This is a genomic window from Gilliamella sp. App2-1 (assembly GCF_001690255.1).
In the GTDB taxonomy this organism is placed as follows: Bacteria; Pseudomonadota; Gammaproteobacteria; order Enterobacterales; family Orbaceae; genus Gilliamella; species Gilliamella apicola_G.
The window spans coordinates 1-44520 of the sequence record NZ_LZGR01000047.1 but is presented as its reverse complement, the minus strand read 5'-3'; the positions used below and the strand labels follow the sequence as shown (position 1 = coordinate 44520).

At 35.5% G+C, this 44520-nt stretch carries 44 protein-coding genes and 1 other annotated feature; of the genes, 12 read left to right on the top strand and 32 right to left on the bottom strand.

Annotation, left to right across the window (positions count from 1 at the left end):
• Positions 1–359 precede the first annotated feature (359 nt).
• Positions 360–1343 (top strand): AEC family transporter, encoded by a 984-nt coding sequence (locus A9G22_RS06335; RefSeq protein ID WP_065587294.1) that lies wholly within the window; start codon positions 360–362, stop codon positions 1341–1343.
• A 568-nt stretch (positions 1344–1911) separates the two neighbouring features.
• Here A9G22_RS06335 and A9G22_RS11395 read toward each other — a convergent pair.
• A complete protein-coding gene (locus tag A9G22_RS11395; RefSeq protein WP_176700241.1) occupies positions 1912–2058 on the bottom strand; it encodes a hypothetical protein in 147 nt (48 codons plus the stop codon).
• Between the two features lie 445 nt (positions 2059–2503).
• Positions 2504–2628 (top strand) — a sequence feature (His leader region).
• 38 nt (positions 2629–2666) lie between these two features.
• Here A9G22_RS11395 and hisG point away from each other — a divergent pair.
• The 8 genes from hisG to hisIE are packed head-to-tail and all read left to right on the top strand — an operon-like array spanning position 2667 to position 9737.
• Entirely contained in the window at positions 2667–3566 is a 900-nt protein-coding gene (gene hisG, locus A9G22_RS06330) for an ATP phosphoribosyltransferase (protein ID WP_075508536.1), read from the top strand.
• Positions 3567–3570: 4 nt separating this feature from the next.
• The gene (gene hisD, locus A9G22_RS06325; protein ID WP_075508535.1) at positions 3571–4866 is read left to right on the top strand and encodes a histidinol dehydrogenase; all 1296 of its coding nucleotides are present in this window, start codon (positions 3571–3573) and stop codon (positions 4864–4866) included.
• 15 nt (positions 4867–4881) lie between these two features.
• Entirely contained in the window at positions 4882–5940 is a 1059-nt protein-coding gene (hisC, locus tag A9G22_RS06320) for a histidinol-phosphate transaminase (protein ID WP_075508534.1), read from the top strand.
• Between the two features lie 8 nt (positions 5941–5948).
• Entirely contained in the window at positions 5949–7016 is a 1068-nt protein-coding gene (gene hisB / locus A9G22_RS06315; protein ID WP_075508533.1) for a bifunctional histidinol-phosphatase/imidazoleglycerol-phosphate dehydratase HisB, read from the top strand.
• Positions 7017–7604: an imidazole glycerol phosphate synthase subunit HisH gene (gene hisH / locus A9G22_RS06310; RefSeq protein WP_065587289.1), complete on the top strand. Its 588-nt coding sequence runs from the start codon at positions 7017–7019 to the stop codon at positions 7602–7604.
• Positions 7605–7621: 17 nt separating this feature from the next.
• Positions 7622–8359, top strand: a complete 738-nt coding sequence (gene hisA / locus A9G22_RS06305) for a 1-(5-phosphoribosyl)-5-[(5-phosphoribosylamino)methylideneamino]imidazole-4-carboxamide isomerase (RefSeq protein ID WP_065587295.1) — start codon at positions 7622–7624, stop codon at positions 8357–8359.
• The gene (gene hisF / locus A9G22_RS06300) at positions 8341–9117 is read left to right on the top strand and encodes an imidazole glycerol phosphate synthase subunit HisF (protein WP_065587288.1); all 777 of its coding nucleotides are present in this window, start codon (positions 8341–8343) and stop codon (positions 9115–9117) included. Before hisA ends, hisF begins: the two co-directional genes overlap by 19 nt.
• A complete protein-coding gene (hisIE, locus tag A9G22_RS06295) occupies positions 9111–9737 on the top strand; it encodes a bifunctional phosphoribosyl-AMP cyclohydrolase/phosphoribosyl-ATP diphosphatase HisIE (protein ID WP_065587287.1) in 627 nt (208 codons plus the stop codon). Before hisF ends, hisIE begins: the two co-directional genes overlap by 7 nt.
• A gap of 74 nt (positions 9738–9811) precedes the next feature.
• Here hisIE and cysB read toward each other — a convergent pair whose 3' ends face one another.
• From cysB to matP, 3 genes are all read right to left on the bottom strand, one after another.
• Positions 9812–10783 carry an HTH-type transcriptional regulator CysB gene (gene cysB, locus A9G22_RS06290; RefSeq protein WP_075508532.1) on the bottom strand — a complete coding sequence of 324 codons (972 nt, stop codon included), beginning with the start codon at positions 10781–10783 and terminating at the stop codon, positions 9812–9814.
• 170 nt (positions 10784–10953) lie between these two features.
• Positions 10954–13563 (bottom strand): type I DNA topoisomerase, encoded by a 2610-nt coding sequence (gene topA, locus A9G22_RS06285; protein ID WP_075508531.1) that lies wholly within the window; start codon positions 13561–13563, stop codon positions 10954–10956.
• Between the two features lie 29 nt (positions 13564–13592).
• Positions 13593–14057: a macrodomain Ter protein MatP gene (gene matP / locus A9G22_RS06280; RefSeq protein WP_065587284.1), complete on the bottom strand. Its 465-nt coding sequence runs from the start codon at positions 14055–14057 to the stop codon at positions 13593–13595.
• A 146-nt stretch (positions 14058–14203) separates the two neighbouring features.
• Here matP and A9G22_RS06275 point away from each other — a divergent pair, with 146 nt between their 5' ends.
• On the top strand, positions 14204–15886 hold the full coding sequence (locus A9G22_RS06275; protein ID WP_065587283.1) for an amidohydrolase: 1683 nt from the start codon (positions 14204–14206) through the stop codon (positions 15884–15886).
• Positions 15887–15961: 75 nt separating this feature from the next.
• Here A9G22_RS06275 and A9G22_RS06270 read toward each other — a convergent pair whose 3' ends face one another.
• Positions 15962–17350 carry a PTS fructose transporter subunit IIC gene (locus tag A9G22_RS06270; protein ID WP_075508530.1) on the bottom strand — a complete coding sequence of 463 codons (1389 nt, stop codon included), beginning with the start codon at positions 17348–17350 and terminating at the stop codon, positions 15962–15964.
• Positions 17343–17777: a PTS sugar transporter subunit IIA gene (locus A9G22_RS06265; protein ID WP_065587281.1), complete on the bottom strand. Its 435-nt coding sequence runs from the start codon at positions 17775–17777 to the stop codon at positions 17343–17345. The genes A9G22_RS06270 and A9G22_RS06265 overlap by 8 nt, the downstream gene beginning before the upstream one ends.
• 368 nt (positions 17778–18145) lie before the next feature.
• Between A9G22_RS06265 and A9G22_RS06260 the strand changes: the two genes are divergently transcribed.
• On the top strand, positions 18146–19507 hold the full coding sequence (locus tag A9G22_RS06260) for an APC family permease (RefSeq protein WP_065587280.1): 1362 nt from the start codon (positions 18146–18148) through the stop codon (positions 19505–19507).
• 120 nt (positions 19508–19627) lie between these two features.
• Here A9G22_RS06260 and A9G22_RS06255 read toward each other — a convergent pair whose 3' ends face one another.
• The 13 genes from A9G22_RS06255 to A9G22_RS06200 form a co-directional block, all read right to left on the bottom strand.
• Positions 19628–19891 carry an HPr family phosphocarrier protein gene (locus A9G22_RS06255; RefSeq protein WP_034913021.1) on the bottom strand — a complete coding sequence of 88 codons (264 nt, stop codon included), beginning with the start codon at positions 19889–19891 and terminating at the stop codon, positions 19628–19630.
• A 139-nt stretch (positions 19892–20030) separates the two neighbouring features.
• Positions 20031–20969, bottom strand: coding sequence for a phosphatidate cytidylyltransferase (locus A9G22_RS06250; protein WP_065587279.1), 939 nt, complete (start codon positions 20967–20969; stop codon positions 20031–20033).
• A gap of 187 nt (positions 20970–21156) precedes the next feature.
• On the bottom strand, positions 21157–21522 hold the full coding sequence (locus A9G22_RS06245) for a hypothetical protein (protein WP_065587278.1): 366 nt from the start codon (positions 21520–21522) through the stop codon (positions 21157–21159).
• Positions 21523–21541: 19 nt separating this feature from the next.
• The gene (locus A9G22_RS06240) at positions 21542–22846 is read right to left on the bottom strand and encodes a dual specificity protein phosphatase family protein (RefSeq protein WP_075508529.1); all 1305 of its coding nucleotides are present in this window, start codon (positions 22844–22846) and stop codon (positions 21542–21544) included.
• Between the two features lie 6 nt (positions 22847–22852).
• Positions 22853–24604 carry a bifunctional alpha/beta hydrolase/class I SAM-dependent methyltransferase gene (locus A9G22_RS06235; protein ID WP_075508528.1) on the bottom strand — a complete coding sequence of 584 codons (1752 nt, stop codon included), beginning with the start codon at positions 24602–24604 and terminating at the stop codon, positions 22853–22855.
• A 12-nt stretch (positions 24605–24616) separates the two neighbouring features.
• Positions 24617–25225 carry a CDP-alcohol phosphatidyltransferase family protein gene (locus tag A9G22_RS06230; protein ID WP_065587275.1) on the bottom strand — a complete coding sequence of 203 codons (609 nt, stop codon included), beginning with the start codon at positions 25223–25225 and terminating at the stop codon, positions 24617–24619.
• An 87-nt stretch (positions 25226–25312) separates the two neighbouring features.
• Complete coding sequence (locus tag A9G22_RS06225) at positions 25313–26593, bottom strand: BadF/BadG/BcrA/BcrD ATPase family protein (RefSeq protein WP_065587274.1); 1281 nt, start codon at positions 26591–26593, stop codon at positions 25313–25315.
• 188 nt (positions 26594–26781) lie between these two features.
• Positions 26782–27501, bottom strand: a complete 720-nt coding sequence (locus A9G22_RS06220; protein WP_065587273.1) for an epoxyqueuosine reductase QueH — start codon at positions 27499–27501, stop codon at positions 26782–26784.
• Between the two features lie 292 nt (positions 27502–27793).
• Positions 27794–28984: an ABC transporter permease gene (locus A9G22_RS06215; RefSeq protein WP_065587272.1), complete on the bottom strand. Its 1191-nt coding sequence runs from the start codon at positions 28982–28984 to the stop codon at positions 27794–27796.
• Positions 28981–30141, bottom strand: a complete 1161-nt coding sequence (locus tag A9G22_RS06210; protein WP_065587271.1) for an ABC transporter permease — start codon at positions 30139–30141, stop codon at positions 28981–28983. The genes A9G22_RS06215 and A9G22_RS06210 overlap by 4 nt, the downstream gene beginning before the upstream one ends.
• A gap of 42 nt (positions 30142–30183) precedes the next feature.
• Entirely contained in the window at positions 30184–31161 is a 978-nt protein-coding gene (locus tag A9G22_RS06205; protein ID WP_065587270.1) for an HlyD family secretion protein, read from the bottom strand.
• Positions 31162–31662: 501 nt separating this feature from the next.
• Positions 31663–31797 carry a hypothetical protein gene (locus A9G22_RS11650; protein WP_255306902.1) on the bottom strand — a complete coding sequence of 45 codons (135 nt, stop codon included), beginning with the start codon at positions 31795–31797 and terminating at the stop codon, positions 31663–31665.
• An 84-nt stretch (positions 31798–31881) separates the two neighbouring features.
• On the bottom strand, positions 31882–32199 hold the full coding sequence (locus tag A9G22_RS06200; RefSeq protein WP_065587269.1) for a hypothetical protein: 318 nt from the start codon (positions 32197–32199) through the stop codon (positions 31882–31884).
• 120 nt (positions 32200–32319) lie between these two features.
• Between A9G22_RS06200 and A9G22_RS06195 the strand changes: the two genes are divergently transcribed.
• On the top strand, positions 32320–33189 hold the full coding sequence (locus A9G22_RS06195) for an IS3 family transposase (protein ID WP_065587268.1): 870 nt from the start codon (positions 32320–32322) through the stop codon (positions 33187–33189).
• Between the two features lie 2 nt (positions 33190–33191).
• On the opposite strand, the gene A9G22_RS06190 is transcribed toward A9G22_RS06195, so the two are convergent.
• The 13 genes from A9G22_RS06190 to A9G22_RS11105 all read right to left on the bottom strand — a co-directional run.
• Positions 33192–33377, bottom strand: coding sequence for a hypothetical protein (locus A9G22_RS06190; protein WP_065587267.1), 186 nt, complete (start codon positions 33375–33377; stop codon positions 33192–33194).
• Positions 33378–33519: 142 nt separating this feature from the next.
• Positions 33520–33954, bottom strand: a complete 435-nt coding sequence (locus A9G22_RS06185; RefSeq protein WP_065587266.1) for a hypothetical protein — start codon at positions 33952–33954, stop codon at positions 33520–33522.
• Complete coding sequence (locus A9G22_RS11830) at positions 33929–34315, bottom strand: M15 family metallopeptidase (RefSeq protein ID WP_442899742.1); 387 nt, start codon at positions 34313–34315, stop codon at positions 33929–33931. The genes A9G22_RS06185 and A9G22_RS11830 overlap by 26 nt, the downstream gene beginning before the upstream one ends.
• A 5-nt stretch (positions 34316–34320) precedes the next feature.
• On the bottom strand, positions 34321–34620 hold the full coding sequence (locus A9G22_RS06180) for a hypothetical protein (protein WP_141669994.1): 300 nt from the start codon (positions 34618–34620) through the stop codon (positions 34321–34323).
• A 210-nt stretch (positions 34621–34830) separates the two neighbouring features.
• Entirely contained in the window at positions 34831–35487 is a 657-nt protein-coding gene (locus A9G22_RS06175) for a hypothetical protein (protein ID WP_065587264.1), read from the bottom strand.
• 26 nt (positions 35488–35513) lie between these two features.
• Positions 35514–35921, bottom strand: a complete 408-nt coding sequence (locus tag A9G22_RS06170) for a hypothetical protein (RefSeq protein WP_065587263.1) — start codon at positions 35919–35921, stop codon at positions 35514–35516.
• Between the two features lie 293 nt (positions 35922–36214).
• A complete protein-coding gene (locus A9G22_RS06165) occupies positions 36215–36661 on the bottom strand; it encodes a hypothetical protein (RefSeq protein ID WP_065587262.1) in 447 nt (148 codons plus the stop codon).
• Positions 36662–36764: 103 nt separating this feature from the next.
• Complete coding sequence (locus A9G22_RS06160) at positions 36765–37724, bottom strand: hypothetical protein (RefSeq protein WP_065587261.1); 960 nt, start codon at positions 37722–37724, stop codon at positions 36765–36767.
• 3 nt (positions 37725–37727) lie between these two features.
• Positions 37728–39344: a hypothetical protein gene (locus A9G22_RS06155; RefSeq protein WP_141669993.1), complete on the bottom strand. Its 1617-nt coding sequence runs from the start codon at positions 39342–39344 to the stop codon at positions 37728–37730.
• A 318-nt stretch (positions 39345–39662) separates the two neighbouring features.
• A complete protein-coding gene (locus A9G22_RS06150; RefSeq protein ID WP_141669992.1) occupies positions 39663–40724 on the bottom strand; it encodes a hypothetical protein in 1062 nt (353 codons plus the stop codon).
• Positions 40725–40729: 5 nt separating this feature from the next.
• Complete coding sequence (locus A9G22_RS06145; RefSeq protein WP_065587258.1) at positions 40730–42058, bottom strand: M23 family metallopeptidase; 1329 nt, start codon at positions 42056–42058, stop codon at positions 40730–40732.
• A gap of 79 nt (positions 42059–42137) precedes the next feature.
• Entirely contained in the window at positions 42138–42941 is an 804-nt protein-coding gene (locus tag A9G22_RS06140) for a hypothetical protein (protein ID WP_075508526.1), read from the bottom strand.
• A gap of 14 nt (positions 42942–42955) precedes the next feature.
• On the bottom strand, positions 42956–44520 hold a 1565-nt coding region (locus tag A9G22_RS11105; protein WP_141669991.1), incomplete at its 5' end, for a M23 family metallopeptidase.

Genomic DNA, 44520 nt, shown 5'->3' with positions numbered 1-44520 from the left:
TACTAAATTCTAAGAAAATTTTTAATATTTTCTTGTTTTTTTAAGACAGTTAGTAGACCTTGATTTACACAAGGTTGAGAAGAATAAGTATAATGCTTCCTAAGTTACTATATTTTACATTTAAATATAACGAAGGTTTTTATATTGATAATGTCTTTAATTAAACATACTAAGTGCGAAATAGCATTTAATAATATCAAGTTTCAACAACGAAGAATATCGTTTTACATGTAATAAATATATTCGATTTTGTTACTCTCTTATTTTAGCTAGGTCTATAAATATAATATCTAATCTGAAGTTACCGACTAATTACCGAATTTGTATTTTTAGTAATATTATTTTAGGAGTTTTAAAAAATGAATCTGATCTGGTCTGCAGTTGGGCAAGTTGTAAGTTCTTGCCTTCCGGTTTTTTTATTAATTTTTCTTGGTTGGTTATGCGTACAACAAGGGATCTTTTCAAAAGATTCTAAAAAATTATTATCAGGGCTTGTATCAAACTTTGTCTTTCCGGCTTTGCTTTTTGTGCATACCTCGCATGCCAAACCATCGCAAATATTTAATGGTATTTGGATGATTGCGTTTTTCTGTACTATGTCATTTTTATGGATAATTTGTTTTTTAACAAATAAGTACATTTTGCATAAAGAATTAAAGTCAACAGCGATGAATGCAATGTTGTGCTGCTTTCCAAATATGGGGGGTATGGGGGTTCCTTTCTTAACGCTAATGTTGGGGGCTGCTTCCACTATTTCAGTCGCGATTGCTAATTTTGTTGTTGCCTTATCATTGATTCCAATGACAATATTCTTATTAGAACTCTGTGATACTAAAATGTCTGGCGGTAAAGTCACCGGCGATATGATCTTTAATGCGGTAAAAAACTCGCTCATGAAACCGATGTTTTTGGCCGTTATTTTAGGACTCATTGTTAGTGTAACCGATGGAACCCAATGGTTACCTCATTTTGTGTTTAACACCTTTGATATTATGTCAAATGCTTGTAACTTTATATCGCTTATTGCAGTTGGTGTGGGTATTCATGGTGTTCAATTAAAATTATCTAAACCATTAATGATCAATATTGTATTGAAAAGTTTTATTACACCAATTGTTGCACTTATTTCCGTATACCTATTTGGTATCACTGGTATGGAAGCAGAAGAATTAGTTTTCCTATTGGCAATGCCAACAGCATCAACAGCGGTTATTTTGGCTTACAATTGGAATGTTGAGCAAGAACAAGCATCAAGCATTTTCTTTGCATCAACTGTCTTATCTATCTTTATTTTACCAACCTTACTACTTATTATGGATTTCACCGTTCCTGGCGTTGCTTAACAAACGTTAAATATTAATGCTCTCATTTAGAGTTACCTAAGTGAGGGCATTGAATAACAAGTACTCTCTAATATAAAAATATAAAAAATCAAAACGACTTAATCCAAAAGAACTAAAAATCTAATTTTTCCACACAACCGCATAATGACTTGAAAGTTTTTGCTAAGTGTTTCAAGCTGTTCACCAATTCCTATTGGCTCAAATGCTATCTCATTATCTCGAATAGACTCTCTTAACTATTAAATATTGATAATTTTTAAGTCATCTGATAAAAAAAACAAACAACTTGTTTGCTGCGGCAACAATTAGCAGATTGTATAAAAGGCGTAAATATTCAAATCTTTCACGTGATAATCTTCTTTTCTAATAAAAATGAGCGGTAAATAAACCCCTAAAAATAACATAATTCAATATAAGTATCAAAAGTGAGATAAATGTAAGCTTACCTTCTTTTCCTAATATATTGGTACCATATAAATGGTACTATTATTTTTATTCATTTTTTAAAAGTTTTAATTTGAAAGTTTATAATTATTTATTATGATTTTATTTGGCATGAATAAACATTTCACAACTCATAACCGATGCCAAGCCCTGCTAATACTGACATCAAGCTATTATATATCGTTTGAGTTGGAATAGCTTTACCGTTAAATTCGAGATCGCAAGTGGTACAAGCATTATAAGTTAATATCGGTTTGATAACCAAGCTCACAAACACTGCGAGTAGTTGAATCGATGCACCTATGACTCATCATCTCACGCTATACTTTCTTGCTGTAATTTTAGGCTATTTTGTAATGTAAACTCTGTATTGACTAAAGGCAATTTACCTACTGGAAATTAATGATTTTGAATATCAATCATAATTAGTGCTTGTTTCATATTTTGCTCCTTGGTTATCTTTCTATTTATAATTATGTGACAACTTTGTTTCTAGAAAAAATTGAGTATTATTATCGTTATAAAGTTAATCATCAATTAAAGCAGATAGTTTAATTGGCTTAAATTGATTCTACAGGTTATTAAATAATTCTTTAAAATTGAAAAAAGAGTTGCGAGCAAGTAAATTCTGTTATATTTTGTTCAATAGATTTAATTATTAACTCAGTTAAAGGTTTTTATTTTATGATTTGTTTTTGCGTTTTTGTGACTAAACATCATCATCACCATCATTCCTGAATAGTCTTTGGGCGATTGGTGCTGGAAGACGTTGATCTTCCGGTGATATCGCGAAAACAAATGGAGAACCCTCGGAAGATCAATCTTCCGGGGGTTTTTTGTTTGTGATTTATAAATTTTTTGGATAAGTTGGAGAATATTATGTTGGATAATTCGCGTTTACGCATTGCGATGCAAAAATCAGGTCGTTTAAGTGATGAGTCAAAAAAATTACTGGCACAATGTGGCATTAAGATTAATCTGCAAGAACAACGGTTAATTGCTTTTGCCGAAAATATGCCCATCGATATCTTGCGAGTTCGAGATGATGACATTCCCGGTCTGGTGATTGATGGCGTTGTCGATATTGGGATTGTCGGCGAGAATGTATTAGAAGAAGAAGTATTAGACCGGCAAGCCGAAGGCGAAAATCCACAATTCAAAAAATTACGCAGTTTAGATTTTGGTGGATGTCGTTTATCGATAGCTGCGCCTCGTGATTTTGTTTATACAGGTCCTGAATGTTTGAATGATCTGCGTATTGCGACCACTTATCCTCACCTGCTACGCCGTTATCTTGCACAATATAATGTTACCTTTAAAACCTGTTTGCTTAATGGTTCGGTCGAAGTTGCACCGCGCGCAGGACTTGCTGATGTGATTTGTGATTTGGTTTCAAGTGGCGCAACACTTGAGGCAAACGGTCTTAAAGAGATAGAAATTATCTATAAATCAAAAGCCTGTTTAATTCAGCGCCAAGGCGAAATACCACCAGTAAAACAAGCACTGATAGATAAAATCATGACTCGAATTCAAGGTGTCATTCAGGCACGTGAATCCAAATATATAATGCTACACGCCCCAACCGCCGTTTTAGAAGATGTAGTTGCCCTACTTCCAGGCGCAGAAAATCCAACCATTTTACCTTTAACTGGTGAACAAAATCGTGTTGCGCTACATATGGTGAGCAGTGAAACACTCTTTTGGGAAACCATGGAAAAACTAAAAGCATTAGGCGCTAGCTCAATTCTTGTCTTACCAATTGAAAAAATGATGGAGTAATAATATGAAACTCTCTTATTGGCAACAATGTACAAATGAACAACAAATAGCGCTATTGACACGCCCAGCGATCACAGCCTCTGATTCGATTAGCAAAGCAGTAGCAGATATTTTGGCTCAAGTTAAACAAAATGGCGATGAAGCATTAATAGCACTAAGCAACAAGTTTGATAAAGTTCAAATTAAGCAGATCAAATTAACTCAAGATGAAATTAAAGCAGCAACTAGTCGCGTTAATTCTGATTTAAAACAAGCCATGCAACTTGCTGTTGCTAATATTAACAAGTTTCACCAAGCACAAGTAAAACAAGCCATTACGGTTGAAACTATGCCAGGTGTAAAATGTCAGCAAGTGACCCGCCCTATTGATTCAGTGGGACTCTATATTCCGGGTGGTTCCGCCCCTTTATTATCAACCGTGTTAATGCTGGCAATACCGGCTAAAATTGCGGGTTGTCGTAAAGTGATTTTATGTTCGCCTCCACCGATTGCCGATGAAATATTATATGCAGCTGAACTTTGTGGCATTACCGAAATTTATCAACTTGGTGGAGCTCAAGCGATTGCTGCTATGGCATTTGGTACTGAATCGGTGCCTAAAGTGGCTAAAATTTTTGGTCCAGGCAATGCTTACGTTACCGAAGCCAAACGCCAAGTAAGTCAACGCTTTGATGGTGCCGCCATTGATATGCCTGCGGGTCCTTCTGAGGTGCTGGTTATTGCTGATAGTTCGGCAAACCCTGATTTTATTGCTGCCGATCTGTTATCACAAGCCGAACATGGTCCTGATTCGCAAGTGATACTGCTTACCCCTGACGAGGTCATTGCGCAAGCGGTATCAATCGCTGTCGATAAGCAACTTGCCCAACTATCGCGCAAAGAGATTGCGGAAAAAGCTTTGAAAGAGAGTCGCTTAATTGTAACGAAAGATTTAACTCAGTGCATTAACATCAGCAATCGTTATGGCCCCGAACACTTAATTATTCAAACAGCCAATGCGGATGAATTAGTTGAACAGATCACCAGCGCTGGTTCAATATTTTTAGGCAATTGGTCGCCTGAATCAGTCGGTGATTATGCTTCTGGGACTAATCATGTACTGCCAACATATGGCTATACCGCAACATATTCTAGCCTTGGGCTGGCTGATTTTCAAAAAAGAATGACAGTACAAAAATTATCGCCAGAGGGCTTAAAAGCAATCGGAAACGCTGTCGAACTTATGGCCGAAGCCGAACAACTCACCGCCCATAAACACGCGGTAACTTTACGCCTAGCGGCATTAAATTCAATGGGTTAAAAATAGGTGGATAACATGGATATCAATCAATTAGTCAGAAAAAATATTCAGAAACTAACGCCTTATCAATCCGCCCGTCGGATTGGCGGTAATGGTGATGTGTGGCTCAATGCGAACGAATACCCCGTCGCACCACATTTTGAATTAACCGAACAAACCTTAAACCGTTACCCAGAGCCACAACCAGAAAAAGTGATTCAGCGTTATGCTCAATATGCAGGTGTACAACCCGATCAGTTAATTGTTAGCCGCGGCGCTGATGAAGCTATTGAATTATTAATGCGTGCATTTTGCGAGCCTGAAAAAGACAGTATTTTGTACTGCCCACCAACTTATGGCATGTATCAAGTGAGTGCTGAAACGTTAGGCATAAAAACCAAAACAGTCCCAACCAAAGCCGATTGGCAGCTTGATCTTGAGGGTATTGAGCAGCATCTTGATGGCGTTAAACTGATTTATGTCTGTTCACCAAATAATCCAACGGGTAACTTAATTGATCCTGAGGATATTAAGGCGTTGCTCAATATTGCTAACAATCGTGCTTTAGTGGTGATTGATGAGGCTTATATTGAGTTTTCCCCTAACTCAACGGTGGTGAGTTGGCTTGCTAACTACTCTAATTTAGTGGTGTTACGTACACTATCAAAGGCATTCGCTTTAGCGGGATTACGTTGTGGTTTTACGATTGCGAATAAACCGGTGATTGATGCATTACAAAAAGTCATTGCCCCCTATCCACTCGCTACGCCTGTGGCCGATATTGCATCACAAGCGCTGAGTAAAGATGGCATTAATGCCATGAAGTTGCATGTAATCAATTTGAACAAACAAAAAGAAAAATTTGCCAGTTCGCTAGCACAGTTATCAGTTGTTGAAAAAATTTATCCGAGTTCGTCCAACTATTTATGTGTGAAGTTTCAAGATAATAAAGACGTGTTTAATATCTTATGGAATAGAGGGATTATTTTACGCGATCAAAGCAAGTCGATTGGTCAAAATAATATGATTCGAATCACCATTGGCACCCAAGCTGAGTGTGAAGCAGTAATTTCTGCGCTCAAGGCAATAAAATAGGAGCAAAAATGTTACAAAAATACTTATTTATTGATCGAGATGGTACATTAATTACCGAGCCTCCAATTGACTTTCAAGTTGATCGTTTTGATAAGCTGGCTTTTGAACCGAATGTGATCCCTGCTCTGCTTAAACTACAAGCAGCAGGGTACAAATTAGTGATGGTCACCAATCAAGATGGGCTGGGTACTAGCAACTATCCACAAGCAGATTTTGATGGACCGCATAATCTAATGATGCAGATTTTTAAATCACAAGGCATTAATTTTGAAGATGTGCTAATTTGCCCTCACTTTCCCGAAGATAACTGCGAATGTCGTAAACCTAAAATCCAATTAGTGTTTCCTTATCTTACCAGTGGTAAACTGGACAAACAAAATAGCTACGTTATTGGCGATAGGATAACGGACATTCAATTAGCTGAAAATATGCAAATCAAAGGGTTACGATATCATCCTGAAGATTTAAACTGGCACGAAATTGCGCAACGATTAACTGTCACTAATCGCTATGCTAAAGTTGAACGCAATACCAAAGAAACGAAAATATTAGTCGAAGTATGGCTCGATCGCCAAGGTGGCAGTCAAATTAATACGGGAATTGGTTTTTTTGATCATATGCTCGATCAAATTGCTACACACGGCGGTATTAAGCTCCATATTCAAGTAGCGGGTGATTTGCATATTGATGATCACCACACCATCGAGGATACTGGACTGGCGTTAGGCGAGGCACTTAAAATAGCACTCGGTGATAAACGCGGCATTACGCGTTACGCATCTGTTATTCCAATGGATGAGTGTTTAGCCAAGTGTGCAATTGATATTTCAGGGCGCCCTTATCTTAAATTTAAAGCCGAATTTACCCACCAAAAAGTAGGCGATATGAGCACACAAATGGTTGAGCATTTCTTCTACTCACTGAGTTATGCTATGGCTATCGCGTTACATATTGAAACCGAAGGCAATAATGATCATCACAAAGTTGAAAGCTTATTTAAAGCCTTTGCGCGCACATTAAAGCAAGCAATCAAAATTGAAAGTGATCGATTGCCAAGTTCAAAAGGAGTGCTATAAATGAAGATTGTCATTCTTGATACTGGCTGCGCTAATCTTTCATCGGTCAAATATGCTGTGCAACGGTTAGGTTATGATCCAATCATTAGCCTTGATCCTGATATCGTGCTAAGTTCAGACAAACTGTTTCTACCAGGGGTAGGCTCAGCAAGTTCAGCTATGCAAAAACTAAAAGAACGCAATTTAATAGAGCTTATCAAAGTTTGTACGCAACCGGTATTAGGGATCTGCCTTGGTATGCAACTTTTAGCAAATTACAGCAATGAAGGGTATGTGCATACTTTAGGAATTATCCCTGAAAACGTTGTTGAAATTCCTGATTATGGTCTACCTTTGCCACACATGGGGTGGAATCAAGTCTACCCAAAAGCCGGTCATCATCTTTTTCGAGATATTCCTGATGGTGCTTATTTTTACTTTGTACATGGATACGCGATGCCACTATGTTCAGCAACAATAGCAGAAACCAATTACGGCGAAAGCTTTACCGCTGCCGTACAAAAAGAAAACTTCTACGGCGTGCAATTTCATCCCGAGCGTTCTGGCTCAGCCGGTGCAAAATTGCTCAAAAACTTTTTGGAGATGTAACTATGACAACGTTTCCAATGATCATTCCTGCCCTTGATCTAATTGAAGGATCCGTTGTGCGATTACATCAAGGTGATTATGCGAAAAAGCGCAATTATGGCAATAATCCCCTTTTGCGTTTACAAGATTATGAAAAACAAGGCGCTAAACTATTGCATCTTGTTGATTTAACCGGAGCGAAAAATCCAACCGCGCGCCAAATTTCGTTAATACAAACGTTGATTAATGGCGTACAAGTGCCTATTCAAGTGGGTGGAGGCATTCGTACTGAAAAAGATATACAATCATTACTATCCGCCGGTGCCGCTCGCGTAGTAATTGGCTCAACAGCGATTAAACAACCCGAATTGGTCAAAATGTGGTTCACAAAATATGGCGCAGAAAGATTAGTGTTGGCTCTGGATGTTCGCATTGATAAACAAGGCAATAAATATGTTGCCATTCATGGCTGGCAAGAAGATTCAAAACAGACATTAGAACAAGTGATTGAGGATTATTTACCTTATGGTTTACAACATGTACTGTGCACGGACATTTCAAAAGATGGCACACTAAGTGGCTCAAACATTAAATTGTATCAAGAAATCAGCCAAAAATACCCACAAATTGCTTTTCAAGCATCTGGCGGTATTGGTCAGTTAAATGATGTTAAAGCACTACAAAATAGTGGCGTAGCAGGTGTGATTGTTGGCCGAGCTTTGCTTGAAGGAAAATTTACTGTTCAGGAGGCAATTTCATGTTGGCAAAAAGAATAATTCCTTGTTTAGATGTTCGCGATGGTCAAGTGGTTAAAGGTGTGCAATTTCGAAATCACGAAGTTATTGGTGATATTGTGCCTTTAGCAAAGCGCTATGCGCAAGAAGGGGCTGATGAATTGGTCTTTTATGATATTACCGCCTCGTCAGATGGGCGAGTGGTTGATAAAAGTTGGGTTGCAAAAGTGGCCGAAGTTATTGATATCCCCTTTTGTGTTGCTGGCGGAATTAAAACTGTTGAAGATGCTGGGCAAATATTAAGCTTTGGTGCCGATAAAATTTCGATTAATTCCCCTGCGATTGCCGATCCCAATTTAATTACAAGGCTTGCAGATCGTTATGGTGTGCAGTGTATTGTGGTTGGTATTGATACTTGGTATGACAAAGAATCAAACAATTATCATGTTTATCAATTTACAGGTGACGAAAAACGCACCGTTGCCACAAAATGGAATACGCTTGATTGGGTACAAGCGGTGCAAAAACGTGGTGCGGGCGAAATTGTTCTAAATATGATGAACCAAGACGGCGTTCGTAATGGGTATGATCTTAAGCAACTGAAAGCGGTTCGCGATATTTGCAAGGTACCGCTGATTGCTTCAGGTGGTGCGGGAAATATGGTGCATTTTTTACAGGCATTTGACCAAGCTGAAGTTGACGGTGCATTGGCAGCCTCCGTTTTTCATAAGCAAATCATTAATATTGGTGAACTTAAACAATATTTGGTACAACATGGAGTAGATATTCGATTATGTTAACTCAAAATTGCAATACCCAATTAAATTTACAACAACTTGATTGGCAAAAAGTAGATAATTTAATGCCGGTCATTATTCAGCATTATGTATCTGGTGATGTATTAATGCTTGGTTATATGAATCAAGAAGCGTTAATACAAACACAAAGCAGTGGTAAAGTCACTTTTTATTCACGCACCAAACAGCGCCTTTGGACCAAAGGTGAAACTTCTGGTAACGTTTTAAATATCGTGAGTATTTCGGCTGATTGCGATAATGATACGTTACTGATTTTAGTGAATCCAGTTGGTCCAACTTGCCATACCGGCACAACAAGTTGCTTTGCTAATGCTAAAAGCGAATGGGGATTTTTGTTTGAATTAGAGCAATTAATCGCTACACGAAAAAATGCCGATCCTAAGTCATCGTATACGGCAAAACTGTATCATGATGGCACAAAACGAATAGCGCAAAAAGTGGGAGAAGAAGGTGTTGAAACCGCCCTTGCTGCGACAGTTCATGATCGAGAAGAGTTAAAAAATGAATCTGCGGATTTGGTTTATCATTTATTAGTATTACTCCAAGATCAAAATCTGTCACTACAAGATGTGATTGGCATTTTAAAAACAAGGCATAAATAATAAAAATAATCAAAGTGCGAATCATATCGCACTTTGATTTACATCTTTTTTATTATGATAAAAAATAAATCAACTTAGCAAACAGGCAATTTTACTCCATTAAACATCGCTAATACTTCGATATTATTTTCACATAACATGAGTTTATCGACAGTTTGTCGATCCAAATGTGGTGAAAACTGCTGAATAAAATCATACATATAACTGCGTAAAAATAACGAACGAGCAAAAACGATATAGGTTGTACTGTAGGGGAAAATATGACCAGCACTCAGTACAACAAAATCATCCTCTGAAGTATTATTCACCGCCATTTTTGCGACAATGCCAATACCGACGCCCAATTTAACATAGGTTTTAATTAACTCAGCGTCTGTTGTACTAAAAACAATATTAGGCGACTGATTAGCGCGTAAGAAAGCTTGATTTAAATCTGAACCATCATTAGAAAAATCGTAACTGACTAATGGATATTTTGAAAGTTGTTCAATTGTAATTAAGCTGCTTTTGGCAAGTGGGTGATCTTTCATCACAATCACTGCTTGGTTCCAGTGATAGCAAGGTAAAGCAATCATATCATCGCTAAGCTGTGAAATGTCGGTCACAATAGCCAATTCGGCCTGCCCTGTTTGTGCTTGAGATATGCACTGCGGTGATGATCCTTGCTCCATATGCAAAGTAATATTTGGATATTGTTGCATAAACTGCTGGATCACAACAGGCAAGGCATAACGTGCTTGAGTATAAGTTGTGGTAATTGTTAATGAACCTTGATTTGGCTGACTAAATTCTTTGGCAATAATTTTAATATCGCTCGATTTATTGAGAATTTCTCGAGCAAGTGCAATAATTTTTTCACCAACAGGTGTCACTTCTGAAAGGTGCTTACCTACCCTGGTAAATATTTGAACGCCAAGCTCGTCTTCTAATAATTTTATTTGTTTGCTTATACCTGGTTGAGAGGTATACAGTTTTTCGGATGTTAGCGATACGTTAAGATCGTTATTAACGACTTCAACAATATAGCGTAATTGTTGCAATTTCATGACACACAAAAGCTCCTTTAACTGTATGCTTTTCTCCCTTTTAATCTTATTACAAAAGGGAGAATTGGTAAGGTAAATCTTTTCACAGCCTAGCACAAACAAAAATAATTATTTTTATACTAAAACGCATACTTTCCTGAAACTTTTTGACAACATTCAGGTGTGCTTACCTATTTTTTACTATTGATCCATTTGCCATCCACATATTGCATCACCCAACCTGTCGATTTTCCATTAATTTCCGAGGTAACATATTGTTGTTTGTTTTTACGGCTGAAACGAACAATTGCTGGATTACCATCAGGATCTTTATTAGGTGCATCGGTCAAGTAGATAAATTTTTCTGGTAGACGGTCTTTAAAGCGTTGTAACTCTTCAATCAACGGCGCTCTCGTCTCCCTTGATTTTGGAAAGTTATGTGCCGCCAAAAAGATACCCGCTGCACCATCACGTAATACAAAATGCGCATCGGATTTGCTACATTGAAGTTCTGGTAAATCTACCGGATCTTCTTTAGGTGGTGCAACATCACCATTTTTTAAGATTTTACGCGTATTTTTACAATCCTGATTAGTACAACCCATATATAATCCAAATCGGCCTGATTTTAAGTGCATTTCAGATCCACATTTTTCACATTCGATAATTGGCCCTTCGTAACTTTTAACTTTAAAATTACCTTTTTCAATTAATGAACCATCACAAATTGGGTTATTGCCACAAATATGCAATTTACGCTCGTTATCAAGCAAATAACTATCCATTGCAGTGTGACATTTTGGACAGCGTTTCCGCGCTCTTAAAGCTTCGGTTTCAGCTGTTTCGGCTTCTTCCAAGATATTTAAAGTTTCGTGCTCAGGAATTAAATTAATGGTTTGTTTGCAACGCTCTTTAGGTGGCAACGCATAGCCTGAACAGGCTAAAAATACACCTGTACCCGCAGTTTTAATGCCCATTTCACGACTACAATTAGGGCATTTAATTTCAGGTGTTAACACTAATGGATTAAGTTGCATACCGCCTTTATCGGGTGCTTGTTCGGCAACCTCAAGATGCTGACTAAAATCACTAAAAAATTGATCGAGCACTTCGCGCCATTCTTGTTTTTTATGAGCGATTTCATCCAATGCATGTTCCATACGTGCGGTAAAGTCATAACTCATTAGGTCATTAAAGTTTTCGCTAAGTCTATCGGTAACAATTTCACCGATTTTTTCAGCATAAAAACGGCGATTATCTAAACGTACATATCCGCGATCTTGAATTGTCGAAATAATGGTTGCATAAGTCGATGGGCGACCAATTTCACGTTTTTCAAGCTCTTTAACCAGTGATGCTTCGTTATACCGAGCGGGTGGTTTGGTAAAGTGCTGATTTGGATTTAAGCTGATTAAATCGAGTTTGTCGTTGACTGATAACGGCGGTAATATCCTATCTTCATTATTTTTCGTCAATTGCGGTTGCACTTTAGTCCAACCGTCAAAACGCAATGTACGACCTTTGGCCTTTAAAGTAAAATCACCTGATTTAACTGTAATTGTTGTTGAGTTATATTCGGCCGATGTCATTTGACAAGCTACAAATTGGCGCCAAATCAGTTGATATAATTTACCCGCATCAGCTTCAATGTCACTAATATTATCAGCAAGAATAGTAACATCTGATGGGCGAATCGCCTCATGCGCTTCTTGTGAATTCTTTTTACTACTGTATACATTAGGTGATTTTGGCAAATATTTATCACCAAATTTGTTGCCAATATAATCTCGTACCATGGTTAATGCATCTTGACTCAAGTTAGTAGAATCGGTACGCATATAGGTAATATAACCCGCTTCATATAATCTTTGAGCTAACATCATGGTCTTTTTAACACCAAAACCAAGACGAGTACTCGCGGCTTGCTGTAAAGTTGAAGTAATAAACGGTGCAGTTGGATTACTTTTAGTCGGTTTTTCTTCAATATTCGTTACTTGATATTGGTTTTGATTAAGTCCTGCTAGCGCAATATCAATGGCAACTTTATCTTTTGGTTCAAACGCTTCGTTTTTATAATGAGTTACTTGCAGAGTTAACGACTCATTTTTCGCTGTATTCAAATCAGCAAAAAGATCCCAATATTCTTCAGGAATAAAGGCATGGATTTCACGTTCACGTTCAACAACTAGACGCACTGCAACTGACTGAACACGACCAGCAGATAAGCCTCTAGCAACCTTTTTCCAAAGTAATGGCGATAGCATAAAACCCACAACCCGATCCATAAATCGGCGCGCTTGCTGTGCATTGACCCGATCCATATCGAGCATTGATGGCTGGTTAAAGGCATTTTTGATCGCTGTTTTGGTGATTTCGTTAAACACAACACGACGATATTTGCTATCGTCTCCGCCAATCACATCTTTAAGATGCCAAGCAATAGCTTCCCCTTCTCTATCCAAGTCAGTTGCTAGATAGATCATATCTGCATCTTTAGCCAATTTTTTTAATTCTGACACCACACGTTCTTTACCGGGTAAAATTTGGTAATGCGCTTGCCAGCCATTATAAGGATCGACACTCATTCGATCGACTAAGATTTGCTTTTCAGAGCGTTTTACTTTTTTCTCGGCTTTGTCTTTGGTATCTTTTGTTAGCTTTTCAGCTCGTTGACTACTACCACTAACAGGCAAATCACGAATGTGACCTACGCTTGATTTAACCACGAAATCTTTGCCAAGATATTTATTAATCGTTTTTGCTTTGGCTGGTGATTCCACAATAACAAGGGATTTTCCCATAATAAAACCTTTTTATTCTGTTGTTTGTATTATTTACTATCGAGCTTCACATCAAGAAGCGACAGTAAATCATCTTTAATTGTTGATACTTTCGTAGCATATTGCTCTTTCTGTTCTGCATCTTCAATTAATTGCGTAATGGTTTGTGACAGCGTGCATCCACGGCGTTTGGCTAAATTAGCCAATCGTTGCCAAACTAAAAATTCCAAATCAATCGACTTTTTTCGGGTATTTTGCTGTTCTGCATTAAAATGCCGTTTTCGTCTTGCACGAATAGTTTGCTTCAGGCGATTATCTAAATCGGGATTTAAATGTTGTTTTATCCAATCAACGACACCAGTTGGATTATGTTCTAATAATAATAACTCACTGACCGCATGCTGTGCAGCGCTTTTTTCAATATAACGTGTAATTGACTCGCCTTCTAGATGCCTTTTTACTAGATAGTGCCATTTCCAACCACATTCTAGGTTTTCTAGTTGTTGATATTTCATTGGTTCATCTTGTGACGCTGTAACTGAATATATAGTTGTAGCATAATCTAGTCACACAATAAAGAAAATTATTGCATTTGACAAATTTTTTATAAATCTGCTATCGTTGCTCTTTCATTTTGATCTTTATTTAAGGAATTCCCATAATGGCTAAAGCAGATGCTATTTATATTAACGGCTATATTTACACCGCGGACAAACAAGATAGTGTCTGCGAGGCAATAGCAATCGAAAATGGCTATATTATTGCAACTGGCACTACGCAAGAAATAAATAACAGTCACTATGTTGATAACCATACAACCATTTATGACCTACAAGGTAAAACGATGATGCCAGGGATCATTGATTCGCATCTACATACATTTTGGGGCGGAATGCAATTATCCTCTTGTAATTTAAATTATCAAAGCTTAACCATTGATGATACTTTAGCTATTATTCAAACGCATTTAGATAAAGATTTGACAGATAACAGCGCAAATTGGTTACAAGTTCGAGGATGGTTGCGCCAAGAAGTGTTGCCAATCGGTACTGATATTACTCGCTTTGATCTTGATCGGCTCAATACAAAACGCCCTGTTATTTTGTTTTCTAATGACTGCCATACTTTAGTTGCGAATAGCATTGCTTTAGAGAAATTTGGTTTAGATAGAAACACCCCTGAACCAACCGATGGAAAGATTGGTCGTACTGATGACGGTGAATTAAATGGCATATTAGAAGATGCCCCGGCTATGCGTGCGTTTGACAGCATTTCTAAACTCACCGATGAACAAGCAGTCAACATTGCTAAATTATCGCAAGCAGAACTCAATAAACAAGGTGTTACTGCTGTTATGGATGCTCGAATTACCGAAACCCAAGCCGATGCATTTTTAACACTACAACAACAAGACCAACTATCGATTCGCTTATTTGGTGCGCGTGAATTACCGCCAGATGATGTATCCTCAATTGAAGAAATTCCAACTCTACTTAACAAAGTTAAACAGTTCGCTGCACGTTACGACGATAAAAACTGGCAACCAAAACCTGGTATCAAAATCTCACATACCAAATTATTTGTAGACGGCGTAATGCAAGCACCTTTAATGACCGCACGTTTGCTTAAACCATATAATTTAGCTGACGAAAAAGATCGTTACGGTGATCTTTATTATTCAACTGAAATGTTAGATGCTCTCATTCTTGAATCAGCAAAAGCAGGATTTCATCCGCATATGCATACTGTTGGTGAAGGTGCGATTGAAGTGGTGCTTGATGCTATTGAAAAAATGCGAAAAACCTTACCTGATGAGGATATTCGCCCAAGTACAGCACACAATGAATTAAGTGCTGCACATCAATTTACAAGGTATAAGCAATTGAATGCTTGTGTGGTCTTTTCATTTCAATGGGCAGGATGTAGTTCGGCAATGGTTGAGCAATATCAAACCCTCTTTGGCCCAGAGCGTTATAATGGTTTAGAAGCACACGGGCAATATATTGATGCAGGTGTGACATGTGCTTTCGGTAGCGATTGGCCAATTGATCCATTAAATGAATGGTACGATTTCCAAATTGCGATGACACGAAAAATTGATGACGAGCATCCGCGATTAAACAATGATCGCAATCTAACCGCTATTGAAGTATTACGTAGTGCCACTATTAATGCCGCATATGTATTAAAACAAGATCAATATATTGGGTCAATTGAGAAAGGTAAATTTGCTGATTTGATTATTTTAGATCGCAATCCATTTACTATTCCAGCAACCGATATGCAAAATGTCAAGGTTTTAACAACTATTGTGGGCGGTAAAATCGTTTATCAACAAGCATAATTTAAACTTTATGTCTTTAATTTACAAAATGCTACACCAACCATGATTGGTGTAGCATAGGTTATTATTTAGACTTTAGTCAACTTGAGCAACTATTTCGGTTTCCACAGCTGTTGGTTTCGTGAAATGTAAGATAGCGGCAATAATTAATGCGCCAATAAACATATCAATGACATACCACAGCGTCGCTTTGGTCACTCCACCTAATGCGACTAAACCGCCAAATGCTACCAATGATTCAATCCCATTAATCATACCTAGCATACCTGCGATGGCAGTGCCAACAACAATAGCAATAATAACACGCATTGGATCTTTGGCCGCAAAAGGGATTGCACCTTCAGTAATACCCGCCAATGATAAAAAGAAAGCGGTAATACCAAACTCTTTTTCTTCTTTGGTATATTTTGGGCGTGAAACAATTAATGATGACATAGCTAAACCTAATGGTGGAATAGCACAGCACATACGAAATACCCCATTTGGACCATAAACCCCCTCTGCCATTGCCGCTAAGGTAAATGCAGTCGCCGCCTTACTACATGGTCCTCCCATATCTAGCGCCGCTAATATACCAATGCCAATCCCTAAAAATGCGGCATTAACCTCTGACATACCTTGTAAAGTTGCGACCATAGCTTTGACAAACCAATCGAGCGGATAAGATAGACCATAAATGTAAAGTGGTGCCATCACTAATATCGTCACTGTAGGGATAATCATCACTGGCATAATCGATGCAATTACTGGATGAACTTTAATCGTTTTAAACCATTTAACAAAATAGCCGATTAAAATACCAAAAATCATTGCGCCAATAAATCCAGTATTGACTTGATTAGAACCAATTGGATTATTAACCACATAACCCATAATAAATGCAGGCGCTAAAGCAGCATTGCCGCCAATGGAATAAGCCATATAAGCAGCAAGCACTGGCACCATCATAGCAAAACCATATAAGGCAACCTGTTTTAAATCCATAAAGAATTGATTACTTGGCTCAATATTGCCATTAGTCACATCCCCTGTCATTAACACAATAGAAAACAATATTCCTGATGCGATAATAACGGGTAAAAACTTACTAATACCCGTATTTAATGCTCTAAATATTTCTTTACCGATACAATCTTTAACCACTGTAGTCGACATCACCTTTGCATTATTAAAAATATTGGCAGTATTTTTAACGGCTTCACCAGTACTCACTTTTATGACATTTTTATAAGGCTCAAGCCTATCGACATTTTCAATTGAAATATCAGTCGCTAATAAAATCACATCGGCACTTTTAAGATCTTGTTCGGTTAATGAATTTTCAATACCTGCGGCACCTTGTGTTTCGACTTTATACTCCCAACCACGCTTTTTCGCCTCATTTTCAATTTTTTGCTTAGCAATATAAGTATGTGCCATCCCTGCAGTACACGCACAAATCGCAACAATCTTTTTTTTACTCATATAATCCTCTGATTTTATTAGCTACAGATTGAATATCGCTTTTAAGCAAATCTTCGACAAAATCATCATTAGCTAAATTCGATGCTAATTTAGCAATAATGGATAAGTGCTCTTTATTGGCATGCTCTGGAGCACCAATCATAACGATTAATTTCACTTTATTATCATTATTCCAAATGATGCCATCGCCATATTTCCCCACCACAATAAATGGTGTTTTAACAGCACTACTTTTTGCATGTGGCAAGGCAATATCAGGTAGCACATCGGTTTCCATTTCTTGTTCATGCGCCATAACATCGTCAAAAAAGGTTTTGACATTAGTTAAATAAGCTTGGCTAGTTTCAACCATTAGATGGATAACTGTTGATTTTTGAGTAACAACATTACCCGTTAAATCAACCGGTAAAACAGGGATTGACTGCATAAATTCATCCTCTTACTAATAATAGATTATTCGCAATAACGCAATTTTCACTCTACTTAGATTGCAGATAAAATATACAATAATTTATTTGCACTGACACTTATTTTGTCTAATAAATAATAGATTTGGATCACAAATATGCAAATAGAGAATTAACCGTTTAACCAAATACTCTAAATTAAATTGGACTAAAATCACTAATAATATGCTTTAAAGGTAATAATTTGTTTGCTTTAGTATCATTTTACTAAAAATTAACTTGCATAATTATCACAATATGGCAGAATTCCCTGCCGCTTTAAGCGGGTAAAAAGGCAAAACTATACTTAGTAGTTTTTTATTGTTTTTTGGGACAGAGGAGCAAAGTCATGTCCGCAATAAAAATGAAACGAGTTTTAACCACACCTGCATTGATTGCATTTGGTTTAGCTTATATGGTTCCTTTGGGGATCTTTACCACTTATGGGGAAGTGACAGTATTAAGTAACGGTCACTTACCTATAGCTTATATTATCACCCTAGCTATGATCTTTTTTACAGCATTAAGCTATTGCCGAATGGCAAATAAGCTTCCAATTGCTGGTTCTGCCTATTCGTATGTTCAACATACGTTTGGTGGTAAAATTGGATTTTTGGTGGGTTGGGCACAAATCCTTGATTACCTATTTTTACCAATATTAAATTATTTGGTACTCGGTATTTATCTTAACGAAGCATTTCCTAGCGTTCCTGCGTATGTTTTTGTACTTGGATCATTGATTGGTGTTAGTCTTTTAAATTATCTGGGTATTAAATTGATTAATTCGGTGAATTTCACTTTAATTATTGTTCAGATGATTTTTATTGGATTATTTATATTTTTGACTTTAGTTAATGTGGATTTAACCCCTGAAGCAATGATAAAACCACTACAAGTTAATGCGAATGATTTGAGTGGTTTAATGTCAGGTGCAGCAATATTATGCCTCGCTTTTTTAGGATTTGATGCCATTGCTACCTTGGCAGAAGAGTCTAACGATGCACAAAAATCGCTTCCAAGAGCCATTATCTGGACTGTTCTTATTGCTGGTTGTATTTTTTTAGTAGTTTCTTATTGTGCACATTTAGCTTACCCTAAATGGAGTGATTTCATCGATAATAAAGATACTGCAAGTTTAGATGTGGTTCGTCAAGTTGGTAATATCAGCCAATTAGGCAGTAATTTTATGTATAACTTCTTCCAAGCTGCATATTTAACAGGTGTCTTTGCATCGGCAATGACTGCACAAACGAGTGTATCAAGAATATTCTATGCAATGGGGCGTGAAGGTGTGTTACCTAAACAAATCTTTTATAAAATTCATCCACGCTTTAGAACCCCTTACTTGTCGATTATTTTTGTCGCCTGTTTTTCATTACTGTCATTAGTATTAGATCTTAGTTTAGTTGTTTCAATGATCAGTTTTGGTGCTTTAGTTGCATTTACCTTTGTTAATTTATGTGTAATTAAAAGCTATTTAGGCAATACCAAGAAAAAAACATTCTCTGTCCTATTCAAATATGGCATGTTACCTGCCATTGGCGTTTTACTCTCACTATGGTTATGGACAAGTCTTGATGCTACAGCGATGATTGTTGGTTTAGTTTGGTTGGCAATGGGTTTTCTTTATTTACTTTATCTTACTCGAGGATTTACGCGTTTGTTACCTTCGATTGATCATAAAGAACTACATTCGATTATCAAAGATTAACCATTCAATTGGATAAATATGTCTACTATAAAGTATTTAGTTAACGCCTTCTTTACACTTCCGTCGACGATCGTCGACGGAATAAATTTCTTAAAAATGATTACGAGATTAACTCAGTAATTATTCACCAAAGCCTGTTGCGAATAACTCACGGATTTCGTCCATTGCTGCTTGCTCATCTTCACCATCACAGATGATTTCAACAGTAGAACCGCCTTTAACGCCAGCACCAAGTAAACCCATCATGCTTTTTAATTTGATTGCTTTGTCATTGTAAACAAGCTCAATGGATGATTTATAGCGACCAGCTAATTTTACAAGTGTTGTTACCGGGCGTGCATGTAAACCCGTTGAATTTTTTACTACCATTTGCTCTTTTAACATAATAAAGTCCTTATTTATATATTAGCATTAATACAATGCCTGTATTTATATCATAATTTAAACAGCTTTGCTCTTTTTTTACATGTAAACTTGTATAATTTATATAATCTATTCTGGTTATCTAAACTTGGTATTAAAGTTATGTCCAAAAATAACGTACAACATGAAAAAAGATAGGGGCTGCAAAACAGACAGAATCTAAACGATCAAGAACCCCACCATGACCACCGATTAGATTTCCCCAATCCTTTATGCCTCTGTCACGTTTGATGGCTGACATAACCAAACCTCCCAAAAACCCTAATAACGTAATCATAAGTGAAATCAAACCAGCTTGCATAAAGCTAAAAGGTGTTAGCCAAAATAGGCAAGCACCAATTAAACTTGCTGATAAAATTCCTCCAATAAACCCTTCAACGGTTTTAGAGGGTGATAAATTTGGGCTAATTTTGTGTTTACCGAATAATTTTCCAAACATGTATTGCAATACATCTGAAAGTTGAACAACTAATACTAAAAAAGCAATTAAAAGCAGATTACGATCTTGGTAATTACTGATTGGTAATATTAATAGTGCAGGCACGCAAGAAATGCTATAAACCGTAATCATTAGTCCCCATTGTACTTCAGCTATTCTCGCTAAAAAATGATCGGTTGAGCCGGTTATTGCCGCCAAGATCGATAATAGTAAAAAGCCATAAACAGGAATAAAAATGCTAAACAATCCATACCATGACATAACCACTAAAATATATTGCAAAGGTAAAGCAATAAAATAAGCAAATATCAATGCATAAGAATCGTAACGACTAATAGGCGTTAAGGTTAAAAATTCACGTAATGCAATGCCTGATAACACAAAGAATAGAAAAATGATAGCCAATTCTCCTACCCAAAAAGTAACTCCAATAATTGCCACCATTACCCACCAAGCGTTAATGCGTTTATTGAGATTATCAATTACACTATTTGGACAACTAAGGCGCCGTTTTAACAGCCAACCAATAATAGAGGCAATAATAAGCAAAATACCAATACCGATAAATAGTAATAAAATATCACGTTGATAATTAGACATCTTTGTTTCTCCTTATTTCTTTTTCATCATTTAATTTGAAGCGATTTTCGTTATAATTCTGTTACCAAGTTTGGATAATACCACTGAACCATGCGCCTATTAACAACACGATTTGCATCACCACCACTATTATTTTTCTAAACAGCCTTAATTAATGTACCTTGTTGACATTTGGTAATGATCCGTGTTACCAACTGATTGGATTGGATTTAATAAAATGAAAGGTCACTAACACATTATCTAACTCAATAAGTGTATTGGCTATTTGTTCATTACGGATGGCTAAATATTTAAACAATTGTTTGTTAAATTGGATGCGCAATGCGTAATAAATGCTAATCAGTCCTATAATCAAGGCTACAAAACAAAATAGGGTTAATGATAATGTGCTGTTAATCACCTCACTTGTTATCAACTCAAAGCGTAACGCTATACTGGTTAATAGTAGCGAAAATAGACTAATTGGTAAGCTGATAACTAGTAAGCTACAAAATGTTATAAGTGAAATTTGACTTGCGTGTATTACAGTTTTTGTATCATCATGACTTAACATACCAACTTCCTTTTGTTATTTAGAAAAAACATTCTGTTAAAATTAATTGTTGTTTAGTGGTGATGACAATATTAGGACGGCATACTTTAACCTTAGTTATTGCTTCATCTAAGTTTGATACTCTTTTAGTCAACAATAACCAAGCAATAATGGCAGTAGCACTGCGTGAATAGCCTAAAGCACAACAAACTAATAATTTCCCTTGTTGATGATATTTCTCAATAATTTTGGCTGTTTGTTGACATTGTTCAATGGTTAGTGGCGTCATATCTAGCACAGGGATCGAATGGTAATTTCCATTAAATTGAGTAATCGGTAATTCTGCACAAAGATCAACTATCGATGTAAAGTGATTTGTGTGCAATGTATTATTGGATGGTATTCGCCCTAAATAAACATTATCACAAATCAAATCGACTGGGTTATTTTTAAATGTCCACAATCGTGAGTTAATCCACATAATTATAAAATAAGGCAAATATAAAATAGTAACAGCAAGATTAAAATGTCCATTAGCCTGTTTTTGAAAACCCACTGCACCAAATAACAAATAATTTACTGAAACCAATAAAAATGCACCTGAAAACCACAATAGCCACAATGCCCATGAAGAAAAGTAAATAGCAATAGAAAATAGCAATAAAAACAGTAAAAAATAGAGACTACTCCAAACATATTGTTTAGGTAATTGGCAATTTTTTAGTGGTGATAAGCCATCATCAGGCCATAACCAAATACAAAAGCACCCTACCCAAAGCCCAGTTGATATGTCACAAAAATGATGATGCCAAGTCGTTAATACCGATAAACCAATTAATAAACACAAAATATGCACAATACAACGCCAGCCGCCACGGAGATAGTTAGCATAAAAATCCCACAAAATAACCAATAATATTATATGGAGCGACAAAACTTGATTAAACGGTTTATCAAATCTCGTCAAAATATCAAACAATAATCCCGGTAATCCATCTAATTTTGGGCGATCAAAAAAAAATTTGAGCGAAAAGATCAAAAAAAAGATAATACAAATAATCTGAGCGGATAAAAGACGAAAACAGAGTATTTGTAAGGTTCGATAAGACCAAACAAGTAATATTGCGAGTCCACACATAAGATCTATCGACCAATAAGGTACGATAGACCAAGAACATAAAGGAATTGAACGCTCCCATTCAAGAAATATACTCCCTACATCACGGCGTGTAGAAGTAAACCAATTGGCAAAATCATAGCTAGCAAAAAAGAAAATTGCTAAACCGACTAACCATATGAACTTATAAAAAGTTAGCTTATCAAATCCTAGTTTTACTCTATCCATTACCAATTATTTAATTCGTTGCGCTAGTGATACGGTAAAAATTCCCCACTGATCAATACGCATTGTGATTTTTCTAAAACCAGCAGCGGCAACCAATTGATCCATTTCAAGTTGTGTACGCCTTCGCATAATCCATGGCTGACCATCACGATGTGATGTTAATACTCTTGCAATAAATTCTACTTGCGGATGCCATGGCTGATTAGTATAAATTAAATATCCCCCTTCAGGTATTGAATCTGCTAGCCCTGATAGGGAATCGCGTAGCAACTGGTTATCACTAAACAGTTCATACAAACCAGACACAACAGCTAAAGTTGGTTTAGGGGATAATTGGGCGAGTTGTTGTCGACTAAAAGCATCACCCTTTTCAAAACGTGCGATATCAGTTAAGCCCTTTTCAGCTATCAACGCTTGCCCATCTCTTACATTAATATCACTATAATCTCGCAGTAATATCGAATTAGGTTTATTGCCGATTTGATTAATCGTTTCTAAAATATAACGACCGTGTCCAGCGGCTATATCAACAATATCGATAGAGTAGTTCTGCTCAACTAATTTATTGATAGCTAATTTAACTAACTCTTCAAGATGTACTTTTCGTTGTCGAATACCTTGCCAACCTATAGCTTGTAAATAAATATAATCCAAAAAACGCCCTAATTTTGAGGTTCCTGAAGGTTCATTACGATAAACATAATCCATCATACTACCCGAATCAAATCCCGTATCAATACCAAGTTTAACTCCGTCAGAAAGTTTACTGACATATTTTATGTTGATTTTCATATACTTCCAGTATAGAGACTTAATAAGGCCAGATGGTGGCATCGTTAAGTTATCTGCTTCTTGCCGTGTATATCCCACCAAATCAGCATTAACTAATGATGGTACACTAGGTTGATTGGCAAAACAGCCAATAATAAATCGCCTTGCACGATCGATGGCAAACTTTCGATCTTTTTCACCAAACGTATCATGATAAAAACCTGGCAGTATGTGAAATTCTTTTTGCTGTGTGCCCAAATTATTGTAAAATTGTTTTTGTGGTTTACGTCTTACTACATAATCCGAGCCAGAAACTAGCAATTGTGTTGGTACGGTGATAGCATTTGCATCTTTTATAATACGATCTGACACCGAATATAAATCCAAAAGCAATCGAACTGATATCTGCCGTGTTATTAATGGATCTTGTGTGAAAGATTGTGCACGCTCAACATCATGCGTCAGCAATTTAGATTTAACATAACTATTAACAAAGAAATTACCTTTCAAACTATACAGTAATTTTAAGCTTGGCACCGCTAATGGTACATACAATTTTACACTAAAGGCTGGCGATCCTAGCACTAAGGCACGAATATTTGGTACATAGTCATGTACCCACGCCGAAGCAATAACAGCACCAACACTTTGGGCAATAACAGCAATATCTTCTTGACGCAGGTCATACTCTTGTATGATATGTTCAATAAAACAGTTAGCATCTTTAATTAACGTTGCAAAATTGAGAGCATCACCACGTTCACCTTCCGATTGACCATTGCCTCTGGCATCCCAAGCAAAGAACTGGTAATCAGGTAGATTTAATTCGTCAGCAAGATGCTCAACTCGCCCCGAATGTTCATGCCCTCGGTGAAAAAGCACTATTGCTCTAGACTTATCCGCATCGCTATCAACGGCAGGCCAATAGCGATAAAATAACTGGCAACCATCATGACTAATAAATGTTTTTTGTTGCTGTTGACGCATATTCTCTCCTTATTATTTTTTGACTTCTTTCATGCCGTTTCGGATTCTGTTAAATACAGTATAAATAAGCAAAATACTGATGACCCATAATAGCGTATTGATGTAGTTTAAAGGTAATAAATAAGTCGCAATGGCTAGACTTATTCCCCCAAAAATAAACGCACGGTCGCTCTTACCCATTGGACCATCATATCGCCGTGAAGCGCCAATCATAACCCCTAGCACACCACTGTATTCAGTCAAAAACGACAATAAAACTACTAAGATGACTAAATAATTACTAACATTGTCAAGTTGCGTAAAAATGAGTAACAGTGCGCTATCCGATACAACATCACAAATCTCATTTAAATAAGCACCCAAATTTGATTTTTGGTTATATTCTCTGGCTAATATACCATCAATAGCATTAAGTGCCATACGGATAAACATCCATATTGGAATAAGGCAGAAAATCCATTGATATGCCACTAACCTCCCAACAATCAGTGCGATAAAAATAGATCCCAAACCTGCAATTAATGTTACTTGATTTGCGGTTATATTAGCCTTATAAAGGTAATTGGCAAATGGCCTAAGAAATGCTTGAAATTTGGGCTTTAATTGATAAATCGACAACACTCTTGTTCCTCCTAGTAAATGCTCAACAATGATTAAATTGATAGACTATAACATAACTATATAGTTTTATAGTAATTAAATAATTCTCTATAATTGCGTATGTTTTAAACAACTAACCATAAAATGCAGACGATTAAGCTCGTAAACCTCGCCTAAACCATCATCAAAGGCACAAGCCACTTTTAACAGCTCTTCACCATAAAAGGTTACACCAGTACGGGCAATAAAAATATTTTTGCTTGATTCAGCAATTTTTTGCTTTAATTGACTCACACCTTTTATTAAAGCATTAATAGTGTGACCATTATTAGGCGCATAATGTGTAGATAGTAGCCCATCATCTTCATCAATTAAGGTGAGTTTTGTGGTTGTAGATCTACTAGCAATACCTAAAAACGCATTTTGCTTTTGATAATCAGTTAAATTAATTCTAGGAATTTCGATGTATTTGTGTTTGTTTATCCAATCATCAAAAGGTAATGATTCATTAAATAGTGGATTTGATCTAACATTCTGATTAGCTATTACTTTTTTTGAAGAATTTAATTTTGCAATAAAAGCATTGATTGAAAGTTCGGTATGGTCAATAAGATGAATCACCCCCCCCCATACCGACAATAATATAGGATGTTCGGTTTTTAAAATCTGTTCATCATTTAGCTTTAAGATCTTTAACACTGCTTTACCAAGTGTTGAAATAAATGAAAGTGCTCCAGCAATTAACATCACTTTAGGCACAACAGCATAACCGTGCACCAAGGTTTTAAATAGCTGAATACAAACTATTTGTAAAATAGAATAATCAATGTTTTCTTTTGAAACGTTGCGACTAATTAAGTTTTGGACATCAGGTTTAGCAAAAACACTACAACGCGAGGCGATTAGATAAATTTGGTCATGTTTTTGAGCAAGCAAATCAAATTGTTGAACAGGCGTATTAAGCAACGTTGCCATCTGATCAATAAATTTCCCTGTTCCGCCAGCACAGTTCCCATTTATTCGAATATCTGGTGGACGGTCAGAAAAGAAGGAATACATCTTACTACCTTCACTACCAATATCAATCAAGGTTCGCGCTTCGAGGTATTTACGATACACCAACTCTGATGTGGCAACCACTTCTTGAATACATGCGATATCAGCTTTTTCTGAAATAACCATTCCTGCAGAACCGGTCACTTTTATCGACAAAATAATATTATTACCAAGTTTTCGCCCTATCTCGTCTAACAACGCTAGTACGGTTGACACAATATGCGTATTATGACAAACATCATTGGTATACACAAAATTGTTATGCTTATCAAGCACCACACATTTCGCTTTTGTTGAACCGATATTCAATCCTAACCTATAAATTTTTGACATAACAAACTCACACTTTGCAAGAGTATAGTTAACTATTTAAAAAATATTATAGCCAAATATTTAAATTTTTTAATAGCTTTGTTTAAAAAAACATCTCTATTACAGATAGCAAGATTTGTCAAAAAGTTTCAGAAAATAATACCTTTCAGTATATTTTCTATGATTAAATGTCTCAAATACTTCAAGACTTAAAGACCTTTCTCTAATCCTTGCTTAGCTATAGCAATCACATTTTTCAAATCAACACCTTGTGCTTTAGCCGCAAAAATACAGCCACAATAACATTGACGATACACATCGTACTCTTTACAAAGCTCAATCGAACGTTTATAACCATTATTCTTTTTAAAATCAGAAGGCAGATAATTTACTGAGAAGAGCTCTTGAATTTCAAAACCTAACTCGTTAATTTTTTGGCTATTTTTTTTGGGGCTAAGGGTTAGCGCACTCGCAAAATAATCAAAACCCAATTCCTGTGCTTTAATTGCTGCTAAGTCTAATCGCATTTTGTAACAAATATGACAACGTTCACCACCTTCTGGCGCATCACGCAAATGACCGACCTGCTTGATAAATTCTGCTGGTTGATATGGCGCCTCTAAAAATTGCACGTTATGCCCCGTTTTTCGATTAAAATCAGCAATAAATTTTTGCTGTACCACACTACGATATTCATATTCAACTCGAGGATGAATATTAGAATTAGCAAAATAAATCGTAATATCGGCATATTGAGCCAAATATTCAAGAACATAAGTACTACATGGGGCACAGCAGCTATGAATTAATAACTTTGGTCGCACTGATTCTGCTTGCCAATTAGCAATCACCTCTTTTAATACAGAATCATAATTTACTTTATTATGTGGATTTAATTTTTCAAGAATATTTTTAGCATTGATTAACATGGGAACTCATTTATATTTAATTTTGTTTTCTATTTTCTTGTTTTAGTTAACTAAGTTTTAGTCGACCGACTATAATATAGTGATACACATCAGCCTTCAAGGCAAAGAATGAAATTTTATATTTGAATTTATAGATAATTGACACTATTTAATTTAAATGATTAGATTTTATCATAAAGCTAAAAGATCAATCGGGATAAACCAATACAATAACAATGGCCAGCCTAACAATTGACGTTGAAACAATCCTATTTTAAGTTCAATTAGTTATGATAAATATAACAACCCTATTTTAATTTGCTACATTAACATGTGCAGACGTTGCCTTTTGAATGTCGCGTTTCTCAAGAATGAATGCAATACCAAAATAGATAATCGTTAATATCCATAAATGCCAATATTGTGGACTAAATTCAGAAAAGCGGGCTCCCATTTGATTAATTTTTACCGAACCTACTATAGCAGGTACCGCTGGGAATATATCGCCAATCAAGTGAAACAAAGGAGGCATTAATTCTTTTGGCCAAGAAAGCCCTGTAACAAAAAATATCACCATACTTGACGGTATAATTAAGCAAAACACATCACTCACCGTATGGACAAAATGTGATATAACTTTACCTAATAATGCCGTAGAAAAAATAAAAGGAATAATAAACGACAACGAAACAACAAGATGACTTAGGCGTGGTAAATCATACCAATAATTCGCAAATACGGTATAAATAATAAAATAGATTAAATAGAGTACTAAATAAGTCAATAATTTACCAATTAGTAATAATAATGCAGAATATGCAGCATTATTCTGTTGATGAATAACATCTCTTTCAAAATCAGAATTTTTGCTAAATAAACGACATAAGGTGCTACCAATAAGTAGTGTTTGATATAAGATCAAAATAAAGGCGGCAGGAATAACATAGGTTGCATAGCCTGATTGAGGATTAAATAAACTTATCAACTGACTATTAAACGGTGAAACACTATTGGTTGCTACAGCTGGATCAACGCCTTGCGCTATTTTTCGCGAAATGGAAATTTTAGCGCCAAAATTGCTAGCAACAGTGTTAACTGCGGTGGCAACGTTACTGTAAATTAAAATATAGCTCGCATCACCATAATATGATATAGGACTCGTTTTGCCCTCTAAAATATGTTGTTGAAAACGATAGGGTATCAGCACTACCCCATAGATTTTACGCTCTTCAATCAATTTTTTAGCTGTCTGTAAATCCGCAATATGTAAGTTTATGTTAATGGATTTATTGGCATCAATTTGCCTGACTAACTCTCGGCTATAGTTGGTATTATCTTGGTCAATAACAGCGATAGGAACATCTCGTATCGCTTCATGTAAATAAGGCTGTGGATAAAAGAAGAAATAGATAAAAATTCCCACAAACATGACGCTGGCTATCGCTTTATTTTGGAAAATACGTTTTAGTTCTTCATAGGAAATTAATAATAAAGATTTAATCATATTAACCGCCTACGGATTTTTCGTAAATGAAGAGTAATAAGTAATGCCATAACGCTAAACTGGATCAATAAATAAACAAAGGGTTCTAACGAAGTCATCATATTTGGTGATCGCAATGTTTGATCAAGACGAATCTGTATATACCATGTCACAGGCAATAAAGCGCCCCAAATATAAGCAAAAGTATTCATTGCAAGACGAGGAAAAATCAGCCCAGTAAATCCAAAACTAGGAGAAGCGACTAAGCTTGCACTGCCATAAGCTTGTGCTAGGGTTGAGCCAGTTAAACCAAAAAAAATTCCGTACAAACAAGAAGTCAGTGTAAACCCGATACCACCAAGCATCAGCAATATAAAATGCCCATTTAATGGTAAATTAAAATAAGCGATTAAAACTGTATCAAATAAAATCAGACAAAATACAAAATAGAGAACATATGGAAGAATACGCCCTAATAAAAAGATAAAAATATTATGATTAGCGAGTTGTAAGATTTGCTGATAGCTCGTTGCAGCAAAGCGATCTCGAGTGACACTGGTAACCAATGCCATCATAATAATGATCTGCAAAATCGTGGGGATTAAACCATTAATTAAGGTATAAAGATAATTTAATGTAGGATTATATAAAGGATGTAAACTAGCTGGAATCGTTTGCATTTGACTTTGTGCTACCGGTGAAGCCATTCCTTTTTCTAATAATCCTTGCAGTACTATTTGGCTATTAGCTGTTTTCAATGCAGAGCTCATCGCCCGAAAAATAATCGTTCCCGCCGACATATACTGATTATTATAAAAAGCGACCACTTCTGGTTGATGCCCTGCGATAAGATCTTTTTCAAATTCTGGTTGAATAAAAAGCACGGCATAAACTTCCCCCTTGATCAACGCATGTTTGGCTGACGAAAGATCTTGATAACGTTCAGCGACTTGTAGCTGTGGTGAAGCTGCCACTTGTTGAATTAATGTACGCGATGATTTGGTTGTATCTTGATCAACAACAGCAATAGGTATCTGGGTAATTACGCCAGCATGATACATATAAAGAAATAAAAAAATGAATAATAAAGGATAGATGAAAACTAATAAAAACAAAAAACGTTGTTTAATTAATTTACGAAGTTCCCATCTAATCACTTCTAATAGCGAGTGAGACATCAGTGCCCTTTCCTTTTGTGTATAATCTCCATATTATTTATGTTAGTGAGATTGCCACTTTGTGGTAACACTCATCCCTGGACGAAGACCAGTCACCTTATTAATTGGTTTAGCACGCATTTCAAAAGTTTTTAAGTCAAAGTCACCCGTCGCTTTAGTCGCTTGCCAATTTGCATATTGACCTAAGGCATTTAATACGGTGACTTTTACATCAATAACTTGATTATTTAATGCCGGCACTTTAACTTGAAACGTATCACCGACTTTAAGATTTCCTAGCAAATCTTCACGAAGATTAAAAGTAAACCAAATATCATTTAAATCTATAATAGAATAAAGTGGCGTGCCTGGACTATACAGTTGTCCTGTTTCGGCTACTCGAGTTGTAATTTGACCACTAATAGGGGAAACTAAAGTTAATTCATTTATATCCGCTTTTACTTGTAACAACGCCGCTTCTGACTGTTCCACCTGCGCATCGGCTAATTTTTTCTGCTCTACACTACTACCATTTTCAGCTAATTCTAAATTAGCTTTAGCAGCTTCATAGGCCTTAATCGCCGCTTGGTATTGATTAAAAGATTCATCATAACTTTGCTTTGAAACCGTTCCATTTTTAGCTAAACGATTAATTCGTTCATAGCTTGTTTGTGCTAAAACTAAATCTGAATTCGCTTTATCTAACTGTGCCTTTTGCACATCAATGGTTTCTGGCCTAGTACTATAAGTATTATCACGGCTCGCCATTGTCACTTTTAATTGCGCTTCTGCCGTTGCAAGCTGCGCTAATAATGCTGGATTTGAAAGGGTAAGAAGCTCATCACCTTGTTTAACATTATCTCCAACATCATAATTAAATTGAACCACTCGCCCCTGCACTCTAGCTGCAACATCAACACGGCTAGATTCAACTTCACCTTGTAATATAATGGTGCTCTGCTGGTTCGCAAGATAGATAATAATAACCATAGCAATAACAGCAATGATCGCTACAATCAAAGAAAGACGTTTTTTATGCATAAATTGTGCTTATAAATGATTAGAGTAAAACTAGAATAAGATTATTGGCAATAATATAAAGGCAAATATTAAAATACGCAATAAAATATAGCGTTATATAGCTGTGATCTTTAAAAATCATTGGTGTTGAGCTAGTGATAAACAATTACTTATATATCCTTTAAAATCAATTTATTAAAATCTTTTTTCACTATTTATGATAATAAAAAATAGGCAAACACACCATCAATACTATTGTCTAATTCACCTTCTAAATTATTACACAATTTTGCATCATTCCAAGATCAATAACACTATCTAAAACAACATTCCTTGTAATTATACAATAAATAGTATAATTGATTTATATTTATAATAAAATTTCAAAAGCTCCTAAAAGAAACTCTGTAAAAATTCGTCATTAGTACAAATATTGACAAAAATATCATTTATATCCAATTGGTTACTATTTATATCGTTTAGCGCCTAATAAAGCCTTTCAGAGTAATAAATCATCAACTATTATTCGGTTACTCTCCTTTTTTTGTCACAATAATGGTAAGCACGCAAAGCAGCCTTGCCAAATAAAGATAAATTGGTATCAATCACTTGCAGTTCGGTAATTTTATCGGTAATAATTTGAAAATATTTATTCATTATAAACCTCGTTGTTAATTCATTTTGCCACTAAAGATATCACCAATCGAATAACCATTGACATTGATATATTCATACTGATTTTTAAATTGCTCTGCTAAGGCTTTTTTGGGCGACAGCATCGGATAATAGAGTGATTAGAGACTGTTTTTGCCGATTATAATCATCTATGATCAGTAATAAAGCATCATATTCGGATAATGAATTATCAGCAACATGTTCATGCGCCTTGTCCACTTGTTGCAGGGCAAAATCACGTAGGCAAGGCTGGGTAATACCGAGTTTATCTAACCCCGCCTCAATAAGTGCTTTTTGTTGTTGTTTTTCTTCTTCAAATAGCTCATCAATTTCGTTCCATTTGCTTAACGCTTCATCGGCATACCATTCGCTTTCATATTTCACCAGTAAATGCCCTATTAACTCCGCCGTCCAGCTTCTGCGTAATGGATCGGCTACACTAATTAGTACCAGTTTTATAAGGTCATTGTTATGATAAACTAAAAATAAAAGAAGGTAACAACAATGACAATCGATTCATCGCGAAGAGCAAAACGTAGCTTTACTAACGAGTTCAAAAAACAAATGGTCATGCTATATCAAAATGGTAAAAAACGTGCGGATATCGTCGCAGAGTATGATCTCACCAAATCAGCATTAGATAAGTGGATAACGCAGTACCAAACTACTGGCTCATTCATCGCAAAAATTTTTAATAATAATTATCGTGCTTATGGTACAAGGCGTCTGCAAGCAGAGCTGAGAAAGCAAGGCATAACCGTATCTCGACACCGAATAGGTCGAATCATGGCGAAAAATGGCTGGGTTTCGAAATACACCTGTAAAAAATATTGTATTCAGACAGAAAAAAGCCATGAATCACCAGTGGGGAATGAACTTAATCGAGAATTTGATATAGGTCAACCGCAAAAGATATTGGTGACCGATTTAACCTATGTAAGGGTTAAACAACGTTGGCACTACCTTTGCGTAATTGTTGATATCAGTAATCGAGAAATAGTGGGACGACGTGCTGGCAGGCATAAACCAGCGGCACTGGTCATGCAAGCTATGAGTCAAATTCCAATGAACTTACAGACGATTGAGTTGTTTCATTCTGATAGAGGAAAAGAGTTTGATAATCATTTGATTGATGAATGTTTAACAGCATTTGGAATTACACGGTCGTTAAGTCGCAAAGGCTGCCCCTATGATAACGCAATTGCAGAAAGCACATTTAAAGCAGTGAAAACAGAATTTGTGTCGAATACTATTTTTGATTCAATGGCGCAACTTAAATTGGAATTTAATCACTATGTGGATTGGTTTAATTATAATCGACTTCATTCAACATTAAATGACCACTCGCCGATTGAATACCAAAGAAATCGATGACCTTATCTTTTTGGTACTAAAAAGTGTGGACATACCATGTCAGATAATTCACCTATCGAGGCCTTTTCTTCTATCGTTTCAAACTCAGGCCAGTGCCATGGACTACGCCGTTTGATATGCGCTTGTGCATTGTCTTTTATATTCACCCAACCGTGTATCGGTAGTGTTTGCTCATCCAGTGCCGTCACTTGTACCTAGGTTGTGTTGTCCTTCTCTATCGCTATCAAGCCGTCATGCTCCAGTAAACTTCATTGATGCTCACTACTCGTTCTATGTTTGATTGTTATCTGATAAGTTTTACAACAAATCACGTATATTATTAATGATTCACTAAAAATCCCATGATAAACATTTTTGATTTTCATGAGCTTCACTTATTGCATCTGATAAAATTGATAAATCATCATTAGCATTTTTTTTATACATAGAATCAAGAGATACAGCAGAAATAATTTCTTTATTTTTAATAAAATATTTATTTTCAACAGTAAAAACGGTTTCAGATTTTAAATTTTCATCATGATAACCAATTGGTATATTGTAGTATTCAGTGTTTGATAATACTTCAAATAAATCTTTTCTTTTACTAACAACAATTTTTAAACGGTATGTTTCACCATAAATTCTAAGATTAAGTTGCTTTTCCATACAATTTAACACTGCACCTTCTGTCGCTTGTAAAGATTCAAGTGTTATCTCTTCAGCTTTTAATCCGAATGATACGCATAAAATGTTAATGCTAATCAAATATAATATACCCTTCATTATCTAATTCTCCTTTATTATATTTTTCTAATAATTCCGATGCTTTATAACCAAAAGTAATTTCAAAATGAGGATAATCTTTTTGTTTTTTCCAATTACCGCCCCAAGAAAAACCATTTCTTATACCTACAGAAGATATTCTGATTAGAACGTTTTCGTCCCAATTAACTTTCTTATCTTTGATCTCTATAACGTCTATTGCTAATCCATAATTATGGTAACTATATCCTCCTCTAACCCAAGTAACTATATTTCCAGATGTTGTACGCCCTTGCTCATAAAGGCGATTTTGTTCATCAATAGTTCTAAGTCCTGTCGTAACTCTTAATTGTATTCCAAATTGTTCTTCTACATCATTGATAAAATCTACCGCATTTTGACGAATTTCGGGATGTAATAACGCAATTCTAGAGTTTGTAACACTATCCCAAGTTTCAGTTTCTTATTTTCTGTAACATTAAAATAATCTATCATCGCCACGGGATGAATAAACCATGCCTTGCCGTCTGCGGATAGATTGGACAGTTTAGGGATATTGGCTTCGGTGTTTGCTGTTGGGTTTTGGGCTTGTGCCTGTGCCACTTGTTTCCACCACAGTGAGGGTTTAATGCGCTGTGCTTTTTCTAGTTGCCAGTTTGATTTGACATGTTTATGCGCTTCGTCCACCACGTCTAAGGCAAAATCACGGAGGTAAAGCTCGGTGATGCCAAGTTTATCTAATCCCGCTTCAATAAGTGCTTTTTGTTGTTGTTTTTCTTCTTCAAATAGCTCATCAATTTCGTTCCATTTGCTTAACGCTTCATCGAATATAATGACGATTGAGTTATAATACTGTGTAATTCCAACATAACTTAGATGATCAAAATATTTAAAAAATCATTTACATACATTTCTGTCTAGATTATTGTCAAAGTGACATTCGAAAAAGTCCTCTAATTTAAACTTTCCATTGGTACTGATTGAATATTTTTTCCAGAACTTAACTAATGAACCATCTTCATCAGAACCGTATTTTAAAATGTATATAAACTTATCTATGTAATAATATTGGGATTCTACATAAAAAGCATCATAATCATTTTTTATATAATAAATGGTTAGGCTATCATTTATTTGATCATTAATTTTTGTAAAAAGTTTAACTTCTGCAATAGTTACGCTTTCTAGACTAGATGGATTTATCTCTTTCACTTTTTCTAAATAAATATTAATACCATTTATTGGAGGCAAATATACTTTTTCATTTAATATTATTGGATTAATTATTTCGTCATAATCAAAAGTCATTTTTGATAATACACATCTTTTTCTTTCATATTCTATTTCCTCATTAGTTCCTCCATATGGATGCGCTATGGTACAAGAAGAATCTATCTTTTTCACAAAATCTTTTCTACTAATATGATTATCTCCTTGGTATGTTTCCATTTTACTAATTTGTGTTTTTTGTTCAGGGTTGCTATTGATTTTAGCTTCCGTACAACTAAAAGTAAAAATTAAAGAATGCATTAACATAAATAATTTTCTTTTCACAGATACTCATCCTTTTATATCAATAATTAATTTTCAATCTCTGTTATACAGTTAAAATCAAAATCGCCTGAGTGTAAATGAGTATTATGTAGAGCATCCTTGTTTACAGCATTAGATAATTTATAAAAATATGGATTAATTCCTATAAATCTTTCGTTAAAATGAAATTTTGCCATAGCGTTAATAATTTTTTGATCTTGATTAACATCTAATTTATATGAAGTATCAACACTTTTACCATTTACATGTTCTGCACTGGGAAAACAGGATGCTTCGTAAAAGCAACTTCCTGTCGTTGTCAATTCAAAACCTATCTCAGCAAGAGCACCTATAAAACCAGCTAAAGGACCAGGTCCAGTATATCTTCTTTTGGTATTACTGAACCGATATTTAATCGTAACAGAACCTTTTGTATAATTAATTTCATCTGGCATTCGAACTATTTCAATTTCTTCATCAAAAGCTTTGTATAATCGCCAAATTAATCCTCTGGTTGGATGTTTACCATACTCAGCAATATCTCCATTTGCATATTTAACTCTTTTCTGGGTATCCCCTTCATTGACATTTTCTTTATATTCAATAATATTAGTATCACTTCGATTCGGTGCACTTACTGTTACACCATTTCTTTTCTTTTTAGTTGTATGCCAATCTGCTATACATATTTCATGCTCATTATTATCTTTATCATGATAAACGTATTTATATTTTTGTTCATAACCTTTCAGTATTTCTTGTGTATATGTTTTTCAATTTTTCCGTCATGATAAATATGATAAGTAGCTATGCCTGCGCCTGAAAAATAATCCATCATCGCTACCGGATGAATAAACCATGCCTTGCCATCTGCGGATAGATTGGACAGTTTAGGGGTATTTGCTTCTGTGTTTGCTGTCGGGGTTTGGGCTTGTGCCTGTGCCACTTGTTTCCACCACAGTGATGGTTTAATGCGTTGCACTTTTTCAAGTTGCCAGTTTGATTTGACATGTTCATGCGCTTCGTCTACCACGTCTAAGGCAAAATCACGGAGGTAAGGCTCGGTGATGCCAAGTTTATCTAATCCCGCTTCGATAAGCTCTTTTTTCTGTTGTCTTTCTTCTTCAAACAGCTCATCAACTTCGTTCCATTTGCTTAACGCTTCATCGGCATACCATTCACTTTCATATTTCACCAGTAAATGCCCTATCAACTCCGCCGTCCAGCTTCTACGTAAACCTTTATTAATTAATATAATTACATATTACAAACTGTTTATTTGCTTTTTTAAATCAATATTATTTTGCTAACTCTATCTCAACGCGTTTTATTTCTTGCTTTAATTGTTTTATTTCACATAAAACTATGTCATCAAAATAGGGAAATAATTCATTGTTAATTAAAAACTCATTTTGGCTTAAACACAATTTATCCCGATTCTTTTTGAGTGGGGAAAATAAATTTTTCGTTGAATTGTTTTTTCGGGCAAGTTGTACCGTTTTCTGTTTTATTTGATCAAGATAATAAAAATAAACATCTTCTATATCGCAAAAATCTTCAGATTCGTCTTTTAAGCACTTTTCAAATTGTTCCTTTTTATAATATTTGTCTTGTTCTGGATCTGGTAAGATAGTGAAATTATCAGGATAAGTAACTTGATGACGAAAATCGTATATCTGAGCTAAATGAAATTTTAGATTTTTCACATCGATTTTATAATGTCTCCATCTTTGAGGACCGATTCCATCATCCATTTCTATTAAGGATAAAGTATAAATATCGCCACTTGGTGAGATATAAAAATATTGGTAACCAACTGAAAGTAAAGTTGTTTCATTTGTAAAATAATTAGCAAGGGTTATTCTATCTTTAATTTCATTATTTTTTATTAAAAATAAAATCAATTTAACACCAGAATAATAATCATCTTCTTGCTTGAAACTAAAATTTTCTTTACTTAATCGTAACGTTAAATCGTTTTTCTGATATATTACTGTTCTTTTATCAATCAAGTCATACACATTATCAAAATAAGAACTAAAATTATACAACTGACAACGGTTTCTTATTTCGGTTTGCTTTGAAACATCAAGTTCCTCAAAGTCTAAAGGCAGTGTACAATCTTTCCATAGTTTTTGCATATTTACTCTACTAAAAAATGAATTACCTCGGTATTTTTCTTCTATATCAAATGGTTGACTATAGCAGTATGCACTAACCAAAGAAAAAACAATACCGATATAAAAGGAATGCTTCATAATTTACTCCTTAATTTCTTCAATTTTAGTTAGTGAAAAGTCAGCATGAAAGTGAGAGTTATGTAAAGAACCACCGTCTACAACACCGGATAATTGTCTAAATTCTTTAAAATGAGAATGCTCTCCAACACGGATCTTATCAAAAAATAGTCGCATCGCATTTAAAAATGCTAAATCATCTTGATATTGTTGAGACGAATGAGAATAATAACCACCTTGGTTATTTTTTGACTTATACTCAAAGTCAATAGCCATACCATTAATATGTAATACACTTGGAAAACAAGAACCCCATTGAAATGCACTACCTGTAGTAGTAACAGTTTTATTATAAACAGCTATACTCCCCAACATGGCTGCAAACAAACCAGGATTGGCATAACGGCGCTTTGAATTATGGAAATTATATTCAATATTTAAATTACCATATTGTTTATTTAATGAATCAGGCATTCTTAGCAATTCCACTTCATTATTATTTACACCGAAAACGCGCCATGAGTTTGGATTTTTCGATTTCACGTTGTAATATCTGTCATGTTTACCCCATTCAGCAATTTCACCATTGGCATAAATAATTCGATATTTAGTATCTTCATCATTTACATCTGAAGCAATATCACTAGGACTCTTAGTCTTATAAAAAGTTTTGGGTTGATTAGGATTAAATGCTTTTCTAACTTTCTCTTTAATTCTGATATATTCCAAATCACAAACCTTATGCTTCTTATCTTGTCCATCGACAATGACATAGCGATACTTATTTTGATTCTCATCTTTAATAAATGATGGTATGTACTTTTGTATTCGACCATCTAAATAAATATAAAAAACAATAATATCTATTTTTTCTTCTTGAAAAGAATCCATCATCGCTACCGGATGAATAAACCATGCCTTGCCGTCTGCGGATAGATTGGACAGTTTAGGGGTATTTGCTTCTGTGTTTGCGGTCGGGTTTTGGGCTTGTGCCTGTGCCACTTGTTTCCACCACAGTGAGGGTTTGATGCGTTGCTCTTTTTCTATTTTCCAGTTTGATTTGACATGTTTATGCGCTTCGTCCACCACCTCTAAGGCAAAATCACGGAGGTAAGGCTCGGTGATGCCAAGTTTATCTAATCCCGCTTCAATAAGTGCTTTTTGTTGTTGTTTTTCTTCTTCAAACAGCTCATCAACTTCGTTCCATTTGCTTAACGCTTCATCGGCATACCATTCACTTTCATATTTCACCAGTAAATGCCCTATCAACTCCGCCGTCCAGCTTCGGCGTAATCCTTCCTTTAAATCCCTATCCGTAAAAGTCGGCGGCGGTAGGTCTTTTTTTCGTTGGGTTGAATAAATCAGTGTGCCGGTTAAGATTTGGTGTAATGCCCGCATCGCTGGGGTGTAATCGGCTAAATCTAATTTCGCCACTTTATTCTTGCCTATCTTGTCAGATAATTCACCCACCGTGGCTTTTTCTTCTATCGTGTCAAACCCAGGCCAGTGCCATGGACTACGCCGTTTGATATGCGCTTGCGCATTGTCTTTTATATTCACCCAACCGTGTATCGGTAGTGTTTGCTCATCCAGTGCCGTCACTTGTACCCAGGTTGTGTTTTCATCCTCTATCGCTATCAAGCCGTCATTCTCTAATGAAATTAGGGACACGGTACGAGGGTAACATACCGTATTACGTTTCTTTTCCTGTGGAGAAAGGTTGTCATCTAATGATAACGGAAAATTATGCCAATAACTTACGCTTGAATTGAGCTGCCCATCTTCGCCATTAAGGTGTAAGACTTTACTGGCGGCTATCCAGTACGGCTTCTTTTCAAGCCTAAAGCGAATCGTGAAAAAATCATCATCATTCGCAGGCTCAGAATAGACACTCGGTAACGTTGTATTTTGTCCCTTTCCGCCAAGAATGAGTTCAGCTACATAATTAGCTCCGTGCCATTAATAATCATCATAATCATTAGTATCAATATAATTTCGACAAGCTTTTATTTCTTTAGGTTTACATGCTCTTTGGTTTTTATATTCATAATGACCACTGTATTCATTTTGATATTCACCTGATTTATACAGACACTCAGTTTGTACCCGTTTATAGCGATTATTGCCTATGTATTGAAAATCATCGGTTAGCGATATATGATCATTTTCTTTTTTACCTGGGCAGGTTTTGTAGCTAGTGGCGGCTTTTTCTTCTAAATCAAAGAGAAATGCATTGCCTTCAAGATTTAATTTAACAAATTGTTGTTGTATCTTGTCATAACTGTAATATTCGGCTGTTCTATTAGGTCCATAAACTCTGTCTTTAATGAGATAAAAATCATTATTATCACCATCAAAATTATAATCAGCCCCAGTAACCATAATACTAACATAAGAATTAAATTTACACTCTTTTATTCCCGTAATAGTTTGAATAAGGCGACCATCATGTTTACTATAGATATTAATCCCCACAATCTCTACTTCTTCCTTTTTTTTCTTAGATATCATAACTTTAAAATAAAAGTCTTTGGTACTATGTTCCTGTAAAAATTCAATATTATTAAACTCTGCTTCACTCAATGGATGTTGCTCATTATATTTTTCATATTCAAATGTTTTTTGTAAATTTACCTTATCACCATTAAGGGTATAGCCTGTTAATTGTTGATAAGTTTCTGGTCCATAATTAAAAGTATGACTGTCAACATTTTCAATCACTATTTTATCTAATGAATTTACATCATTAGATTTAAATTTAGTTGGATAACTACTCTTTCTTATATAATCAAAATGCTTAATCTGATAATCTTTATTATCAATATAAACAGCAAAATCATATTCAAAATAAAATTCAGCTTTATTTTGACCAATGGTGCCTGTGTAAATACGATATAATTCTGCTTGGCTAATTGCCGGTATTAAGAATATTATAAGTAAAATAAGCTTGATATAATTCATCTTGTTATTCCTTAATTTATCTCTGTTTTGCTTTCGCTTCTTTCTTTTTGCTGGCATCATATTTTTTATCTCTTCTCTCTTCTCTCTTTTACTTTTGTCTGCTTAGCCTCATCTTTTGTCTGTAAATTAACGAAGAAGGCTGGATTAATTTTGTAGGCTAATCTATCCTTTTGTAGATTGCCTGTATGAGTTCGATTGCCATTTTTCTTCATAGCGATTTCAAAATGTAAATGAGGGTTACAAAGTCCTTTAGCATTACCGGTATCACCTGTATAGCCTATCAAATCGCCCGATTTAACCTTATCCCCGACTTTTAAGTCAGCATGTTTATCACTTAAATGACAATAACGTAAGAAAAAATGGTCAGCATTAATATTAAAATTATCGGCTTGGACTATCTCTTTTTTGTCTTTGTCAGTAAATTCAAGCGTATAGTCATTTCTTGAAGCGCGTAAATCATCACCTTTAACTTTAATGACCAGCACATTGCCATATCCACCTTCTTCTTTATATTGGACTATTTCACCATCTAAACAGGCATAACAAGGGGTATTTATATCCGCAAATAAATCTAATCCAGTATGAGCTTTAGCTCCCTGATTTCTTACATAACCAAAAGCACCATTCCAATAAAAATTACGACCGTTTGAACTAAAATACGTTCGTTGTGGATTGTCTAAAGGCTCATGCCAAAGTTTTGTTGTTTCAACTTTAAAATAATCCATCATCGCTACCGGATGAATAAACCATGCCTTGCCGTCTGCGGATAGATTGGACAGTTTAGGGATATTGGCATCAGTGTTTGCTGTTGGGTTTTGGGCTTGTGCCTGTGCCACTTGTTTCCACCACAGTGAGGGTTTAATGCGCTGTGCTTTTTCTAGTTGCCAGTTTGATTTGACATGTTCATGCGCTTCGTCTACCACGTCTAAGGCAAAATCACGGAGGTAAGGCTCGGTGATGCCCAGCTCATCTAATCCCGCTTCAATAAGTGCTTTTTGTTGTCGCTTTTCTTCTTCAAACAGCTCATCTATCTCATTCCATTTGCTTAACGCTTCATCGGCATACCATTCACTTTCATATTTCACCAGTAAATGCCCTATCAACTCCGCCGTCCAGCTTCGGCGTAATCCTTCTTTTAAATCCCTATCCGTAAAAGTCGGCGGCGGTAGGTCTTTTTTTCGTTGGGTTGAATAAATCAGTGTGCCGGTTAAGATTTGGTGTAATGCCCGCATCGCTGGGGTGTAATCGGCTAAATCTAATTTCGCCACTTTATTCTTGCCTATCTTGTCAGATAATTCACCTATCGAGGCCTTTTCTTCTATCGTTTCAAACCCAGGCCAGTGCCATAGACTACGTCGTTTGATATGCGCTTGTGCATTGTCTTTTATATTCACCCAACCGTGTATCGGTAGCGTTTGCTTATTGCCTGCGAGTAACCTTAACTCTCTAAAAGCTACTATTTTGTATTATTTCTTAATCTGGCGAAAATTTGGTTATTAATTTTGTTCTATTTTCTTGATTAACAAATGTGTAATAAGTCTCTCCACCATCAAAATATTGTACAATCTCTAGTTTATTTTTCCCTTTCCATTTATATTCAACTTCAACTCTCATATAATCATCTTCGTAAATATCCGAAAAATCTTTCCCCTGTTTGATTTTTTCCCTAAACTCATAAGTAGGATTAATACTCATTGCTTCATATACATCTAATATTGTCATATTTTTATAGAAACAAACTTTAGTTGTCTCCATCTCAAAATATTTTGTTTCAAGACAATTTTCATTACGTTTAAAATTATTTATTTTGTTTTCATCTGTAATAGCTAATTGCTTATAAAAAACTAAATGTTTATTATAAGGAATCATTAATTCATTATTATTAAGTAGTATGATAATCTCATAATTAAAGCCAATGCACCTTTCCGATAGATTAGAAGGCTCAATAAAATACAATCCATTAAACTTATTCAAAGATAGATCATATTTTTTTAAATCTTCATTATAATCCTCAAAGATATTAAGTTTAGTCAACTGATTATAGATACTTTCTTTATCCCCTTTGACTCTCTTAAAATTACAACCTAACACTTTAATTTTTTGTTCATTACCAACAATAAAATTATTTAAAATACTGGTTAACCATTTCTTTTCTTTATTTTCTACATTTATTTTATCTTTTATTAACAAATAATAATGATTATTTTTAATATCAGATGCATACGTAAAATAAGGCATTAAAAATAGTAAAGTAAATCCAAATAAAAAACTCTTCATTTTGCCACTCCTATTTATTGAGGATCTGTACCAAATGTAATGCGATACCCCTCTTTTAAAAGATCCAAAGGATCTAATAAATCTTCGCGTCTTTCATAAGGTTTATTCGCTTTATTACTTAATGGTTTTTTCAAATCTAATCCACTTTTACCGGAATAATATTCTAAATGTAACATGAAAATAATTTTTCCAGATAAAACCATTAATGGGGTGTCGTCATCATTTAGCAACTGACCAGTTTTTGCTAGTACAGTACCTTGCTTAACAAAATCGCCAACTTTGATGTTTGTAATACTTGACTTATCAACTTCACCATAACGAATAATGAATTCTCGTCCACTATTGGTATGATGCTTGACTGTTATCTGATGAGTTTTACAATAAAAATTTCTAATATCTAATACAACACCGTCACATACCGCGACAATCTCTGTATAAGGTTCTGTATATAAATCACGTGCCGCATGTTTCCTTTTTCCCCCACTACGATTCCACCCAAACATTGTTTGATTATCATTTTTAGTCCAATTAAAGTTTTTACCAAATTGCATATCAAAATTGTTTATTGGTTTTACTTTTAATGGGAAAATAATTTCAGCACTTCTAACATTAAAATAATCCACCATCGCCACCGGATGAATAAACCATGCCTTGCCGTCTGCGGATAGATTGGACAGTTTAGGGATATTGGCATCAGTGTTTGCGGTTGGGTTTTGTGCTTGTGCCTGTGCCACTTGTTTCCACCACAGTGACGGTTTAATGCGCTGTGCTTTTTCTAGTTGCCAGTTTGATTTGACATGTTTATGCGCTTCGTCCACCACCTCTAAGGCAAAATCACGGAGGTAAGGCTCGGTGATGCCTAGCTCATCTAATCCCGCTTCAATAATTGCTTTTTGTTGTTGTTTTTCTTCTTCAAATAGCTCATCAATTTCGTTCCATTTGCTTAACGCTTCATCGGCATACCATTCGCTTTCATATTTTACCAATAAATGCCCTATCAACTCCGCTGTCCAGCTTCGGCGTAATCCTTCCTTTAAATCCCTATCCGTAAAAGTCGGCGGCGGTAGGTCTTTTTTTCGTTGGGTTGAATATATCAGTGTGCCCGTTAAGATTTGATGTAATGCCCGCATCGCTGGCGTGTAATCGGCTAAATCTAATTTCGCCACTTTATTCTTGCCTATCTTGTCAGATAATTCACCTATCGAGGCCTTTTCTTCTATTGTTTCAAACCCAGGCCAGTGCCATGGACTACGCCGTTTGATATGAGCTTGTGCATTGTCTTTTATATTCACCCAACCATGTATCGGTAGCGTTTGCTCATCCAGTGCCGTCACTTGGGCCCATTTTGTGTTTTCATCCTCTATCGCTATCAAGCCATCATTCTCTAATGAAATTAGGGACACGGTACGAGGGTAACATACCGTATTACGTTTCTTTTCCTGTGGAGAAAGGGTGTCATCTAATGATAACGGAAAATCATGCCAATAACTTACGCTTGAATTGAGCTGCCCATCTTCGCCATTAAGGTGTAAGACTTTACTGGCGGCTATCCAGTACGGCTTGTTTTCAATCATAAAGC

Bases quoted from the DNA above. Each gene is read 5' to 3' on its own strand.
- A9G22_RS06335 (WP_065587294.1), top strand. From the start codon at position 360: ATGAATCTGATCTGGTCTGCAGTTGGGCAAGTTGTAAGTTCTTGCCTT.
- A9G22_RS06265 (WP_065587281.1), bottom strand. From the start codon at position 17,777: ATGCAGTCAATCCCTGTTTTACCGGTTGATTTAACGGGTAATGTTGTT.
- A9G22_RS06210 (WP_065587271.1), bottom strand. From the start codon at position 30,141: ATGTCTCACTCGCTATTAGAAGTGATTAGATGGGAACTTCGTAAATTA.
- A9G22_RS06220 (WP_065587273.1), bottom strand. From the start codon at position 27,501: ATGTTAATCAATGCTAAAAATATTCTTGAAAAATTAAATCCACATAAT.
- hisG (WP_075508536.1), top strand. From the start codon at position 2,667: ATGTTGGATAATTCGCGTTTACGCATTGCGATGCAAAAATCAGGTCGT.
- A9G22_RS06150 (WP_141669992.1), bottom strand. From the start codon at position 40,724: ATGATGCCAGCAAAAAGAAAGAAGCGAAAGCAAAACAGAGATAAATTA.
- hisF (WP_065587288.1), top strand. From the start codon at position 8,341: ATGTTGGCAAAAAGAATAATTCCTTGTTTAGATGTTCGCGATGGTCAA.
- matP (WP_065587284.1), bottom strand. From the start codon at position 14,057: ATGAAATATCAACAACTAGAAAACCTAGAATGTGGTTGGAAATGGCAC.
- hisC (WP_075508534.1), top strand. From the start codon at position 4,882: ATGGATATCAATCAATTAGTCAGAAAAAATATTCAGAAACTAACGCCT.
- topA (WP_075508531.1), bottom strand. From the start codon at position 13,563: ATGGGAAAATCCCTTGTTATTGTGGAATCACCAGCCAAAGCAAAAACG.
- A9G22_RS06195 (WP_065587268.1), top strand. From the start codon at position 32,320: ATGACAATCGATTCATCGCGAAGAGCAAAACGTAGCTTTACTAACGAG.
- A9G22_RS06225 (WP_065587274.1), bottom strand. From the start codon at position 26,593: ATGTCAAAAATTTATAGGTTAGGATTGAATATCGGTTCAACAAAAGCG.
- hisB (WP_075508533.1), top strand. From the start codon at position 5,949: ATGTTACAAAAATACTTATTTATTGATCGAGATGGTACATTAATTACC.
- A9G22_RS06240 (WP_075508529.1), bottom strand. From the start codon at position 22,846: ATGGATAGAGTAAAACTAGGATTTGATAAGCTAACTTTTTATAAGTTC.
- A9G22_RS06270 (WP_075508530.1), bottom strand. From the start codon at position 17,350: ATGAGTAAAAAAAAGATTGTTGCGATTTGTGCGTGTACTGCAGGGATG.
- A9G22_RS06250 (WP_065587279.1), bottom strand. From the start codon at position 20,969: ATGTCTAATTATCAACGTGATATTTTATTACTATTTATCGGTATTGGT.
- A9G22_RS06185 (WP_065587266.1), bottom strand. From the start codon at position 33,954: ATGAAGGGTATATTATATTTGATTAGCATTAACATTTTATGCGTATCA.
- A9G22_RS06245 (WP_065587278.1), bottom strand. From the start codon at position 21,522: ATGTTAAGTCATGATGATACAAAAACTGTAATACACGCAAGTCAAATT.
- hisIE (WP_065587287.1), top strand. From the start codon at position 9,111: ATGTTAACTCAAAATTGCAATACCCAATTAAATTTACAACAACTTGAT.
- A9G22_RS06255 (WP_034913021.1), bottom strand. From the start codon at position 19,891: ATGTTAAAAGAGCAAATGGTAGTAAAAAATTCAACGGGTTTACATGCA.
- cysB (WP_075508532.1), bottom strand. From the start codon at position 10,783: ATGAAATTGCAACAATTACGCTATATTGTTGAAGTCGTTAATAACGAT.
- hisA (WP_065587295.1), top strand. From the start codon at position 7,622: ATGATCATTCCTGCCCTTGATCTAATTGAAGGATCCGTTGTGCGATTA.
- A9G22_RS06160 (WP_065587261.1), bottom strand. From the start codon at position 37,724: ATGAAGCATTCCTTTTATATCGGTATTGTTTTTTCTTTGGTTAGTGCA.
- A9G22_RS06205 (WP_065587270.1), bottom strand. From the start codon at position 31,161: ATGCATAAAAAACGTCTTTCTTTGATTGTAGCGATCATTGCTGTTATT.
- A9G22_RS11650 (WP_255306902.1), bottom strand. From the start codon at position 31,797: ATGAATAAATATTTTCAAATTATTACCGATAAAATTACCGAACTGCAA.
- A9G22_RS06235 (WP_075508528.1), bottom strand. From the start codon at position 24,604: ATGCGTCAACAGCAACAAAAAACATTTATTAGTCATGATGGTTGCCAG.
- A9G22_RS06215 (WP_065587272.1), bottom strand. From the start codon at position 28,984: ATGATTAAATCTTTATTATTAATTTCCTATGAAGAACTAAAACGTATT.
- A9G22_RS06170 (WP_065587263.1), bottom strand. From the start codon at position 35,921: ATGCCAGATGAAATTAATTATACAAAAGGTTCTGTTACGATTAAATAT.
- A9G22_RS06275 (WP_065587283.1), top strand. From the start codon at position 14,204: ATGGCTAAAGCAGATGCTATTTATATTAACGGCTATATTTACACCGCG.
- A9G22_RS06260 (WP_065587280.1), top strand. From the start codon at position 18,146: ATGTCCGCAATAAAAATGAAACGAGTTTTAACCACACCTGCATTGATT.
- hisD (WP_075508535.1), top strand. From the start codon at position 3,571: ATGAAACTCTCTTATTGGCAACAATGTACAAATGAACAACAAATAGCG.
- hisH (WP_065587289.1), top strand. From the start codon at position 7,017: ATGAAGATTGTCATTCTTGATACTGGCTGCGCTAATCTTTCATCGGTC.
- A9G22_RS06140 (WP_075508526.1), bottom strand. From the start codon at position 42,941: ATGAAGAGTTTTTTATTTGGATTTACTTTACTATTTTTAATGCCTTAT.